Origin of the sequence: Pseudomonas sp. NFACC56-3, assembly GCF_900100025.1 — a bacterium.
In the GTDB taxonomy this organism is placed as follows: Bacteria; Pseudomonadota; Gammaproteobacteria; order Pseudomonadales; family Pseudomonadaceae; genus Aquipseudomonas; species Aquipseudomonas fluorescens_AA.
Window position 1 is genome coordinate 1 of record NZ_FMTK01000024.1, and the last position, 54,617, is coordinate 54,617.

The following is a 54,617-nucleotide window of genomic DNA, read 5'->3' on the forward strand; positions in this document are numbered from 1 at the left end:
ACTTCGACAAGATCGACAGCGCCCCGGAAGAGAAAGCTCGCGGTATCACCATCAACACCGCTCACGTTGAATACGATTCGGCCGTGCGTCACTACGCACACGTTGACTGCCCAGGTCACGCCGACTACGTAAAAAACATGATCACCGGTGCTGCCCAGATGGACGGCGCGATCCTGGTTTGCTCGGCCGCTGATGGTCCGATGCCACAAACCCGTGAGCACATCCTGCTGTCCCGTCAGGTAGGCGTTCCGTACATCGTTGTCTTCCTGAACAAGGCTGACATGGTTGACGACGCTGAGCTGCTGGAACTGGTTGAGATGGAAGTGCGCGACCTGCTGAGCACTTACGACTTCCCAGGTGATGACACTCCAATCATCATCGGTTCGGCTCTGATGGCTCTGAACGGCCAAGACGACAACGAAATGGGCACCACTGCCGTCAAGAAGCTGGTGGAAACTCTGGACAGCTACATCCCAGAGCCAGAGCGTGCTATCGACAAGCCGTTCCTGATGCCAATCGAAGACGTATTCTCGATCTCCGGTCGCGGTACTGTTGTGACTGGTCGTGTTGAGCGTGGCATCGTCCGCATCCAGGAAGAAGTTGAGATCGTCGGTCTGCGCGACACTCAGAAAACTACCTGCACCGGCGTTGAAATGTTCCGCAAGCTGCTCGACGAAGGTCGTGCTGGCGAGAACTGCGGCGTACTGCTGCGCGGCACCAAGCGTGACGACGTTGAGCGTGGCCAGGTTCTGGTCAAGCCAGGTACCGTCAAGCCGCACACCAAGTTCACCGCAGAAGTTTACGTTCTGAGCAAGGAAGAAGGCGGCCGTCATACTCCGTTCTTCAAAGGCTACCGTCCACAGTTCTACTTCCGTACAACTGACGTGACTGGTAACTGCGAGCTGCCAGAAGGCGTTGAAATGGTAATGCCAGGTGACAACATTCAGATGACTGTTACCCTGATCAAGACCATCGCGATGGAAGACGGCCTGCGTTTCGCTATCCGTGAAGGCGGTCGTACCGTCGGCGCCGGCGTCGTAGCCAAAGTCATCGAGTAAGTCTCTTTTAGAGTCAGCTTGATGAGTTGAAAAGCCCCCGCTTAGCGGGGGCTTTTTTATTGGGTTGACACCTATCAGGGGCGTCTATAGAATTGCGCCTCCTTTTAACGGGCGTATTGCGCCCGGTGGGAATAGCAGCCGGAGTCTGAAATCCAATGCAAAATCAGCAAATCCGTATCAGGTTGAAGGCTTTTGACCATCGCCTGATCGACCAATCCACCCAGGAAATCGTGGAAACCGCGAAACGTACTGGTGCTCAAGTGCGTGGTCCAATTCCACTGCCTACCCGTAAAGAGCGGTTCACCGTTCTGGTCTCCCCGCACGTCAACAAAGACGCGCGTGACCAGTACGAGATCCGTACTCATAAGCGCGTTCTGGACATCGTCCAGCCAACGGATAAAACCGTTGATGCTCTTATGAAGCTCGATCTTGCGGCCGGTGTGGAAGTGCAGATCAGCCTCGGCTAAGACTCGGTCTTAGTCGTGTAACGCTCTGAAATGGGCGGCCATAGCGGGTGAAAGCCCCGTACACTCATGAGGTTTACAACATGACTATTGGTGTAGTCGGTCGTAAATGCGGTATGACCCGTATTTTCACCGAAGAAGGTGTCTCCATTCCGGTCACGGTCATTGAGATCGAGCCGAATCGCGTCACCCAGTTCAAAACTGAAGAGACCGATGGCTATCGTGCAGTGCAAGTCACTGTCGGCGAGCGTCGTGCTTCGCGTGTAACAGCAGCTCAGGCTGGCCACTTCGCCAAGGCGAACGTTGCCGCTGGTCGTACCGTAATGGAATTCCGTCTTGAAGAAGGCGAGTACCAGGCCGGCGATCTGATCAACGCTGAAATCTTCGCCGCTGGCCAACTGGTTGATGTAACCGGTCAGTCCAAGGGTAAAGGCTTCCAGGGTACGATCAAGCGTTGGAACTTCCGCGGGCAAGATAACACCCACGGTAACTCCGTATCCCACCGCGTTCCAGGCTCTATCGGCCAGTGCCAGACTCCTGGTCGTGTATTCAAGGGCAAAAAAATGTCCGGTCATATGGGCGCTGAGCGCGTGACCGTGCAGTCCCTCGAAGTAGTGCGCGTGGACGCTGAACGCAATCTGTTGTTGGTCAAGGGCGCTGTTCCTGGCGCTACTGGCGGCAACTTGGTTGTACGTCCAGCAGCCAAGGCTCGCGGTTAAGGGGAAGCTGACATGCAATTAAATGTAAATGACGCTCAAGCGATCGAAGTTTCCGAACTGACATTTGGCGGCGAATTCAACGAGACGCTGGTTCACCAAGCAGTCGTGGCCTACATGGCCGGCGGCCGTCAAGGTAGCAAGCAGCAGAAGACCCGTTCCGACGTTTCCGGTGGCGGCAAGCGCCCATGGCGTCAGAAAGGTACTGGCCGTGCTCGTGCCGGTACTATCCGTAGCCCAATCTGGCGTGGCGGCGGTACCACTTTCGCAGCTCGTCCTCAGGATCACTCCCAGAAGCTGAACAAGAAGATGTATCGCGCAGCAATGCGTTCCATCCTTGCTGAGCTGGTGCGTACTGATCGTCTGGTCGTGGTTCAGGACTTCGCTGTTGAAGCACCGAAAACCAAAGATCTGCTGAACAAGCTGAACGGCATGGGCCTGACTGACGTCCTGATCGTGTCTGACGCTGTTGATCAGAACCTGTACCTGGCTGCTCGCAACCTGCCACACGTCGACGTTCGTGACGTGCAGGGTTCCGATCCGGTCAGTCTGATCGCATACGACAAGGTGTTGATCACCGTGTCGGCCGTGAAGAAATTCGAGGAGCTGCTGGGATGAACCAGGAACGCGTATTTAAAGTTCTGCTTGGCCCGCACGTTTCCGAGAAGGCTACGGTTCTGGCAGACAAGAAAGGCCAGTTCGTTTTCAAGGTTGCTACCGACGCAACCAAGCTGGAAATCAAGAAGGCCGTCGAAAGCCTGTTCAGCGTGAAAGTAGAGCGCGTGACTACCCTGAACGTTCTGGGTAAAAGCAAGCGCACTGCTCGCGGTCTGGGCAAGCGTAATGACTGGAAGAAGGCAGTTATCTCCCTTCAGCCAGGCCAAGATCTCGATTTCAGCAGCAGTGCTGAGTAAGGAAGGGGTGCATCATGGCAATCGTTAAATGCAAACCGACTTCCCCTGGCCGCCGTTTTGTGGTCAAGGTGGTCAACCAGGAGCTGCATAAAGGCGCTCCTCACGCACCGCTGCTCGAGAAAAAATCGAAGTCTGGTGGTCGTAACAACAATGGCCGTATTACCACTCGTCACATCGGTGGTGGTCATAAGCAGCATTATCGTCTGGTCGACTTCCGTCGCAACGACAAGGATGGCATCGCTGCCACCGTCGAGCGTATCGAATACGATCCAAACCGTACTGCTCACATCGCTCTGCTGCTGTACGCAGATGGCGAGCGTCGCTACATCATCGCCCCTAAAGGCGTGAGTGCTGGCGACCAGCTGATCGCAGGTGCCCTGGCACCGATCAAGCCGGGCAACGCTCTGCAACTGCGTAACATTCCAGTTGGTAGCACCGTACACGGCATCGAATTGAAGCCAGGTAAAGGCGCACAGATCGCTCGTTCCGCTGGTGCTTCGGCTCAGCTGATCGCTCGTGAAGGTGTCTACGTGACCCTGCGTCTGCGTTCTGGTGAGATGCGTAAAGTACTGGCTGAATGCCGTGCGACCCTGGGCGAAGTCTCGAACTCCGAGCACAGCCTGCGTTCGTTGGGTAAAGCTGGTGCCAAGCGCTGGCGTGGCGTTCGCCCAACCGTTCGTGGTGTTGCCATGAACCCGGTTGACCACCCACATGGTGGTGGTGAAGGTCGTACCTCTGGTGGTCGTCATCCGGTATCGCCATGGGGCTTCCCGACTAAGGGCGCGAAGACTCGTGGTAATAAGCGTACCGACAAAATGATCGTCCGTCGTCGCAAGTAAATAGAGGGATACGACAGTGCCACGTTCTCTGAAAAAAGGTCCTTTTATTGATCTTCACCTACTGAAGAAGATCGAAGTGGCGGCGGAAAAGAACGATCGCAAACCAGTTAAGACCTGGTCGCGTCGTTCGATGATCCTGCCACAAATGGTCGGTCTGACCATCGCAGTACACAACGGTCGCCAACACGTCCCAGTTCTCGTGAACGAAGACATGGTCGGCCACAAACTGGGCGAGTTCGCCGGTACCCGCACATACCGTGGGCACGTGGCTGACAAGAAAGCCAAGCGTTAAGGGGTAAGGAAATGGAAGTAGCCGCTAAGTTGTCGGGCGCTCGAATCTCCGCCCAGAAAGCCCGCTTGGTCGCCGACCAGATCCGCGGGAAGAAGGTGGGCGAAGCGCTCAACCTGTTGGCTTTCAGCAGTAAGAAAGCCGCCGAGATCATGAAGAAAGTGCTGGAGTCGGCCGTAGCCAACGCCGAGCATAACGAAGGCGCAGACGTTGATGACCTGAAGGTCAGCACCGTTTTCGTCAACGAAGGGCGTTCGCTGAAGCGCATCATGCCACGTGCCAAAGGCCGTGCTGATCGCATCGTCAAGCGGTCTTGCCATATCACTGTCAAGGTTGCTGACAAGTAACGGAGTCGAAGAGATGGGTCAGAAAGTACATCCCATTGGCATTCGCCTGGGAATCGTCAAGGAGCACACCTCCGTCTGGTACGCAGACGGTCGGACTTATGCGGACTACTTGTTCGCTGATCTGAAGGTGCGTGAGTATCTCCAAGACAAACTAAAAAGCGCGTCCGTAAGCCGTATCGATATCCATCGTCCGGCGCAGACTGCACGTATCACCATCCACACCGCTCGTCCAGGTATCGTTATCGGGAAGAAAGGTGAAGATGTTGAGAAACTGCGTCAGGACCTGACCAAGCAAATGGGTGTGCCTGTGCACATCAATATCGAAGAGATCCGCAAGCCGGAGCTCGACGGTATGCTGGTTGCGCAGAGCGTAGCTCAGCAGCTGGAGCGTCGCGTCATGTTCCGTCGCGCTATGAAGCGCGCTGTACAGAACGCCATGCGCATTGGTGCCAAGGGCATCAAAATCCAAGTGAGCGGTCGTCTCGGCGGTGCTGAAATCGCACGTACTGAATGGTATCGCGAAGGTCGTGTGCCACTGCACACCCTGCGTGCCGACATCGACTATGCCAACTACGAAGCTCACACCACCTACGGTGTGATCGGTGTAAAGGTTTGGATCTTCAAAGGCGAAGTAATTGGTGGTCGCCAAGAAGAACTGAAGCCACAAGCACCAGCGCCTCGTAAAAAAGCTGCTAAGTAAGGGGTACGCCAAATGTTGCAACCAAAGCGTACGAAGTTCCGCAAGCAAATGACCGGTCACAACCGTGGCCTGGCATTGCGCGGTAGCAAAGTCAGCTTCGGCGAGTTCGCGCTGAAGTCTGTTGCTCGTGGTCGTCTCACCGCTCGTCAGATCGAGTCAGCGCGTCGTGCTCTGACCCGTCACGTAAAACGTGGCGGCAAGATCTGGATCCGTGTATTCCCGGACAAGCCTATTTCCAAGAAGCCACTCGAAGTTCGGATGGGTAAAGGTAAGGGTAACGTCGAATACTGGGTTGCCCAGATTCAGCCAGGCAAAGTCCTGTATGAAATCGAGGGTGTAACTGAAGAGCTGGCGCGTGAGGCTTTTGCCCTGGCTGCTGCAAAGCTGCCGCTCGCCACCGCCTTTGTTAAACGGACGGTGATGTGATGAAAGCGAATGAACTTCGTGAAAAATCAGCACAGCAGCTGAACGAGCAACTGCTCGGCCTGCTGCGCGACCAGTTCAATCTGCGCATGCAGAAAGCAACTGGCCAGTTGGGGCAGTCTCATCTGCTCTCGCAAGTTAAGCGTGATATCGCTCGCGTGAAAACTGTGCTCAACCAGCAGGCAGGTAAGTAATCATGGCTGAAGCCGAAAAAACTGTCCGTACGCTGACTGGCCGTGTTGTCAGCGACAAGATGGACAAAACCATCACCGTTCTGATCGAGCGTCGCGTTAAGCACCCGATCTACGGTAAATACGTTAAGCGTTCGACTAAGCTGCACGCGCACGACGAAACCAATCAGTGCCACATCGGCGACAAAGTCACTATTCGTGAAACTCGTCCGATGGCCAAGACCAAGTCTTGGGCGCTGGTTGATGTTCTCGAACGCGCTGTGGAAGTCTAAGGGCTAGGGGTCGGAGAAATTATATGATTCAGACTCAATCCATGCTCGATGTGGCCGATAACAGCGGCGCTCGCCGTGTTATGTGCATCAAGGTGCTGGGTGGCTCCCATCGTCGTTACGCTGGTATCGGTGACATCATCAAGGTTACCGTCAAGGAAGCAATTCCTCGCGGTAAGGTGAAGAAAGGCCAAGTGATGACTGCTGTCGTAGTCCGCACTCGCCATGGCGTTCGTCGTGCTGACGGCTCCATCATCCGCTTTGATGGCAACGCTGCTGTTCTGTTGAACAACAAGCAAGAGCCGATCGGCACCCGTATCTTTGGGCCAGTGACCCGTGAACTTCGTACTGAGAAGTTCATGAAGATCGTCTCGCTCGCCCCAGAAGTGCTGTAAGGAGATCCGACATGCAAAAGATTCGTCGTGACGACGAGATCATCGTGATCGCCGGCAAAGACAAAGGTAAGCGCGGTAAGGTGCTGAAGGTTCTTGCTGACAACCGTCTGGTTGTTGGTGGTCTGAACCTGGTCAAGCGTCATACCAAGCCTAACCCGATGTCGGGCGTACAGGGCGGTATCGTCGAGAAAGAAGCGCCACTGCACGCTTCCAACGTCGCCATCTTCAACGGCGAAACCAACAAGGCTGACCGCGTTGGTTTCAAAGTAGAAGACGGTAAGAAAATTCGTGTCTTCAAGTCGACCCAAAAAGCGGTTGATGCTTGAACACTGCTAGGTAGAAGACCATGGCACGACTAAAAGAGATTTACCGGAAGGAAATCGCACCGAAACTTAAGGAAGAACTTAAGCTTTCGAACGTGATGGAAGTTCCGCGCGTTACCAAAATCACCCTGAACATGGGTCTGGGCGAAGCGATCGGCGACAAAAAAGTCATCGAGCACGCTGTTGCTGACCTGGAAAAGATCACCGGTCAGAAAGTCGTCGTGACTTACGCTCGGAAATCCATCGCTGGCTTTAAAGTCCGTGAAGGTTGGCCGATCGGCGTCAAAGTGACCCTGCGCCGTGAGCGTATGTACGAGTTCCTGGATCGTCTGCTGTCGATCTCCCTGCCTCGGGTTCGCGACTTCCGCGGCCTGAATGCCAAGTCCTTCGATGGTCGTGGCAACTACAGCATGGGTGTTAAAGAGCAGATCATTTTCCCGGAAATCGATTACGACAAGATCGACGCTCTCCGCGGTCTGGACATTACCCTGACCACCACTGCTCGGACGGATGACGAAGGTCGCGCACTGCTGCGCGCTTTCAAATTCCCGTTCCGCAACTGATTGGAGTAGGAAAATGGCCAAGAAGAGCATGAAAAACCGTGAGCTGAAGCGTCAGCTCACCGTTGCCAAGTACGCCACCAAGCGTGCAGCGCTGAAAGCTATCATCGTTGATCTGAACGCAAGTCCAGAAGCGCGTTGGGAAGCTACCGTAGCCCTGCAGAAGCAGCCACGTGATGCAAGCGCCTCGCGCATGCGTAACCGCTGCCGCCTGACTGGTCGTCCGCACGGCGTGTACCGCAAGTTCGGCCTCGGCCGTAACATGCTGCGTCAAGCTGCAATGCGTGGTGACGTTCCAGGTCTGGTTAAAGCCAGCTGGTAAGCACTGTCAAAGTCTCGGCGTTCGGGATCGCAAGATCCTGACCGTCGGTGACCTTGAACTTGAATCAAGCCCCTATTGGGGCTTGATTCATTTGTGGGGTGTGTCTAGAATACCCGGCTCGCCTGAGCCCGTGTTTTTATTGCGCGGATGCGCTCGGCGACACGTACTAGCCGAAAGGCTAATTTTTTGTGTATTAGGAGCGTCTAGCCCATGAGTATGCAGGACCCGTTAGCGGACATGCTAACTCGTATCCGTAATGCCCAGATGGCTGAAAAGTCCGTCGTAAGCATGCCATCTTCTACGTTGAAGGTAGCTGTTGCCAAAGTCCTGAAGGACGAAGGTTACATTGCGGGTTATCAGATCAGCAGCGAAATCAAGCCTCTGCTGTCCATCGAGCTGAAGTACTTCGAAGGCCGTCCGGTCATCGAGGAAGTGAAGCGCGTTAGCCGTCCTGGCCTGCGTCAGTACAAGTCCGTCGAGGATCTGCCAAAAGTTCGTGGCGGCCTGGGCGTGTCTATCGTCTCCACCAACAAGGGTGTGATGACGGATCGTGCTGCGCGCGCTGCCGGTGTCGGCGGCGAAGTTCTTTGCACTGTGTTCTAAGGGGGGATAAGCATGTCACGCGTCGCTAAGAACCCCGTTAAGCTGCCAGCCGGTGTCGAAGTCAAATTCGCAGGCCAACAGCTTTCGGTGAAGGGTGCCAAGGGCACTCTGCAACTGAACATCCATTCGTCCGTTGAGATCGTTGAAGAAGCTGGTGAGCTGCGTTTCGCTGCTCGCAATGGCGATCAACAGACTCGCGCAATGGCTGGTACCACTCGTGCGTTGGTAAACAACATGGTCCAAGGCGTAAGCCAAGGCTTCGAGCGCAAGCTCCAGCTGGTCGGTGTTGGTTACAAGGCGCAAGCAAAAGGCACAGTGCTGAACCTGGCTCTTGGCTTCTCGCATCCAGTGGATTATGAACTGCCGGAAGGCATCACCGCTGAGACTCCTAGCCAGACCGATATCCTGATCAAGGGCATCGACAAGCAGCTGGTAGGTCAAGTGGCCGCCGAGATCCGCGACTTCCGTCCACCAGAGCCGTACAAAGGCAAAGGTGTGCGCTACGCGGACGAAGTCGTCCGTCGTAAAGAAGCCAAGAAGAAGTAGGGCATAGCAAATGACCGACAAAAAAGTTACTCGACTGCGTCGCGCTCGCAAAGCACGCCTGAAAATGCACGAACTCGAAGTCGTGCGTCTCTGCGTGTTCCGCTCGTCGCAGCACATCTACGCCCAGGTCATTTCGGCCGACGGCAACAAAGTCCTGGCAAGTGCCTCGACTTTGGATAAAGAACTGCGTGATGGCGCCACTGGCAACATCGACGCGGCCACTAAGGTTGGCCAGCTGGTCGCTACGCGTGCTAAAGCCGCTGGCGTCTCGCAGGTGGCTTTCGACCGCTCTGGCTTCAAGTACCACGGCCGCGTCAAGGCGCTGGCTGATGCTGCTCGTGAAGCTGGGCTGGAGTTCTAAGTTATGTCAAATAACGACCAAAAGCGCGACGAAGGCTACATCGAGAAGCTGGTTCAAGTTAACCGCGTAGCCAAAACCGTTAAAGGCGGCCGTATCTTCACTTTCACTGCGTTGACCGTAGTGGGTGATGGTAAAGGCCGTGTTGGCTTCGGCCGTGGCAAGTCGCGTGAAGTGCCTGCTGCGATCCAGAAGGCAATGGAAGCTGCTCGCCGCAACATGATCCAGGTTGATCTGAACGGCACCACTCTGCAGTACGCAATGAAGTCCGCCCATGGCGCTTCGAAGGTGTACATGCAGCCTGCTTCTGAAGGTACCGGTATCATCGCTGGCGGCGCTATGCGTGCTGTCCTCGAAGTTGCTGGCGTTCAGAACGTTCTGGCCAAGTGCTACGGCTCGACTAACCCGGTAAACGTGGTTCACGCCACTTTCAAGGGTTTGAAAGCAATGCAGTCTCCTGAATCCATTGCCGCCAAGCGTGGCAAAAGCGTCAAGGAGATCTTCTGATCATGGCTACCGTAAAAGTAACGCTGATCAAAAGCATGACCGGCCGCATCCCTAACCACAAACTGTGCGTTAAGGGTCTGGGTCTGCGTCGCATCGGTCACACTGTAGAAGTCCAGGATACTCCCGAGAATCGCGGGATGATCAACAAGGCTTACTACATGCTGCGTGTCGAGGGTTAATCGATGAAACTCAATGATCTGAGTCCAGCGCCGGGTTCCCGTCGCGAAAAGCATCGTCCGGGCCGTGGTATCGGTAGTGGTTTGGGCAAGACCGGTGGCCGTGGCCACAAAGGTCAGACCTCCCGCTCCGGTGGCACCATTGCTCCAGGCTTTGAAGGCGGTCAACAGCCGCTGCATCGTCGCCTGCCGAAGTTCGGTTTCGTTTCCCTGAAAGCCATGGACCGCGCAGAAGTGCGTCTGTCCGAGCTGGCCAAAGTGGACGGCGACATCGTCACCGTGCAGTCCCTGAAGGATGCCAACGTGATCAACCAGAACGTACAGCGTGTGAAAATCATGCTGTCGGGCGAAGTTGCTCGTGCTGTCACCATCGGAAAGGGAATCGGCGCCACCAAAGGTGCGCGTGCGGCTATCGAAGCAGCTGGCGGCAAGTTCGAGGAATAAATGGCTAAGCAAGGTGCTCTCTCTGCGCTCGGCAAAGGCGGTATGTCTGAACTCTGGGCTCGTCTGCGTTTTCTGTTCCTGGCGATTATCGTCTACCGAATAGGCGCACACATCCCGGTTCCAGGTATCAACCCGGACCGACTCGCGGACCTGTTTCGACAGAATGAGGGGACCATTCTTAGCTTGTTCAACATGTTTTCCGGCGGTGCGCTGGAGCGGATGAGTATCTTTGCACTGGGGATCATGCCGTACATTTCGGCATCGATCATCATGCAACTGATGAGCGCCGTCAGCCCGCAGCTGGAACAGTTGAAGAAGGAAGGTGAAGCTGGCCGTCGCAAGATCAGCCAGTACACCCGCTACGGCACTGTCGTCCTCGCTCTCGTTCAGGCCATTGGCATGTCCATTGGCTTGGCGGGGCAGGGCGTTTCGTTCACTGCTGACTTCAGCTTTCATTTCGTTGCGGTAACCACGTTTGTGGCGGGCGCGATGTTCATGATGTGGCTGGGTGAGCAGATTACTGAGCGTGGTGTTGGCAACGGTATCTCGATGTTGATCTTCGCAGGTATCGTCGCCGGTCTTCCGAGAGCGATCGGGCAGTCTTTCGAGTCTGCGCGTCAGGGTGATATCAACATTTTCGCCCTGGTTGCCATCGGTTTGTTGGCAGTAGCGATTATCGGTTTCGTGGTGTTCATCGAGCGTGGTCAGCGGCGAATCGCTGTTCACTACGCCAAGCGTCAGCAGGGCCGCAAGGTGTTTGCTGCGCAGACCAGCCACTTGCCGTTGAAGGTGAACATGGCCGGCGTTATTCCGGCTATTTTCGCGAGCAGCATCCTGCTGTTCCCGGCTTCGTTGGGTGCCTGGTTCGGCCAGTCTGAAGGTATGGGCTGGTTGCAGGACATCTCGCAGTCGATCGCTCCTGGTCAGCCGTTGAATATTCTGCTGTTTAGTGCAGGGATTATTTTCTTCTGCTTCTTCTATACGGCGTTGATGTTCAATCCGAAAGACGTAGCGGAAAACCTGAAGAAGTCCGGTGCCTTTATTCCGGGTATCCGTCCAGGTGAGCAGTCTGCGCGCTACATTGATGGCGTTCTGACTCGCTTGACCATGTTCGGTGCTCTTTACATGACGGCCGTCTGTCTGTTGCCCCAGTTCCTGGTGGTTGCGGCAAACGTACCGTTCTACCTTGGCGGGACCTCGTTGCTGATCGTGGTCGTGGTTGTGATGGACTTCATGTCCCAAGTACAATCGCACCTCGTTTCGCACCAGTACGAATCCCTGATGAAGAAAGCCAACCTGAAGGGCTACGGCAGCGGCATGTTGCGCTGAGTAGCGTCCATAAGGTTCGAGGAGTTGGTGATGAAAGTTCGTGCATCGGTGAAAAAGCTGTGCCGCAACTGCAAGATTATTCGCCGCGAAGGTGTTGTTCGGGTAATTTGCAGCGCGGAACCGCGTCACAAACAGCGCCAAGGCTGAGTGTGATTGTGCTTTAAGCCCGGCAGCTAGTGCGCTGCCGGGTTGATTATTTGTTATTACAGCGATATTATCTCGCGCCCTATTTCTTGGCTTCCGGGGCGTAGGTAGCTGTCAATTGGAGTCCCACTGAATGGCCCGTATTGCAGGCGTCAACATTCCAGATAACAAGCATACTGTTATCTCGCTGACCTACATCTATGGTGTTGGTCGCACTACTGCACAGAAAATTTGTGCAGTGACTGGGGTCAACCCAGCGGCAAAGATCAAAGATCTGAGCGACGAGCAGATTGAACAGCTGCGTGGCGAAGTGGCGAAGTTCACCACTGAAGGTGACCTGCGTCGCGAAATCAACATGAAAATCAAGCGCTTGATGGACCTCGGTTGCTATCGCGGTCTGCGTCATCGTCGTGGTCTGCCAGTACGCGGTCAGCGTACCAAGACCAACGCGCGTACCCGTAAAGGTCCGCGTAAGCCGATCCGCAAGTAATCGCCCCAGCGAATCGACAGGAATTTAATCATGGCAAAACCTGCTGCTCGTCCTCGTAAAAAAGTTAAAAAGACAGTGGTTGATGGCATCGCCCACATCCATGCTTCTTTTAACAACACCATCGTGACCATTACCGACCGTCAAGGTAACGCTCTTTCCTGGGCTACCTCCGGTGGTTCGGGTTTCCGCGGTTCCCGCAAGTCCACCCCGTTCGCTGCTCAAGTAGCTGCTGAGCGTGCTGGTCAAGCTGCGCTGGAATACGGCCTGAAAAACCTCGACGTCAACGTCAAGGGTCCAGGTCCAGGTCGTGAATCCGCAGTCCGCGCTTTGAACGGCTGTGGCTACAAGATCGCCAGCATCACCGACGTGACGCCAATCCCGCACAACGGGTGCCGTCCGCCGAAGAAGCGCCGCGTGTAATCCAGGAGATTGTAAAGAATGGCTCGTTACATTGGTCCAAAATGCAAACTCGCTCGTCGCGAAGGCACCGATCTTTTTCTGAAGAGCGGCGTGCGCGCGATCGAATCGAAGTGCAACATTGAAGCAGCACCTGGTATCCACGGCCAACGCCGCGGTCGCCAGTCCGATTACGGCACCCAACTGCGTGAAAAGCAGAAGGTCCGTCGTATCTACGGCGTTCTCGAGCGTCAATTCAGCGGCTACTACAAAGAAGCAGCTGGCAAGAAAGGCGCAACCGGCGAAAACCTGTTGCAACTGCTCGAATGCCGTCTGGACAACGTTGTATACCGTATGGGTTTCGGTTCTACTCGTGCCGAATCCCGTCAGCTGGTATCGCACAAGTCGATCAGCGTTAACGGTCAGACCGTAAACGTTCCGTCCTACCAGGTTCGTGCTGGTGACGTGGTTGCTGTTCGCGAGAAAGCAAAGAACCAACTTCGCATTGTCCAAGCTCTCGATCTGTGTGCCCAACGTGGCCGCGTAGAATGGGTAGAAGTAGACACTGAGAAGAAGTCGGGCGTTTTCAAGAACGTTCCTGCTCGCAGTGATCTGTCCGCCGACATCAACGAAAGCCTGATTGTCGAGCTCTACTCCAAGTAAGGGCTAGAAAATAGGTGCATCCATGCAGATTTCGGTAAATGAGTTCCTGACACCCCGCCATATTGATGTGCAGGTTGTCAGTCCAACCCGCGCCAAGATCACACTCGAGCCTCTCGAGCGTGGTTTCGGCCACACCCTGGGCAACGCGCTGCGCCGCATCCTGTTGTCCTCAATGCCCGGCTGTGCAGTAGTCGAGGCCGAGATTGACGGTGTGCTCCACGAGTACAGCGCCATCGAAGGTGTACAGGAAGACGTAATTGAAATCCTGTTGAACCTGAAAGGTCTGGCTATCAAGCTGCACGGTCGTGACGAAGTTACGCTGACCTTGTCGAAGAAGGGTTCGGGGGTGGTTACCGCTGCCGATATTCAGCTGGATCATGATGTCGAGATCGTTAACCCCGATCACGTAATCGCTAACCTGGCGTCTAACGGCGCCCTGAACATGAAGCTCACCGTAGCTCGTGGTCGTGGTTATGAACCGGCAGACTCGCGTCAGAGCGATGAAGACGAAAGCCGCAGCATCGGTCGCTTGCAGCTTGACTCTTCGTTCAGCCCAGTTCGCCGTATCGCATACGTGGTGGAAAACGCCCGTGTCGAACAGCGTACCAACCTGGACAAGCTGGTTATTGATCTGGAAACCAACGGTACCCTGGATCCTGAAGAGGCTATCCGCCGTGCTGCAACCATCCTGCAACAGCAGTTGGCTGCGTTCGTCGACCTCAAGGGTGACAGTGAGCCAGTGGTTGTCGAGCAGGAAGACGAGATCGATCCGATCCTGCTTCGCCCGGTTGACGATCTGGAACTGACTGTACGTTCGGCTAACTGCCTTAAGGCGGAAAACATCTACTACATCGGCGACCTGATTCAGCGTACCGAAGTAGAGCTGTTGAAGACTCCGAACCTTGGCAAGAAATCCTTGACTGAAATCAAGGACGTTCTGGCCTCCCGCGGTCTGTCCCTCGGCATGCGCCTCGACAACTGGCCGCCTGCAAGTCTTAAGAAGGACGACAAGGCGACTGCCTGATCGTCGTAATCACCGAACGTTGTGTTTGGTAAGGAATGAACCATGCGTCATCGTAAAAGTGGTCGTCACCTGAGCCGCACCAGCTCGCACCGCAAGGCCATGTTCCAAAACATGGCGGTGTCGCTGTTCGAGCACGAGCTGATCAAAACTACACTGCCGAAAGCCAAAGAACTGCGTCGCGTTGCTGAGCCGCTGATCACTCTGGCCAAGACAGATAGCCTGGCTAACCGCCGTCTGGCTTTCGACCGTACTCGTTCGAAAGCTATCGTTGGTAAGCTCTTCAACGACCTGGGCAAGCGTTACGCTACCCGTGAGGGTGGCTACCTGCGCATCCTCAAGTGCGGTTTCCGCGCTGGCGACAACGCGCCTATGGCGTACGTCGAGTTGGTTGATCGTGCTACCAGCGGTGAAGCTGTATCCGCTGAGTAAGTCGGCAACAAACGAAAAACCGGGCCTTGTGCCCGGTTTTTTGTTGCCTGCTAAAAGTGCCAAGACCGTTTCGCCTGGTTTGGCTATCGGCAAGTCTTCAGAATTAGATAATGACTATCGATGTCCATGATTTAATGAATTTGGATACTGTCACTAACATGATCAATACTCCTTTCCAGCCGATTAGCCGGCAGTTTGAAGACCGACCTAGGAAGATTGAGCATGAGCCAGATCAAAACGCTTACGACCGCCAGCGGCGCTCCTGTCGCCGATAACCAGAACTCTCGTTCCGCCGGCCCGCGAGGCCCGCTGCTGCTCGACGATTTTCACCTGATCGAAAAGCTTGCTCACTTCAACCGCGAGAACATTCCCGAGCGTCGCGTGCACGCCAAAGGGTCGGGGGCCTACGGCACCTTTACCGTCACCCAGGACATCACCCAGTACACCAGCGCCAAGTTGTTCGAGTCGATCGGCAAGCAGACACCCACCTTCCTGCGGTTCTCCACCGTGGGTGGCGAGCGTGGTTCGGCCGACACTGAACGCGATCCGCGGGGTTTCGCCCTGAAGTTCTACACCGAGGAAGGTAACTGGGACATCGTTGGCAACAACACGCCGGTCTTCTTCATCCGTGATCCGCTGAAATTTCCGGATTTTATCCACACCCAGAAGCGTCTGCCGCAAAGCAACCTGAAAAGTGCCCAGGCGATGTGGGATTTCTGGTCGCATTCGCCTGAGGCGCTGCACCAGGTCACCATCCTGTTTTCCGACCGCGGCATTCCGGATGGCTACCGCCACATGCACGGCTTCGGCAGCCACACCTACAGCCTGATCAACGCGCAGGGTGAGCGGCACTGGGTGAAGTGGCACTACAAGACCCTGCAAGGCATCAAGAACCTCGCGCCGGCAGACGCGGCACGCCTGGCGGGTACCGACCCGGATTATGCCCAGCGCGACCTGTTCGAGGCCATTGAGCGCGGTGACTTCCCGAAATGGCGTGTCTGCATCCAGATCATGAGCGAGGCCCAGGCCGCGGCCCATTACGAGAATCCGTTCGACGTGACCAAGACCTGGTCGCAGAAAGAGTTTCCATTGATCGAAGTGGGTGTGCTCGAGCTCAACCGCAACCCGCTGAATTACTTCGCTGAAGTCGAGCAGGCGGCGTTTGGCCCGAGCAACATGGTGCCAGGGGTTGGTCTCTCGCCGGATCGCATGCTGCAGGGCCGTGTCTTCGCCTACGCCGATGCGCACCGCTACCGTGTGGGCACCAATCACCAGCAATTGCCGGTGAATGCGCCACGTAGCCCGGTCAACACTTACCAGCGCGACGGTGCCATGGCGTTTGGCAGCAATGGCGGGGCGGCACCGAACTACGAGCCTAACAGCTATGTGGAGGCACCGAAGCAGGCGCCGCGTTATGCGGAGCCGGCCCTGGCCCTCAGTGGCGCGGCGGATCGTTACGATCATCGCGAAGACACGGACTACTACAGCCACGCCGGTGCGTTGTTCCGGTTGATGAGCGACGAGCAGAAAGCGTTGCTGATCAGCAATATCGCCGGCGCGATGGCCAGTGTATCGGCGGATGTCGTTGACCGGCAGCTCCAGCATTTCTTCAGGGCGGACGCCGCTTATGGAGAAGGTATCGCAAAGGCGTTGGGCGTACAGCTTAACTAAGTCTAAACGAGAAGCAGAACCGCCCTCATTTGGGCGGTTTTTGCGTTATTTAGCCCGGTTTTCTCGGATTTTCTTCGCTTTTATTGCGATGAACGAGTGACCTCTCCGTCAGGTTGGTTCAAACTAGAGCCTTCAAAGCTTGTGGAGATGTAGGGCGATGCAAGGTCACCCAGATGTAATCGATTACCTCAACACGTTGCTGACAGGCGAACTGGCAGCCCGTGATCAATATTTCATCCACTCGCGGATGTACGAGGACTGGGGTTTCACCGAGCTCTACGAACGTATCAACCATGAGATGGAAGAAGAAGCGCAGCACGCCGATGCATTGATGCGTCGGATCCTGATGCTCGAAGGCACGCCGCGGATGCGTCCGGATGACTTGGATGTCGGGACCACCGTGCCCGATATGTTGGCCGCTGATCTGCGCCTGGAATACAAAGTCCGCGCCGCGCTGTGCAAAGGCATCGAGCTCTGCGAGCAGCACAACGACTATGTGACCCGCGAGATCCTGCGTATCCAACTCAACGACACTGAAGAAGACCATACCTACTGGCTCGAGAAGCAGTTGGGTCTGATCAAGTTGATTGGCTTGGAAAACTACCTGCAATCACAGTTCTGATCGCGATAGGTGTGGGAGCGAGCTTGCTCGCGATTGCGGTTAAATCGTCGCATAAATGCAAACTGACACCCCGCTATCGCGAGCAAGCTCGCTCCCACAGAAGAAAAGCAAAAAGCCCCTGCCATCGATGAGATGACAGGGGCTTTTTCGTGCCCGGGTAAATCAGTCCCGGTCACGCTCCAGCAGCGGCTTGAGGTAGTAACCGGTGTAGGACTGCTTCATTTCGGCCACTTGTTCAGGCGTGCCCACGGCAATGATCTGGCCGCCCTTGGAGCCGCCTTCCGGCCCCAGGTCCACCAGCCAGTCAGCCGTCTTGATCACGTCCAGGTTGTGTTCGATCACTACCACGGTGTTGCCGTGATCGCGAAGGCGATGCAGTACGTCGAGCAATTGCTGGATATCGGCGAAGTGCAGGCCGGTGGTCGGCTCGTCGAGGATATACAGGGTCTTGCCGGTGTCGCGCTTGGACAGCTCGCGAGACAACTTGACCCGCTGGGCTTCACCGCCGGACAGGGTCGTTGCCGACTGCCCCAGCTTGATGTACGACAGGCCCACATCCATCAGCGTCTGGAGCTTGCGCGCCAGGGCCGGCACCGCATCGAAGAACGCCCGCGCTTCCTCGATGGTCATCTCGAGGGTTTCGTGGATGTTTTTGCCCTTGTACTTGATCTCCAGGGTTTCACGGTTGTAGCGCTTGCTCTTGCACACATCGCACGGCACGTAGATGTCGGGCAGGAAGTGCATTTCCACCTTGATCAGGCCATCGCCCTGGCAGGCCTCGCAGCGCCCGCCCTTGACGTTGAACGAGAAGCGCCCCGGGCCGTAGCCTCGGGAGCGTGACTCCGGCACGCCGGCGAACAGCTCGCGGATCGGCGTGAACAACCCGGTGTAGGTCGCCGGGTTGGAGCGCGGCGTGCGGCCGATCGGGCTCTGGTCGATGTCGACCACCTTGTCCAGGTGCTCCAGGCCCTTGATGCTGTCGTGAGCGGCCGCTTCCAGGGTGGTGGCGCCATTCAGGGCCGTGGCGCTGAGGGGGAACAGGGTGTTGTTGATCAGCGTCGACTTGCCGGAGCCGGATACGCCAGTCACGCAGGTCAGCAGGCCGATCGGGATTTCCAGGTCGACGTTGCGCAGGTTGTTGCCACGGGCACCCTTGAGGGTCAGGGACAACTTCTTGTTGCGCGGCGTGCGTTTGGCCGGAACCTTGATCTTCACCCGGCCCGACAGGTATTTGCCCGTCAGCGAGTCAGGGTGCGCCATGACTTCTGCAGCGGTGCCCTGGGCAACGATATGCCCGCCATGCACGCCCGCGCCCGGGCCGATGTCCACCACGTAGTCCGCCAGGCGGATGGCGTCCTCGTCGTGCTCGACCACGATCACCGTGTTGCCGATGTCCCGCAGGTGTTTCAGGGTCCCGAGCAACCGGTCGTTGTCCCGCTGGTGCAGGCCGATGGACGGTTCGTCGAGGATGTACATCACCCCCACCAGGCCGGCGCCGATCTGGCTGGCGAGACGGATACGCTGGGCTTCGCCACCGGACAAGGTGTCTGCGCTGCGATCGAGGGTCAGGTAGTCCAGGCCGACGTTCACCAGGAACTGCAGGCGTTCGCGGATTTCCTTGAGGATCTTGTCGGCGATCTCGCCACGACGACCGGTGAGCTTCAGGCCGCCGAAGTAATCGGTGGCGTCGCCAATCGGCAGGTTGGTCACCGCCGGCAGCGTCTTCTCGCCGACCCACACATGCCGCGCTTCCCGACGTAGACGGGTGCCACGGCAATCGGGGCAGGGCTGGGTGCTGAGGAACTTGGCCAGTTCTTCGCGCACGCTGGCCGATTCGGTCTCGCGGTAGCGTCGCTCCAGGTTCGGCACGATGCCTTCGAACGGGTGGGAGCGCTTGACGATGTCGCCACGGTCGTTGAGGTATTTGAAGTCGACATTCTGCGAGCCGCTGCCGTGCAGGATGAATTTCTGCTGGTCGGCGGGCAACTCGTTGAACGGCTTGTCCAGGCTGAACTTGTAGTGGGCCGCCAGCGAACCGAGCATCTGGAAGTAATAGACGTTGCGCCGGTCCCAGCCGCGAATCGCCCCTTCGGCCAGGGTCAGCTCGCCGTTGACCAGGCGCTTGGTGTCGAAGAACTGCTTGACCCCCAGGCCGTCGCACGTCGGGCAGGCGCCAGCCGGGTTGTTGAAGGAGAACAGCTTGGGTTCCAGCTCGCTGATGGCATGGCCGCAGATTGGGCAGGCGAAGCGTGCGGAGAAAATGATCTCCTCGCCGGGCTCGTCGTCCATCGGTGCGACCAGGGCGATGCCGTCGGCCAGTTTCAGCGCGGTCTCGAAGGACTCGGCCAATCGCTGCTGCAAGTCGGCACGGACCTTGAAACGGTCGACCACCACATCGATCGAGTGCTTCTTCTGTTTATCCAGCTTCGGCAGTTCGTCCAGCTCGCACAGCTTGCCGTTGACCCGGGCCCGCACGAAGCCTTGGGCGCGCAGTTCTTCGAACACCATCAGGTGTTCGCCCTTGCGCTCGCGAACCACCGGGGCCAGCAGCATCAGCTTGCTGCCTTCGGGCTGGGCTAGCACCAGGTCGACCATCTGGCTGACGGTCTGGGCTTCCAGGGGAATGTCGTGGTCGGGGCAGCGGGGAATGCCGACCCGCGCATACAGCAAGCGCAGGTAGTCGTAGATCTCGGTGATGGTGCCGACCGTCGACCGGGGGTTATGGGAGGTCGACTTCTGTTCGATGGAAATGGCTGGCGACAGGCCTTCGATGGTGTCGACGTCGGGTTTTTCCATCATCGACAGGAACTGCCGGGCATAGGCCGACAGCGATTCGACATAGCGTCGCTGGCCTTCGGCGTACAACGTGTCGAAGGCCAGGGATGATTTGCCGGATCCGGACAGGCCGGTGATGACGATCAGCTTGTCCCGTGGCAGGGTCAGGTCGATATTCTTCAGGTTGTGGGTACGGGCCCCACGAATCAGGATCTTGTCCAAAGTGGCCTCGCTCGGCGGGCGTCGAAAACGTAGGAGTATACGGGCAAATACTGGATGGATGCACACTATTGAAGGCGCGATTGCAGCCATACATGAAGACTGCGCGGCAAACGGTCGCCATATACCCTCTCAATCGATGGGACTGGTAGAATCGCCGCCGGTTCACATGAGGTTTTTCCATGCAAGATCCCCACAGCGAACGCATGAGTCGTGGCGAGACACGCGCAGCAGGCGGTCTGGCCCTGGTGTTCGCCTTCCGTATGCTGGGCATGTTCATGGTGTTGCCGGTGCTGGCGACCTATGGCATGGACCTGGCAGGCGCCACCCCGGCCCTCATCGGCTTGGCGATTGGTGCCTATGGCCTGACCCAGGCGATCTTCCAGATCCCGTTCGGGATCATTTCCGACCGCATCGGCCGGCGTCCGGTTATCTACCTGGGGCTGATCGTCTTCGCCCTCGGCAGTGTGCTGGCGGCCAATGCCGACTCGATCTGGGGCGTGATCGCCGGACGTATCCTGCAGGGGGCCGGGGCCATTTCCGCGGCCGTCATGGCGCTGCTGTCGGACTTGACCCGCGAACAGCACCGGACCAAGGCCATGGCCATGATCGGCATGACCATCGGTCTGTCGTTCGCCGTGGCCATGGTGGTCGGTCCCTTGCTGACCCGGGCCTTTGGCTTGTCGGGCCTGTTCCTGGCGACCGGTGCCATGGCCCTGGTGGGGATCCTGATCGTGGCGTTCATGGTGCCGCGCGCCACCGGGCCGTTGCAGCACCGGGAATCCGGGGTGGCGCGCCAGGCATTGATCCCGACGCTCAAGCACCCGGACCTGTTGCGCCTGGACCTGGGCATTTTCGTGCTCCACGCCATGTTGATGTCCAGCTTCGTGGCCTTGCCGCTGGCCCTGGTCGAGAAGGCCGGCCTGCCCAAGGAACAGCACTGGTGGGTCTACCTGACCGCGTTGCTGATCTCGTTCTTCGCCATGATCCCGTTCATCATCTATGGCGAAAAACGACGCAAAATGAAACGAGTTTTGCTCGGCGCCGTCGTGACGCTGATGCTCACTGAGCTATTCTTCTGGCAGTTCGGCGATAGCTTGCGGGCCCTGGTGATCGGTACGGTGGTGTTCTTCACCGCGTTCAATCTGCTGGAAGCCTCGCTGCCGTCGCTGATCAGCAAGGTTTCGCCGGCGGGCGGCAAGGGCACGGCGATGGGGGTCTACTCCACCAGCCAGTTCCTGGGTTCGGCGTTGGGCGGGATCCTCGGCGGCTGGCTGTTCCAGCATGGCGGTTTGTCGGTTGTGTTCCTGGGATGCGCCGCGCTGGCTGCACTTTGGTTAGCCTTTGCTGTTACCATGCGCGAACCTCCCTATGTGACGAGCCTGCGCTTGCCCTTATCGCCCGAGGCGATTCGTGAGGCTGGCCTGACCGAGCGTCTGAAGGCCGTCGTTGGAGTAACCGATGCAGTGGTGGTCGCCGACGAGGCGGCCGTGTATATCAAACTCGACACCGAATTATTGGATCGCGCGACGCTCGAGCGCCTGGTGAACAACCCGGCCCCGACCACGTGCGAAGCCTAGGAGAACGTTATGGCCCGTGGGGTTAACAAAGTCATATTGGTCGGTACTTGCGGCCAGGATCCCGAAGTTCGCTACCTGCCGAACGGCAACGCCGTGACCAACCTGAGTCTGGCGACCAGCGAACAGTGGACCGACAAGCAAACCGGCCAGAAGGTCGAGAAGACCGAATGGCACCGCGTGTCGATGTTCGGCAAGGTGGCCGAGATCGCCGGCGAATACCTGCGCAAGGGTTCGCAGGTGTACATCGAAGGCAAGCTGCAGACCCGCGAGTGGGAAAAAGACGGCATCAAACGCTACACCACCGAAATCGTGGTCGACATGCAAGGCACCATGCAACTGCTGGGTGGCCGTCCACAGGGCGACCAGCAACAAGGTGGCAACAACTACCAGCAGGCGGCTCCGGCTCCGCGTCAGCAGGCGCCTCGTCCACAGTCGGCGCCACAGCCGCAACGTGAGCGTCCGGCCCCACAACAGGCCGCGCCGCAACCGGCTCCGGATTTCGACAGCTTCGATGACGATATTCCGTTCTGATCCTTGCCTGAGAGCCTTACGCAGGTAGGTCACGAAAGCCCCAAGCGCTCAGCACTTGGGGCTTTTTATTTGTCTGGCGCAAACCGATTCGTGACTTTGGAGACACTGGCAAGCCCGGCCTCGCTCACAAATCCAGATCCAATACCTCCTGCATCCTCTCGCCAATCGACTGCCTCAACCACGCGGCATGAAACGCCATGTCCTGATCCGTCAGATCCACCCCTACCCGAAGTGCGATGGCCTTGCCATCGCCCCCGGCGAAGCCCACCACAAAGTGACAGATGTTGGCGGAAGCGGTCGTTTTGTAAGGCTTGATGTAATGGATGTCGCTGTACGGCACGCATTCTTCGGTGGTTTGCCGGGCAGGGCGGCGTTGGGTGAAGGTGAGGCGTTGCTGGCGTTCGTCAAAGCAGAAGCCGAGCACCTTAGGTCCGGATGCCAGCCAGTTGAGCACGCAGACGGCCATGAGTGCGCTGATGAACATGAGCGCTATGAACAGAGGGTCCTCGATCACTCTTGTGTGGAGGGGCGACAGGTTTTGTCCGACATGAAACAGCTTCGTCGATAGCACTGCCAGCCCGTAGACCGGCAAGGCCAGCAGCATCACCACGGCATACACCATCGTGCCCAGGTATCCCGGCCTGGATACGTCGCTTGAGCCATCCCAGATAGGCGGGTGCCGTGGCGCTGAGGCAGCGGTGTCGGTCGGGAAGGGGGAGTCGACCAGGCGCGGCGGGCGTTTGCGTTTCATACGGCTGGCTCTTGGGAAAAATGCCCGGCCATTCTTATCGTTATTCCTCAAGTACGCCTAGTAAAAAACAGTTCGCCCGAGGGCGGGTTCCTCCTGGCCCCGCCAACCCAGGTTTTTTCTGCCTGGCCTGCCGTGCTATCCCCCCTCACGGCCGATAGTCCGCCGGTAATTCATGCCGCGTCGGCGCTTTTTCTTCGTGATAGTGCGGTTTGCCCTGGGGAGAGCTCATCAAGGTCGAATTGGCCAGGATCGTCTCCGTCAGCAAACAGTCCTCACCCTCTCCGAACCAGCAGGCCAGCGCCGAGTTTCGATTGCCATGCAGGTCCACAACGGCCGGCCAGTTTTCGACGCCGTGGGCATCACTGGGGGGAATGTCGGGGTAGTGCTTGGGCGGCAGGACCAGCGCATCTCCGGGCCGCAGCCACAGGTCGGCCAAATGGATTTCCCTCGACGCAGGTCGCCAGCGGGCGACGCTGATCACCAGCGGCAAGCGGCCATAACGGGAAAAGAACGCGTGGGGGAAGTTGTGGTATTCGAGGTCGGTCGGGTTGTAGGTCAGCAGCTCGCGCTGGCGCGCCGGGCCCAGGTAGGGCGATTGGTGGCCGGCCCATTTGCCGTAGGTGTATTGGCCCAGGATCAGTTGGTCGTATTCGAAACGCAGGCATTCGCCGTTTCCGAGCAGGGTCATGCCGAAGGCCTGCGCCGTTTCCTTGGTTGCCCAGATCGGTGCGTAGTGCACTTCGCTGGCGTGGAAGTCGAACGTCTTGATCCAGTAGGAACCGCTGTTCGTTGCAACCTCACGGTCCCGCCAACTGATGCCCGAGTAGCGAGTACCCAGGGACAGGGCTGGGTTCTCGGGGCTGAGCTGGATCAGGTGGCCGCGCTCCTGGACACTCGGTCGTGCCAGGCCATGGTCGTTGAACAGGTAGGGAAACCGGCGGGGATCGAGGGCCGTTTCCACGCCGTCGCCGATAAAGGGAACACTGTTGAAGACTTGCATCGTATGGGGACCACGCACGCAAGAAGGCTAGAGGAAGGGCGCTCAATCGCCCGATGAACCTGTGGGAGCGAGCTTGCTCGCGATGGCGGCGGCACATTCAACATTGAACCAAGCTGAACCAGCGCTATCGCGAGCAAGCTCGCTCCCACAGGGGATGTCACTATCGGGTGTCAACTGTACGGACGATGTTGCTCACGCAACCAGTCCATGCCGTGAGGTAGGCGCCAAGGCCGGACGGCGGCGCGTTTTTCAATCTGGGTCAGGCACAAGGCGTCTCTCCAGTAGTAGACCATCAACAGGTGAAACACCTCATCGCCGCGCCGGTCCCAAATGACGTCGTCCTGCTGGCGACCCGGTTCGATGGGTTTGAGCCGGCAGTCGCCCTGGTCGTGCATGCCCTGCAGGCAGGTTCCCGTCTCGTAGTTGATCAGCAGCACCGGGTGGTTGATTTCCGGATAAGGTTTTTCCAGCTCGGGCATGTACCAGTACTGCCCCGGGTTGTGCCTGTCCGGCGTCTGCATGGCGATACGGGTCCGGTTCTGCGGATCGACCGCCAGGGCCGGTTTGGCGTCGGTATTGTTGCGCACGATGTACAGCGCGGTGCGAGGGTCTTCCTCGGTCGTTGCGGTTTTGACCAACTTGACCTTGCCGAACGAGTCGTGGGAAAACCGAGCCTTGACCTTCACCGTTGGGTTGAGGTCCTTGCCTGCCTGGCCAAAACCGGCAATGAGTCCATCGACACCGGGCACCTCGAAGTCATTTCCCGCCAGCACATAGGTCAGGCCGGACAACGGGTTGGGCTGCATGTGCTTGGTCAGCGTGTCCCAGCGCATCAGCGACACCTCACTGGCGCCGTTGGACAGCAGGGCCTCACGCATGGAGTACGTCGGGTAGTAGCGTGCGTCGCGTGGCCAGCGCTCAGTGGCCATCAGCAATTTTTGCCCGTTTTTTTGTCTCAGCAGCAAGGCCAGCGCATCCCAGAACTGTTCAAATTCCGTGGTCGATGCATCCGCGGCGGGTGGGTAGTGGAAACTTTCGCTGGTTTCCTTGCTTTTGTTGTCGACGAACACCATTCGCAAGGCAGGGCGGGTTGCCGCGGCCTTGGAGGTGGTTTGCCGCCCGGAGCGGCCGAGGACCACCACCGACTCTTGCCAATTGGCTTCGATTTCCGCCTTGTAGCTGGTGTACCACTGGTAGGCCTGCTCCAGCGCCGTACGGGTCTCGCCTTCCTTGACGAAGCGATAGACCGGCGCGATTGCCAACTCCACGACGGTCGGGTCGTCGGGCAGCGATTCGCGCCATTTGCCGAACTCCGCATTGCAATTGCTCGGCTCCACTGGGTTGAAAGCGATGGCGTGCGTGCCGCCCCGGGTGGTCAGGTTGGCGTTGCGATGGGCGATGTTTTTCTTGACCGTTTCCGAGACCGAAGTGGTCGCGCTGCCGCTGACAAAGGCGCCGTACTCGGCCTTGACCATGGCATCGAGGGTGTTGGTCTGGCTGAGGAAACTCTTGAGCGCGGTCATCGCATAGTTCAGCGAACCGCCGACAGTCACCTCGCTGACGATATCGGCACCAAAGTCGACCAGGAAATTGAAGAACGGCGCCGGATTGCTCGGGTCGAAGGCCTTGGGCAACTCATCGACGCGCTTCTTGAACGCTTCCGTCGCATTGGCGGGGCTGACGTCGAAGGTCAGTTTCCATAACCGCACCGTGTGACTGTAGAGCGCGGCTTCGCGCTCTACGAGCGTCTTGATTTCGCTGCCGAAGGTGGCTTTGAAACCGGCGGAAAAGGCGCCGTATTTGCCGGAGGCTTCGACACTCGTCTGGGTATGTCTTTCGAATTCGTCGCGGGAGGCAAATGTCTCGGTCGAGAAGTTGTCGTTGGCCACGACCGTGGACAGGGTGACGTTTTTCCCCACGTTGTAAGACGTTTTCCGGTACGGCACCACACGTTTGCCCGATTCGGTATCGCCGACCTTCAGGCACTCCTTGCTGTCGCCGGCCCAATCGAGCCGGTTCAGTCCGCGCCCCAGTAATTGCGAGCCGCCGATATCCCGCACGTCATCGCTTGCGTTGCCCTTCAGTCCATCGCTCATCGCCTTTCTCCCATGGCTCAGGTTGTATCAACTGGGTGTCAATTGATGGGAGTGAGTATCGGAAGGGCGGTGATAGGCGGACAGTCCAGAGCGGTGTCAGTCCGGTATCAGTTTGGTATCAGGCCAAATGCCATCTTTTCGTTAACCCGGGCGAGGCGCAGGAGTACACTCGATCGGCTGCCGTTGTCCCAGGGTAGAAGGGCTATCGACATGGACTCCCGACCAAACACCTTTGCTGCCCTGCCCAGGCGTGATGCCTCGATATCCGACGGCCGTGTCCTGCTGGACGCCGTGTCGTTGAAAGGCCTGCGCAAACAGCATGGCCTGAGCCAGGAAACCCTGGCCGAGGCCTGCCTGAACCGGCATCTGTGCGTCTCGATCGCCTCCATCAAGCGGGCCGAAACCGGCAAGCCGGTGCTTTACCGCACGGCTCGGCACTTGGCGACGGCCTTCGGGGTCGATGTGAGTGAGCTGCTGGGCACTCCCGCCTCGGCGGCTTTGGCGCACATCCAACAGACGATGAGCGCGGTGCACCAGGCGGCCTTTGCGCAACAGGCGCTGAAACAGGTCGATGACAGCGTCATCCGCTACGTGCTGGAGCTGTCCTTTCGGATCGATGGGCTGCCGGCGACGACGTTCATGGCAGAAATCGAGCGCCTGGTGCGTCAGTTCGGTGGCGTGCCACTGGGGATGACGCAGGATGTGGTGATCGCCCAGTTCGGTTCGCCACAGGCCTATCGCAGCGATAGCGAGCGGGGCCTGCTCTGCGCGCTGGCGCTGAGTCGGGAGCAATTCGTCATGTCCGGGCATGCCTTGTTGCTGCGGCTTGTGCGCCTGAGCGCAGACACCATAGAGATAGAGCCTGCGGTCGAGCCTGTCTTGCTCGCGCAAAAGCCGCTGTTGGATCGTCATGGCCACGCCCCGGTGTATGTTGCGCAAAACCTGCTGGAGCAGCTCGCTGCACGGTTTGAATTTTCGTCCAGCGACGATGAGTTTCAGGCCTATCGCAAATGCCTGCGCCCGCGCAGCCTCGACGAAAACGCGCCGCGTCCGTTGGTGGGACGGGCCATCGAGCTCTTGCAGTTCAAGGCGGTGATCGAGGCCACCCAGGAATGCCAGGACGGGCACATCGTCTATGTGCGGGGCGTGGCGGGCATTGGCAAGACCCGCCTGGTCAGCGAGTTTTTCGAAATGGCCCGGCAGCGTGGCTTTGCCTGCCATCGCGGCGATGTGTTGGATTTCGGCATGAACAACAGCCTTTGGCCCCTGGGGCAACTGCTGGCCAGCCTGCTCAACCTGGGTGGCGCGGCGTCCGTCAGCGCCCCGCTGTTGGATGCCGCTTTGTCCCGCCTGAAAGTGGCCGCCGAACACCGGATGTTCTTGCAAGTGCTGACGGGGGTGTCGTCTGCCGAGTCTCTGGCCCTGTATGGCGCAATGAGCAACCAGGCCCGTACCCAGGGATTGTTCCAGGCCTTGCTCGACGTGTTGCTGCGCATCGCGGTGCAACAGCCTTTGCTGATCTGCGTCGAAGACCTGCACTGGGGCGATGCCACGCTGTTTATGCTGCTGGGCAGGCTGCTCGATGCCACTGACGAAGCACCGGTGGTCTGGCTGCTGACGTCCCGTCCCGAAGGCGATCCGCTGGAAAGCGCAATCCGTACGCATTCCTCCAGCCCCATGAGTCTGCTCGACATCGCGCCGATCCGGGCGCGGGAGGCCACGGTCCTGGCGGAGCAATTCACTGAGGTCGATCCGCGCTACCGGGCTGAATGTGTCGCCCGCGCCCAAGGCAACCCGCTGTACCTGACGCAACTGCTGTCGAGCCAGCAAGGGGTGTTCCCTGACAGCCTGCGGCATTTGATCCAGACCCGCTTTGACAAATTGGCCCCCGAGCAACGTCGCGCCCTGCATTACGCCGCGGTGCTGGGCAATCGCTTCGAGCTGACGCTGTGGCGCGAAGCGCTGGGGCAGCCCGGTTATCTGCCGACCGCAGACATGCGCCAGGGGTTGTTGCGGGAGGTCGAGCCAGGCAGCTATCTGTTTGTCCACGATCTGGTCATGCACTGCCTTTACGACGCGATGCCCACGTTGCTGCGCGAGCAGTTGCACGGTGACGTGGCGAATCTCTATCGCGCGCGCGACCGGGTGCTTTATGCCCAGCATTTGCTGCGGGCCAACGATCCGGCGGCGTTCGACGCGCTGTTGGTGGCCATGGGCGAAAAACGGCTGGCCTGCCAGTACGACAGTGTCCTTGCGCTGGCGCGGCAATGCTCGGCGTTTGCCGAACGCGCGCAGGGCAATTTTCCCTTCGCGTTGTTGTGTGGCCAGGCGTGCTCGGGCCTGGGCCAGACCGTGGAGGCCCGGGCGCATTTCCAGCGCGCCTTGGCATTGGCCGAGCAGCCGCAGGATCGGATCGAGGCCGCGTTGGGGCTGGCGGCAGTCCTCAATACCCTCGATTGCCTGGACGAGGAGGAGCGCCTGATCGAGGACGTGCTGCCCATCGCCCGGTCCATGCAGGCCCATGCGGCGCTTGCCCGGTTGAATCACTTGCGCGGGAATATCTATTTCCCACGGGGTGATTACGCCGAGTGTCGCCGCCTTCATGAAGAAGCGTTGTCCTTTGCTCGCATCGGCCTGGACCTGGAAACCGAGGCCAAGGCCTTGAGTGGCATTGGCGACTCCTATTACGCACAAGGGCGCATGCAGACCGCCTACGAGGTCTTCGATCAATGCGTACGCCTGTGCGAACGCAATGGGTGGACACACATGGAGGCGGCCAATCGCAGCGCCCGTGGATCGGCGCAGTTGTACCTGGGCCAGCCAGAGCCCGCCTTGCGTGACGCCATGGAAGCCATCGAATGCAGCACCCGGCTGGGCAATCATCGAGCGCAGGTTTTCTCGCGGCTCACTGCGGCCTGGGTGCTGGTGGCGGGCGGCCAGGATGCCTTGGCGGAACAAGAGCTGAGCAGTGCCCTGACGCTGGCGCGCAACCTTGGCGCCAGCCGTTTCGAAGCGATCCTGTTGGAAGGGTTGGCGCGGGTGGCGTTGCGCCAGGGCGAGCGCGGGCTGGCGCAGACCTTGATCATGGAGGCGGCGAGCCTGGTGGAACGCTTCGAGCTGCAGCGCTACATCGGGCCTTGGGTCTACGGCAGCCTGGCGATGATCAGCGACGACGGACCGTTCAGCCAGCAGGCCTTGGCGAAGGGCGAAGCCCAGCTCACCCAAGCCTGCCTGGCCCACAACGCCTTGCGCTTTCGCGTGGCGGCCGCTGAAACCTGCCTGTTGGCGGGCAATATCGAAAAGGCTATCTGGCATGGGCAACAGATGGCGGCATTGCCCGAGTCGGCGTCGTGCGCCTGGATCAACCACCATGTGCGGCTGATCGATGTGGCGGGGCAGTGGCTGCGCAACGCCGATCAAGCCAGCGGCGAGAAGCTGAAGGGGATGGCGCGCGAAGCGCAGCAGATGGGGTTCGTGGCGACGATGCCGCGGTTGTTGCACGTGCTGGAGACTTGATCGCCTCCAGACACGCCGTTGATGCCTGAGGCAAAACCGCACTTGGAAAATGAAGCGCGGTTTTTTTAGCTGTGCCGTGGGTTTATTGATGGTCAGCCAGGAATTGCTCGGTACTCACCACACTCGCATAGGCAAACCCCAGCGCTGCCATGAACGCCGCATGCACTTGGGCAGCCGGCACGACGACGCCGTTGAATTCCAGGTCGAGGGTGGCGCAGGCATCGTGGATCACCGTGACGCCGTAGCCCAGGTCCGCCGCTGCCCGCACCACGCCATCGACGCACATGTGGCTCATGCTGCCGACCACCACCAACTGTTCGATGCCGTGCTGGTCGAGGAGGGCTTGCAGTTCGGTTTCGCGGAACGCATTGACGAAGTGCTTGAGGACCGCCGGTTCGTCGGCGCGGTTGAGCACCTTGGGGTGCAACTGTGCGCCTTCGGAGCCTGGGGTGAAGAACGGCGCGTCGGAGGAGGTGAATTCGTGGCGGATGTGCACCACGCTGTCGCCGGCCTGACGAAAGGCTTCGATCAACCGTGCGGCGTTATCGGCGGCGGCTTGGGCACCGACCAACGGCCATTTTCCCTGGGGGAAGTAGTCGTTCTGGATATCGACTACGATGAGCGCTTGCTTGGACATGAGGGCTTCCTTCGATCAGGTGGAGTAGGGCGCCAGTATTGGCCTTTACCGCCGGTTCGAGGATTGGCCGCAACGACAATAAGCGAGGGAAAACTGACAATGGCGCAGCAAAGGGCAGTCGCCGAGCTTGGGGTGCTCATCTACCCCGGCGCGCAAATGGCGGCGGTGCATGGCTTGACCGATCTGTTTGCCGTGGCCCAGCGGATCGCGGCCGAGCACGCCAGTGCACCATTGCCACGGTTGCGGATCAGTCACTGGCAGACCGACAACGGCGAGGCGCCGCGGCGAGTGTTCGACAGCGAAACCGGCCCGGCGGGCCATTTGGTGGCGTTGCTGATTCCGCCGTCCCTCGCCGGCTTCGATGACGACTTGGCCTCGCCCACGCTGCTGGATTGGCTGCGGACGCAGCATGCGGGCGGCACCGTGTTGGGCGGCGTGTGTGTCGGCTCGATTCTGTTGGCCGAAAGCGGCCTGCTCGATGGGCGCAGCGCCACCACCCATTGGAGTTCGGCCAAGGATTTCGCCGCCCGTTACCCGAAGATCAAGCTCAACGCCGACAAACCGATTGTCGACGACGGCGACCTGATCACCACCGCCGGGCTGATGGCCTGGTCGGAACTGGGACTGCGCCTGGTGGACCGCCTGCTCGGGCCCAGCATCGCCACGCGCACCGCGCAATTTCTGGTGATCGAACACAGCGACAGTGCGAGCCAGTGCGGCAGTAACTTCGCGCCCATCCTCGGCCACGGCGATGCGGCGATTCTCAAGGTCCAGCATTGGTTGCAAAGCAACGGCGCGGTGGAGGTTTCCCTCGGTGCGATGGCCGAACGGGCCGGGCTGGAAGAGCGCACCTTCCTGCGCCGGTTCCGTGCCGCCACCGGGCTCAAACCCACCGAATACTGCCAGCACTTGCGGGTCGGCAAGGCCCGGGAAATGCTGGAGTTCACCAATGGCACCATCGACCACATTGCCTGGACCGTCGGCTACCAGGACCCCAGTGCCTTTCGCGCGACGTTCAGGAAAATCACCGGGTTGGCGCCGAGCGATTATCGGGCGAGGTTTGGGGTGAGCCCGCTGGGCATTCCCAAAGGCTGACACTGGACCCTTTGTGGCGAGGGAGCTTGCTCCCGCTGGGCTGCGCAGCAGCCCCATCATCCCAACTGACACATCTGTGTAATTCTTTGGGGGGGCGCTTCGCACCCCAGCGGGAGCAAGCTCCCTCGCCACAGGGGGCGCTTCGTCTGCCGCTGGATATCGTGCAATTTGCGGGATGCCAAGCGCATGTCGTGCAGAATGAAACAGGCCCGGTGCTATCAATTGCTTGCGATGCGCCCGCTTGGCTGACCCCTCATCGTCCATCACCTCGTTGGCCTGATCTCTGCAACTTTCCTGATTTGCAGGCATATCTAAAGCCATCGAGCGCAGGAGGAAGGGCACCGCATGACATCAGTCAATCGCAACAAACGGGTCGTGGCCTATTCGGTCAATCCGCAAGCGCCGCGCCATGAGGTCGAGACCAACCGTGCACTGGCCCAGTGGCTGGCGCAGATCCTGGGTTGGGAGTACGGCGACAGCCATGACACCCAGGCCGGTCAGGATCTTTATCTGTTGCCCACGCAAACCCTGATCGGCACCGAAACCTTGATGCGCCTGGGGGTGAAGGGGCCGGAGGATGTGTGGGGTGGGTATGTCGAGCATGATTTTATCTGCACCAAGGCGATTACCCACGGTCTGTTGAATAAGGACGCGGTGGCGCCCAAAGGCTGGTCGCCGCTGTTTGCCAAGCTCACGCGAGGCGCGGTGCTCGATGGCGTGACGGTCTTTTCGCTCAAGGACGCCCGCCCGGCCGCCGAACATTTGCTCTACACCGGGCCGATCCGCATCAAGCCGATCCATGCCTGTGCCGGACGTGGTCAACAGTTGATCAAGAGCCTGGCGCAGTTCGATGAAGTCGCCGCCGGGCCCGACGCCCAGGCGCTGTTTCGCGATGGCGTGGTGCTGGAACAGCACCTCAATGAGGTCAAGACCCAGAGCGTCGGCCAGAGCTTCATCAACGGCCAGGTCCTGAGCTATTGCGGCGTGCAACACCTGACTCACGACAGCGAAGGCGTGGAGGTGTACGGCGGGTCGGACCTGCTGGTGGTGCAGGGCGGCTACATCGAGTTGCTCAGGCTCGAACTGTCCGACGATGTGCGCGAGGCGGTGCGGCTGGCGCAAGTGTTCGATGACGCCGCCAACCAGGCCTACCCGAGTTTTTTTGCGTCGCGGCGCAATTACGACATTGCCCAAGGCCTGGATGCCGCCGGCCAGCCCCGTGGCGGCGTGTTGGAACAGTCGTGGCGCATGGGCGGGGCCAGTAGCGCCGAACTGGCGGCGTTGCAGGTGTTCGTCGAAACGCCTGAGACCAGCGCGGTGCGGGTGTCTTCGGTGGAAACCTACGTCGACCAACCGCTGCCAGCCGGGGCCAGGGAGGTTTATCGCGGCGAGGCCCACAACAGCGACTTTCTTCTCAAATACGTAACGGTTCAATCCTATGACGGCTAGAAGTGAAACCATTCAAATCGAAATCGACAATGAACGCATGGACGGGACGTTCCTGAGCCCCAAATCGAAGGTCCCCGGCGTGTTGTTCGTACACGGCTGGGGTGGCAGCCAGGAGCGCGACCTGGAACGGGCCAAAGGCATCGCCGGCCTCGGTTGCGTGTGCCTGACCTTCGACTTGCGCGGGCACACCGGCGGGGCGGGCATCCCGTTGTCCCGAGTGACCCGCGAGGACAACCTGCGGGATGTGTTGGCGGCATACGACCGCTTGCTCGCCCACCCCGCCTTGGATACCTCGGCGATTGCCGTGGTGGGCACCAGTTATGGCGGTTACCTGGCCTCGATCCTGACGTCGCTGCGCCCGGTGCGCTGGCTGGCCCTGCGGGTGCCGGCGTTGTACCGCGACGAGCAATGGCACACGCCCAAGCGCGACCTGGACAAGACTGACCTGCTGGATTACCGCAGCACCCTGGTGCACGCCAGCACCAATCGCGCCTTGCACGCATGCTCGCAGTTCACCGGCGATGTGTTGCTGGTGGAGTCCGAGACCGATGCCTACGTGCCCCATGCCACGATCATGAGCTACCGGGCGGCGTGCCAGCAGACCCATTCGCTGACCCACCGCATCATCGACGGCGCCGACCATGCCTTGAGCAACCCCGTGTCACAACAGGCCTACACCTCGATCCTGGTGGACTGGATCACGGAAATGGTGGTGGGAGAACGGTTGAGCATTATCCAGGAGCGCTGATCTGGATTTTGTGTCGTCTGCGCGGGCCTCTTCGCGAGCAAGCTCGCTCCCACAGGGGGGGTAGCGATCAAGATAGGTGTGTTCACAACAGATCCAATGTGGGAGCGAGCTTGCTCGCGATGGGGCCAGGCCAGGCAACCCATCACTTGACCCCAGGCTTGACCCGCAACGCCTTGGCCTTCGCCTCGATCACCAGGTACATCACCACGGTAATCAGCAACGGCAGGATGAAATAGATCGCCCGGTAAGCGATCAGCCCCGCCAGCAGGCTGCCCCGCGACACCTCATGTTGCAGCAGGGCAACGAACACCGCCTCCAACACCCCAAGCCCCGCCGGAATGTGAGTGATGACCCCGGCAATGCTGCTGATCAGCAACACCCCGAGCACCATCGGGTAATCCAGTTTGCTGGGCAGCAAGGTGAAAATCACCGCCGCCATCAACGACCAGTTCAGTGCGCCCAACGCCAGTTGCAGCACTGCCATGCGCAGCGACGGCAGGTTGATTTCCATGCCGCGCACGGTCCAGGCCCGTCGCTTGGAAAACCGGCAGGCCGCCAGGTATCCGGCACTGGCCAGCAACAACAGCACGCCCACGCCTTGCAACGCATCGCTGCTGAGCTTCCAGCCCGGCGGCATGGTCACCAGGCCGCTGCTGAACACCACCCCGGCCAGGGTCATGTAGCCGAACCAGTTGGTGGCCAGGCTCAGGCCGAGGATCTTGGCGATGTTCCCGCTGCTGACGCCCAGCCGCGAATACAGTCGATAGCGCATGGCGATACCGCCTACCCAGGCGCTGAGGTTGAGATTGAAGGCATAACTGATCACCCCCACCGGCAAAATCTGCCGCCAACCGAGTTTCTGGCGGATGTAGGTGCGTCCGATCAGATCGAAGCAGGCATAGGTGATGAAACTGGTGATGGTCAGCGCAGCGGCGATGATCAAGGTGCGCACTTTGAAATCGGCCAGGGTGGTGAACACCTCGGACCAATCGATGCGCCGGGCCAGGGCGGTGAAGAGCACGATCAACAGCAGGAAAAACACCAGGGTCAGCGGTCTTTTCCAACGGCTCCAGCGGGATTTGGGCTTGGCCTGTTCCGGCGCATGGGCATCTCTCGGCGCGGTGTGCGCTTCAGAGTGGTTCATGGGGTTCGCTCCGGACCGCCGTCGGCGGTGAAAAAGGTTTCAGACGCGGTTTATGGGCCGGCAGCCAGCCGGCCCAGGCCGGGAAATGGCGCAAAAAGTGGAACACCATGAAACCGATGGTCATGCGCCACAGCAGGCCCCGCGGCGCATGGTTTTCGGGCATGACCGTGCAATGGTTTCGGCTCAGGTAGTCGAGGCGCTCGAACAGCTCGCGGTTGAACGTCCGGTCCCGGATCAGCACGTTGGCTTCCAGGTTCAGCGACAGGCTCAGCGGGTCGAGGTTGCTTGACCCCACCGTGCTCCAGTCCTCATCCACCAAGGCGACTTTGCCGTGCAGCGGCCGCTCGCAGTATTCGTAGATCACCACGCCGGCCTTGAGCAGGTAGCTGTAGAGCATCCGGGCCGCGAGCTTGGCAATCATCATGTCCGGTTGCCCTTGCAGGATCAGCCGCACCTCCACGCCGCGCCGCGCGGCGTTGCGGATCTCGCGCAGCAGCCGGTAACCGGGGAAGAAATACGCATTGGCGATCACCACCCGCCGCTGGGCGCTGCGCAGCACTTGCAGGTAGACCTCTTCGATGTCGGTCTGATGCTCGTGGTTATCCCGGTAGACCAGGCGCACCTGGCCGTCATGGTCGTTGAAGGCCAGCTCGTTGCGGCGGCTGCGGCGGCGTTGCCACCAATACTTGGCTCGGGCCGGCCGGCCGCTTTGCAGCAGGGCGAAGTGATGGATATCCACCACCGCCGGCCCCTTGATCTCCACGGAATAGTCCTGCTTGGCCTCGGGGCCGAAATCCCCCAAGTGGTCGGCGGAAAAGTTGATCCCGCCGATGAAGGCAATCACCCCGTCCACCACCACGATCTTGCGGTGCAGGCGGCGGAACCAGTTGGTACGGATCCCCAAGTGCCGGGGCGCCGGGTCGAACATCTGCAAGCGCACCCCGGCGTCGCTCAACGAGGCCAGGAAAGCGGTGGTCAATTCACCGCAGCCGAAGCCATCGAGGCTGACGGTGATGCGCACGCCACGCTGGGCGGCTTCCACCAGCAGGTCCCGCAGTTCGTAGCCGACCTTGTCCTCGAACAGAATGAAGGTCTCAAGCAGGATTTCTGTTTCGGCCCGGCGAATGGCCTCGAAGACCCTGGGGAAGTACTCTTCGCCGTTTTCCAGCAGCGTGACGCGATTGTTGCCGTGCCAGCCGTATTCGATATCGGCCAGCGCCGGGTTGCGTTCGGTGGGCGTCGTGTCGACCTGTTCCACCGTCGCCTTGTCCATCATCGCGCTCATAATTCGATCTCCACCGACAGCGGTGCATGGTCGGAAAGGTGCGACCAGGGTCGTACATTCAACACCTTGGGATGATGGGCCTTGAGGTTGCGCACGTAGATGCGGTCCAGGCGCAGAATCGGCAGGCGCGCCGGAAAGCTGCGGGCCGGCTTGCCCCACTGCTCGGCGAATACTTCCCGCAGGCCGCAGGGTTCGAGCAGCTCACTGGCTTTGCCGCGCCAATCGTTGAAGTCGCCGGCAACGATCACCGGTGCATCGGGCGGCAGTTCGCTCAAGCGTTGGCAAAGCAGCTTGAGTTGCTCGACACGATGACCTTCGCGCAGCCCCAAGTGGACGCAGATGGCATGCACATCCTGCCCATCGCCCGGCAGGCGCAGCACGCTGTGGAGCATGCCGCGGTTTTCATGGCCGCTGATGGACACGTCCAGGTTGTCGTGGCGGATGATCTGGAATTTCGACAACAACGCATTGCCATGGTCGCCCGCCGGGTACACCGCGTTGCGCCCATAGGCGAACTGTGGCCAAAGGGTGTCGGCGAGGAATTCGTATTGCGGCATGCTCGGCCAGTTGCTGTAGCGCTGGGGATGGTGTTCGTGGGTGCCGTGGACTTCCTGCAGGAACACCACGTCGGCGGATACACTGCGCACCGCTTCGCGCAGTTCCGGCAGGATGAAGCGCCGATTCAGGGCGGTGAAGCCCTTGTGGGTGTTGACGGTCAGCACGGTGAAACGGCTGACCCGGTCGAGATCCTGAGCCCCTTGTCGGGTCGGCTCGCAGGTCGCTTCGCTGGTTTGCGAACGGTTCATGGCAACACCCCTTCGGCCGGTCGCTGGCCGGGCGCGGTAGCGAGGTCCTTGTCCAGATGGAAACGCTCCAGCAAATGGCGTGCGTCGTAGGGCGCGCGGACTTTGATGTCGTTGTCGAAATAGCAGAACACTTCCCGGCTCTTGCGTGCCCGGGGTTTCTTGTCCGGGTCGATCAGGTGCGCGTCGCTCGGCTGCTTGCCGTGGCTCCAGGCCTCGATCCGGTCGCCCCAGCGCTTCAACGCCTCGTCGGTGTAGCCGCTGGCGTACAACTCCTCGGCGCCGTGCAGGCGCAGGTAGACGAAATCGCTGGTGACGTCTTCGCGATAGGGCCATTTGCCGGCTGTGTCGGCGATCACCAAGGCCACGTCGTAGCGCTTGAGCAACGTGATGAAGTGGGGGTCGATAAAACTCTCGTGACGGATTTCCACGGCGTGGCGCAGCGGCCGCTTTTTATCGGTCTCGGTGCTGGCGTGGCCGTCCAGGCGCGGCTCATGCTCCCGGGCCAGGACGGCGGCGCCTTCGGTGTCGTGGGGCAATTGCTTGAGGAAGTCTTCGAACAGTTCGGGGTCGAACTTGAAGCTGGGTGGAAACTGCCAGAGGATTGCCCCCAATTTCTCCTTGAGCTCCAGCACGCCGGAGGCGAAGAAGTTAGCCAAAGGCTTGTGGATGTCCCGCAGGCGCTTGATGTGGGTGATGAAGCGCGGGGCCTTGACGCTGAACACGAAGCCGGGCGGCGTCTCGGCATACCACTGGGCATACCGTTCGGGGCGTTGCAGGGCGTAGAACGATCCATTGATTTCGATACTGTTGACCGCTCGCGAGGCAAATTGCAGTTCCCGTTTCTGGGTCAGCCCCTTGGGGTAGAAATCCCCCCGCCAAGGCGTGTAGCGCCAGCCGGAAATGCCAATGTGGATCGCCGTCATGTATCCCTCCCGTGCCAATGACCTCGTACCGCCTGTGTCTTTTGATGACTGTCGCGCGGCCTGGAAAGTTTCGATGGGATGCCCGGCGGCAGAGAACCAAAGGTTTTGTATTGACCTTGCGAGCGAACTTGCCGGCCCAATATTGATCAGTTCCTTACCGATCCCGTGTGAAGGAGCCTCGCGTTTTGTCTCGATTGAGCACTGTATTGCTGCTGTTCTTGCTGGTGCTGACCGGCACCAGCGCCTACGGGACCGCCGCTGTCCCTGGCACCACCAAGCCCGATGAACCGCCCGCCGAACCTGCGCCGCTGGTGCAGGGCGGTTTATTGGGGGCCATCAGTTCGAGCATCGACGACGTCCAGGACAAACTCGACCTCAACCAAAGCCTGGTGGATGCCTGGCGCCTGCGGGCGGACCGGGCGGCGGACGAGGTGGACCGGCTGGTGGACCAGACGTCCCGTTCGTCCTGGCGCGTGGCGGGGGATTTCCTGTTGCTGTCCAGTGTCTGGATTGGCGCGTTTGCGCTGATCTGGTCCGCGGCGCGGTTGTTGTTGCGACATCTGGGCCACCGGCGCTGGCTGCGCACCCGCCGACGCGTGCGCGACCTGCTCGGTTATCTGCTGCCGTACACCGCTGCGGCATTGATCTGCCTGCCGTTGACCCTCTACGTCAGTCACTTTCTGCAAGTCTCGGTTGGTCGCGCCCTGGCGTTGTGCTTCGCCTACGCCACCAGCAGCGGTATTTTCTCCACTTCGGTGTTGCTGTGCGTGATCGTGATGTTCAACGCCGGCCACAAACGCCGGGCGGTGGCGATGATCCGGCGTTTCAGCCCCCGACCGTTGTTCCTGATCGGCTTTCTCGCCGCCCTCAGCGATGCCCTGACCAGCCCGCAGATCGCCCGGCAACTGGGTGGCAACATCACCAGCAGCATCGCGGTGTTCACCGGGTTGTCGGCGTCGATGATCTTTGGCTGGCTGGTGATCCGCATGCGCCGCCCGGTGGCGCACCTGATCCGCAACCGCCCTCTGGCCCAGCGCTTGAAACAACCGGCCTTGCAGGAGTCGCTGCGGATTTTCTCCGGGCTCTGGTATTGGCCGATCCTTTTGATGGTGCTGGTGTCGGCGGTGAGCCTGATCGGTGTCGGCGAGGACAACCAGAAAGCCCTGCGTTGCGCGTTGTTCACCACGATCCTGCTGATTGCGATGGTGTTCCTCAGCACGGTGTTCCAGCACATCTTCAAGTCGCCCAAGGCCGAGGCCATCCAACGCAACAGCGCTTACAAGGGCCGGCTGTTGAGCTTGCTGCATGCATTGTTGCGGATCGTCATGGCAGTGGCATTCATTGAAATCCTCGGGCGGATCTGGGGCATTTCGCTGTTCGAGTTCGCCTCGCGCAATGCCGTGGGGCGGGCGATCAGTGACTCCTTGAGCCGCATCGGCCTGATTTTCCTGATGACCTGGCTCACGTGGGTAGTGCTCGATACGGCAATCCAGGAAGCCTTGAAACCACCACTGAACAAACGCGGCGCCCGCCAGCCCAGCACCAGGGTCAAGACCATCCTGCCGCTGTTGCGCAACGCGGCGAAAATCATCCTGGTGGTGATTTGCGCGATCACCACCATGGCCAACCTGGGTATCAACGTCGCGCCGTTGCTGGCCGGTGCCGGGGTGGTGGGCTTGGCGATTGGTTTCGGTTCGCAGCAACTGGTGCAGGACGTGATCACCGGGCTGTTCATCATCATCGAAGACACGCTATCCATCGGCGACTGGGTGGTGCTCGACTCCGGCCACGCCGGTACCGTCGAGGGCTTGACCATCCGCACCCTGCGCCTGCGCGACGGCAAGGGTTTCGTGCACTCGGTGCCATTCGGCCAGATCAAGGCGGTGACCAACCAGTCCCGGCAATTCGCCTTTGCGTTTTTCTCCGTGCAATTCACTTACGACACCGATGTCGACCAGGCCATCGAGCTGATCCGCGAAGCCGGGCGTTCGATCGCCGAAGACCCGTTTCTCAAATTCAACCTGCAAGGGCCGCTGGATGTATTCGGCGTGGACAAGATGGACCTCAACGGCGTGGTGCTCACGGCGCAGTTCCGCACCGTGTCGGGTGGGCAATATGCGGTGAGCCGAGCGTTCAACCAGCAGTTGAAGAAGCTTGTGGATAACCACCCGGCGGTGCACTTTGCGCAGACTTATCCACAGCAGGTGATGTTGCCCAAGCGGTTGGTTGAGGAGAAGAAAGAGGGGGAAGAGGTGCCTGATCAACCTCGGTAGTGAGTGAGGTTTGTGGTGGGGCTGCCGGCCCCATCGCGAGCAAGCTCGCTCCCACAGTAGGTTTGTGGTGAATGTACAACCCCTGTGGGAGCGAGCTTGCTCGCGATAGGGCCCGCCCAGGCACCCTCAACCTTTCTGAACAAGCTTGTTCCGGACCTCAGCCATCCCTTGAGCATCCAACTCCACCCAAAGATGCTGCTTGCCGGCAATCTGCGCCGCCACCGGCAACCCGTCCCGATACACCAGCCGATTACTCGCCAGCGCCGGCACTTTCGCCCCCGGCAACAAGGTGCCGGCCAGGTTCAGCGGGTCGACGCCGCACACCGCCACCAAGCTGCCATCGGTGGGGCGGCGGCGGGTTTCGCGCAGCAACGCAATCGCTTCGGGCAGGGCGAATTGTTCGCCCGCCAGGCCGCTGACAAAACGCCCGCCGCGAATCTCGCCCCGCGCCTCCAGGCGATGGAAAGTGCGCAATAGCTCGCGCCAACTCGGCAGCCACTCGGCCTCCCGCTCCAGCAAGCGCCAGAACACCACGCCGTAACGACGCAGCAGGGTCATGGCGATGTGTTCCAGGGTCTCCGGCGCAGTGGGCGCCGGGCGGTTGCCTTCCACGGGGGCAGGTTGGCTGCGGCGCAACAAGGCCCAGCGCCCGGCGTCGTCCATGCCGCCGACAAACGCGCCGCGCCCGCGCCGGCTGCTGCGGGCCTGGCGTTTGCTGGCCGGGGTGATCAGCGCGCGCAAGCCGGCAAAGCTGTCGGCATTCACCAAGCCGGCGCCCACCAGTTCCTGCAAGGCGATTTCCAGTTCGCTGCGCAGCAGGTGGGCTTCATGGGCCAGTTCATCGAAAAACAGCGCGCCATGCTCGCTCAGGGCCTGATGGACTTTCTGTGTCTTGGGCGACAACTCATCAAGGGCTGTTTGCCCGGCCAGGCTGCTCCACAACGCCACCTGGCTGCGCGGCAGCAACACCACCGGCGTACTGCGCAAGGCGCTGGCGGACGGCTTCTGGCGCGCACTCAGGCGCGTCCATACCCACTTGCCGCTGCGGCACAACTCATCGAGCCAACTGGGCGAATAGTCCTTGATCCGCCCGGGCAACAGGTCGCTGTCCCAGGCTGAGGCGGCGGCCGGGTAGCCTTCGAACTGGCCGAGGATCGACGGCAGCACGGCATTGCCCCGGCCCTGGGTGGACGACGACAGGTGCTGCCAGTCGAACAGGAAGCGCATGAAGTCCTGCAACATCACCGGCTCGATTTCCCGGCGCAGGCGCTTGACCGTATAGCGATGGATCCGCGCCAGCAAATGCCGCTCGCACCATTCCTCCTGCCCGGTGCCCGGCGTGAAACGCCCACGCAGCACATAGCCTTGCTGCTCGAGCTGCGCCAGGGCCTGGGTGACCTGCGGGGTCGACAACCCCAGCGGGTAGGCGATGGCCTTCAACGGCAGCGGCCCGAAGGCACTGAGCCGGGCGCGGAGCACTTCCACCAGGGCTTCGTCGACGTTCCAGGCTTCATCGAAATCGGCCAGTGGGGACAGTGCCGGTTCCCAGCGAGCCTGTGGATAGAGGGCTTGCAAGCAGGTCAGGCGCTCCCGCGGCAGCCATAGACCCCGTACGGCGCTGATCTGTACGTGGCTGGCGCGCCCACTCGCGGCCAATGCCCGCAGCCAATCCAGCCACGATGGGTAGGCGTCGGCTTCGCTGTCGGCGATGCAGGCCAGGCTCATCAAGGCTTCGTGCATCTCATCGAGATTAGCCGGCGTCGGCCAGGCCTCATCCCGGACCGACTGGATGGCTTCGGCGTCCAGCGCGCCAAGGTCGTCGGTGGATTGTGGATCGCTCCAGCGCCGGTTGATCACCGCCTGGGTCCGCCGTTCTTCCAGCGGCGCGTCGTCGAGAAAGGTGTAGGGACGGGCGCTGAGGATTTCTGCCGCCAGCGGCGAGGGCGCCGGCAGGTCGCGGCTGATCAGGCGAATCTGGCCCGCTTCCATGCGCCGCAACAGCGCCAGCCAACCTTCGCTGTCCATGGCTTCGTGCAGGCAATCGTCGAGGGTCTGTTCCACCAGCGGGTGATCGGGGATCTCCCGCTCGCCAGCGAGGTTTTCCAGGCAGGCGATCTGGTCCGGAAACACACTGGCGATCAGGTCTTCGCTTTTCATCCGCTGGATCTGCGGGGCGACTTTGCGCCCGCCGGTGTAGCGCGGCAGGGCCAGGGCCACGCCAGCGTTCCAGCGCCAGCGCACACCGAACAGCGGTGCATCCAGCACCGCCTGGACCAGGATCTGTTCGGCGTTGTGGCTGTTCAGGTAGCGCCAGACCTCGTCCAGCTCGAAGCTGTGGCTGGTGGACAGCGAGAGCACGATGGCGTCTTCACTGGCGGCGGCCTGCAATTCGAAGTTGAAGGTGCGGCAGAAGCGCTTGCGCAAGGCCAGGCCCCAGGCGCGGTTGATACGGCTGCCGAAGGGCGTGTGGATGATCAGTTGCGTGCCGCCGGACTCGTCGAAAAACCGCTCCATCAGCAGCGTGTCCTGGGACGGCAGGGCGCCGAAGGCCCGGCGCGCCGGGGCCAGGTAATCGACCAATTGTTCGGCGCTGGCGAGGTTCAGGCGTAACGTGCCGGTCAGCCAGTCGAGGGCCGGTTGCAGGTTGCCCGGCGTGGCGCCGAGCAGGTGATCAAGCTGGGCTTGCAGGCGCGCCACGGCCAAAGACAATTCGTCGCTGCGCCCCGGGGCTTCGCCGAGCCAGAACGGAATGGTCGGCGGTTGGCCCTGGGCGTCCTCGACCCGCACACGACCGGTCTCGACGCGGATGATGCGGTAGGACGTATTGCCCAGTTGGAACACATCGCCGGCAATGCTCTCCACCGCGAAGTCTTCGTTGACGCTGCCGATGTTCAGGCCCTGGGGTTCGAGCAGCACGCTGTAGTCGGCGTTGTCCGGAATGGTGCCGCCGCTGGTCACCGCCGTCAGTTTGCTGCCCCGGCGCCCGCGCAGGGTCCGGGTCACGGCGTCGCGGTGCAGGTAGGCGCTGCGCACGCCCTGGCGGCCATTGAGGCCTTCGGCAAGCATCTGCAACAGCGCCTGGTAATGCCCTTCGTCCAGCTCGGCGTAGGGCGAGGCGCGGCGGAAGGTCTCCAACAGCGCCTGTTCCGGCCATTCCTGGCAACTGACTTCGGCGACGATCTGCTGGGCCAGCACATCCAGCGGCGCCTTGGGGATGTGCAGGATGTCGAGTTCGCCACGGCGCACGCAATCGAGCAGGGCGGCGCATTCGATCAAGTCGTCGCGGGTGGTGGCGAACAGGCGGCCCTTGGGCGTACCGCCGACCTGATGGCCAGAGCGTCCCACTCTTTGCAGGAACGCCGAGATCGAACGGGGCGAGGCAATCTGGCAGACCAGGTCGACATCGCCGATATCGATGCCCAGCTCCAGGGAAGCGGTGGCGATCAGTACCTGCAGTTCGCCGCGCTTGAGGCGTTGTTCGGCGTCGAGGCGAAACTCCTTCGCCAGGCTGCCGTGGTGGGCGGCCACGGCGTCCTTGCCCAGGCGCTCGCTCAAATGACGGCTGAGGCGTTCGGCCAGGCGCCGCGTATTGACGAATACCAGGGTGGTGCGATGCTCTCGGGCCAGCTCGGCGAGGCGGTTGTAGACCAGCTCCCACACGTCATTGGCCATCACTGCCGACAGCGGCACCGGTGGCACCTCGATGTCCAGGTCCCGGGGACGGGCGTGGCCGATGTCGACGATTTCACAGGCGCGTCCTTCACCGACGAGAAAGCGTGACACTGCTTCGATGGGCTTTTGCGTGGCCGACAGGCCGATGCGCATCAGGGGTTCGGCGCACAGGGCTTGCAGGCGCTCCAGGCTCAAGGCCAGGTGGCTGCCGCGCTTGCTGGCGGCGATGGCGTGGATTTCATCGACGATCACCGTGCGGGTGCTGGCGAGCATCTGCCGGCCGGAGTCGGAACCGAGCAGCACGTAGAGCGATTCGGGCGTGGTGACCAGGATGTGCGGCGCGGTCTTGCGCATCGCCGAGCGGTCTTTTTGCGGCGTGTCGCCGGTGCGTACGGCGGTGGTGATCGGCAAGGGTGGCAAGCCCATTCGTTGCAACTGCTCGGTGATGCCGGCCAGGGGATTCTGCAGGTTGATCTGGATATCGTTGCTCAGGGCCTTGAGCGGCGAGACGTAGACCACCAGGGTCTGGTCGGGCAGGCCGCCTTGTTCCAGGCCGCGGTGCACCAGGTCATCGAGCACCGCGAGAAACGCGCTCAAGGTCTTGCCCGAGCCGGTAGGCGCCGCGACCAGCACCGAGCGCCGCTGGCCGATCAACGGCCACGCCCGGGCCTGGGCGGCCGTGACCGCCGGGAAGGTCTGGCTGAACCAGGCGCGAACGGCGGGGTGAAAGCCTGCCATGGCGTGGTCGGCTGCAAGGGGCAGATTCATAAGGCAGTTTATGCGGGTGGAGCGGGGGAGATGCAAGTACCGGCTGAGATCTCCATCGCCTGTCAGGGCCTCATCGCGAGCAAGCTCGCTCCCACACAGGTCGTATAGGCACTGAGATCTCCTGTGGGAGCGAGCTCGCTCGCGATAAGGCCTCAAGATGCACACAAAGGCCGGATCCACACTTTACGAGTGACGGTTGCGCACTAAACCCGCAAAATGCAACGATTCCGGCAACGCCTGCGGGCGTTGTCGACCCAATTTTTGTGCCAATAGAGTGGGCCTGCTGACTTTATGCGAATGCGCCTTATGTTACTGGGCGGCGGAAATGCCCTTGGGCAGGCGCTGATTCGCCTCGGTGCAGAAGAAGACATCGGTTTTCTTGCCCCCCGCCCGCCCGAAGACGGCTGGGATGCCGCGAGCCTGACGCAACTGCTCGACGACACCCGTCCGGACGCCTTGATCAACCTGGCGTACTACTTCGACTGGTTCCAGGCCGAGGCCGTCAGCGAGCAGCGCCTGGCCAGCCAGGAGCGCGCTGTCGAGCGTCTGGCCGGGCTGTGCCAGCATCACAACATCATCTTGCTGCAACCGTCGAGCTATCGGGTGTTCGACGGTTCCCGTGCCACGGCCTACAGCGAGAAGGACGAGCCCGTGCCCCTGGGCGTGCGCGGCCAGGCGCTGTGGCGGATCGAGCAAAGCGTGCGCGCCACCTGCCCGCAACACGTATTGCTGCGTTTCGGCTGGCTGCTGGATGACAGCGCCGATGGCACCCTCGGCCGTTTCCTGGCCCGGGCCGAGCAACCCGAAGAGCTGTTGCTGGCTGACGACCGCCGGGGCAATCCGACGCCCGTGGACGATGCCGCGCGGGTGATCATTTCGGTGCTCAAGCAACTCGATTGCGCGGCGCCGCTGTGGGGCACCTATCATTACGCCGGGCATGAGGCGACCACGCCACTGGCGCTGGGCCAGGCGATCCTCACTGAAGCCCGCGCGCTGCATCCGCTGGCCATCGAGTCGCCCACGCCCCAGGCTCATGCCGCACGGCCGGACGCCGCGGAAGAACCGCAGCACGCGGTGCTGGCCTGCAAGAAAATTCTGCACACTTTCGGGATCAAGCCGCGTGCCTGGCGCGCCGCACTCCCGGGCTTACTGGATAGGTTTTATCGCCATGGCTGAAGGCCCTGTTTTAATCACCGGCGGCGCGGGTTTCATTGGTTCGCACCTGACCGACGCCTTGCTCGCCAAGGGGCATGCGGTGCGCATCCTCGATGACCTGTCCACCGGCAAGCGCAGCAACCTGCCGCTGGACAACCCTGCTGTAGAGCTGATCGAAGGCGACGTCGCCGATGCCGCCCTGGTGGCCCGGGCCATGGCCGGTTGCAGCGCCGTGGCGCACCTGGCGGCGGTGGCCTCGGTGCAAGCCTCGGTGGACGACCCCGTGCGCACCCACCAGAGCAATTTCATCGGCACCCTGAATGTCTGCGAAGCCATGCGCCAGAGCGGGGTGAAGCGGGTGCTGTTCGCTTCCAGCGCAGCGGTCTACGGCAACAACGGCGAAGGCGAGTCCATCGACGAAGAAACCCCCAAGGCCCCGCTCACGCCCTATGCCTCGGACAAGCTGGCCAGCGAGTTCTACTTCGATTTCTATCGCCGCCAGCACAACCTGGAGCCGGTGGTGTTCCGCTTCTTCAACATCTACGGCCCGCGCCAGGATCCGTCCTCGCCGTATTCGGGGGTCATCAGCATCTTCAGCGAACGGGCACAGAAAGGCCTGCCGATCACCGTATTCGGCGACGGCGAGCAGACCCGGGACTTTGTCTATGTCGAAGACTTGGTGGACTTGCTGGTGCAGGCCATCGAGAAGCCCGAGGTGGAAGTGGGCGCGGTGAACGTCGGCTGGAACCAGGCCACGACCCTCAAACAGATGCTCCAGGCCCTGGCCGCCGTGGTGGGCGACCTGCCACCGATCAGCTACGGCCCGGCGCGTTCCGGCGACATTCGCCATTCCCGGGCTGACAACCATCGGTTGTTGGAGCGCTTCAGCTTTCCCCCGCAAACACCGATGAGCGTGGGGTTGGCGCGGTTGCTGGGGCGCTAAAACTGTGGGAGCGAGCTTGCTCGCGATAGCGCTGGGTCAGTCAACATCATTGCTGGCTGATCCACCGTCATCGCGAGCAAGCTCGCTCCCACAGGGGTGTTCGTACCTTTAAGTTCGGCTTAGAACTTGTAGCCCAACCCCACCATGTAGATGAACGGATCCACATCGACATTCACCTTGGCCCGGGTACCGCCGGCCACGGCGTTGTTGTCCACATAGGCGGTGGTGTCGATGTCGATGTAGCGGATCTGGCCGTTGATCATGATGTTGTCGGTCAGCATGTAGTCGGCACCGACTTGCCAGGCCATGCCCCAGCTGTTTTTCGCCCGGAAGTTGCTGAAGCCATTGGCGCTGGCTTCGCTGCCCACGTGTTCGTCGTAGATCCAGGTGTAGTTGATACCGGCGCCGACATAGGGCTGGAACGCCGACTTGGCGTCGAGCGGGTAGTAGACCAGGCTCAGTGTGGGCGGCAGGTGCTTGAGGGTGCCGAGCTTGCCGTTGGCCGCGCCGAGGGCAGTGCCTTTGATTTTCACGTCGTGCTCGAACGGCGAGGCCGCCAGCAGTTCGATACCCCAATTGTTGGTCAGCATGTAGGCGAAGTTCAGGCCCAGTTGCGTATCGCTGCTCATGGTCGCCTTGCCACCCAGGTCGGCGCCGGCCAGCGGGCCACGGTCGACCTTGACGCTGGAGCTGTCGGCCTCTGGATTGACGGTGATAGCGCCGGCGCGAACGATGATGTCACCGGCCGTATGGGCCTGGGCGAGCGGGGCAGCGAGCGCGAGGGCAATGAGGGAAGCGCTGAGCAAGGACTTGTGCATGGGGGCTCCAGAGGACATTTCAAAATGGATGTCCCATGGTACGGAGCCGCCTGGGCCGGTCTTTTGACTCAGCTCAATGAAATGATGATGAGTCAATTTCGAGGGCCCCTTCGCGAGCAAGCCCGCTCCCACCGTTTGACCGCATTTCTACTGGCAAAACTCGGTCAATGTGGGAGCGGGCTTGCTCGCGAAGGCTATTTCACAGGCAACCCATGACCCGCGAATTCACTCCGGCAGTTCATACACATAAATCTTCTGCGCCTCCATCTGATATCCGGCATCGGCCAGTTCGCTGGTGGACGGCTTGACCTGCATCGGCCCTTCGACCCAGTACGGCTGGTACAACTCGTCGAGCTTGACCCCCACTTCGCTTTTCACATGCACGATCTGGTTCGACGGCGGTGGCGGCACGTGGATGCAGGCGCCGAAATACGGCACCAGCAGGAAGTCCGTGGTGCGGCCTTCCTCGCTGACTTCCAGCGGCACGATGTAGCCCGGCAAGCGAATCTGCTGGCCATCGAGGGCCTTGACCACCGGCGCGTTGGGCAAATCCTGCTTGGCGGCTGGAGCGGACTCGGCGGCCAGGGCGTCGCTCATTTTCGATAGGTCGTGCAGCGGCGTCATGTTCGGCACTTCCGGCGGGGCGTCCGGCGGAATCATTTCCGACCAGGCCAGGTCCCTCGGCTCGGCCGCCCACAGCGGCAGGGCGACCATCATCAACAGCGCTAGCAGGGCGCGGGGCATCTTCAAGGTCCTCATAGACGGATCGACAGGCCGTCGGCCAACGATTGGCGATAGGCGCGCCAGGCCGGCACGCTGCCCATCAGCAGGGCGGCGACCAGGATGCCCGCCAGCAGCGTCCATTCATATTCGCTCGGCCAGCCCAGAGGCAAGTACAAACCGTAGGCCGACTGCACGTAACCCTGGGCGGCGGCGATGCCGATGTACAGCAACGCCAGCCCGGCGGTGACCCCGGCCAGCGCCAGGGCAAAGGCTTCGAACACCAGCAGCGTCGCGATGTGCCACGGCCGTGCGCCCACCGAACGCAGGATCGCCATTTCCCGGCGGCGTTCGTTGAGGCTGGTGAGGATCGCCGTGAGCATGCCGATCAACCCGGTCAGGACCACGAACAGCGAAATCACGAACAAGGCCTTTTCCGCCGTGCCCATCAGGCTCCACAACTCCTGCAGTGCTACGCCGGGGAGGATGGCCAGCAGCGGTTCGCCACGGAACTCATTGATCTCGCGCTGCAAGGCAAAGGTCGAAATCTTGCTGTTGAGGCCGAGCATGAACGCGGTGATCGCTTGGGGCGTGAGGTCCATGTTGCGGGCCTGGTCGGCGCTGATGCGCCCATTGCCCTGGGCCGGCACGCCGTTCTTCCAGTCGATGTGGATCGCCTCCATGCCGCCGAGGCTGATGTGCAGCGTGCGGTCCACCGGGGTGCCGGTGCGCTTGAGAATCCCGACCACGGTGAAGGGCTTGTCGTCATGCTTGACCAGGCTGATCGCCGCCACGCCGTGGGCCAGCACCAGTTTGTCACCGAGTTTGTAGTGCAGCGCCTCGGCGACTTCGGCACCGAGCACCACTTCGAACGGATCGGTGGCGAAAGCCCGGCCATCGGCCAGTTCCAGGTGTTGCTGGCGGCCATACTGGTAATGCTCGAAGTAGGCCTCGGTGGTGCCCATCACCCGATAGCCGCGATGGGAATCGCCCAGGGACATGGGGATCGCCCACTTTACTTTCGGATTTTTGGCGAACTGTTCGAAGCTGTCCCAGCGGATGTTGTTGGTGGCATTGCCGATGCGAAACACCGAATACAGCAGCAGGTTCACCGAGCCGGAGCGGGCGCCGACGATCAGGTCGGTGCCGCTGATGGTGCTGGCGAAACTGGCTCGCGCCTCGGTGCGCACTCGCTCCACCGCCAGTAACAGACAGACCGAGAGGGCGATGGCAAACGCGGTGAGGATCGCGGTGAAGCGGCGGTTCGCCAGGCTGGCCATGGCTAGACGGAACAAATACATCTCAGACCTCGAGTGGCGTGGCGGCGCGATTGAGATCGGCCAGCGAGAGGTGGCGGTCGAACAGCGACGCCAGGCTCTGGTCGTGACTGACGAACAACAGGCTCGACCCGGCCTCGCGGCATTCGGCGAACAACAGCCGCAGGAAGTTTTCCCGGGCGTCGTAGTCCAGGGCTGAAGTCGGTTCGTCGGCGATCACCAGTTCCGGTTGACCGATCAAAGCCCGGGCAGCGGCGACTCGTTGTTGCTGGCCGATGGACAACGAGTCGGCGCGACGCTCCAACAGGTTCGAATCGGTCAAGCCCAGGTGGGCCAGCAGCGTGGCGGCCGCTTGATCGACACTGCCGTGGCGCTGGGTGGCCCGCTGCGCGCGCAGTTTCGAGAAGTGACAGGGCAGTTCGACGTTCTCCCGTACCGAGAGAAACGGCAGCAGGTTGAACTGCTGGAAAATGTAGCCGGTGTGGTCCACGCGAAAGCGGTCGCGGCGGCCGGCGGCCAGTTCGCTGAGTTCCTGGCCGAGCAGGCGGATGCTGCCGCGATCCGGCGTTTGCACCCCGCCCAACAGCCCCAGCAGCGTGGTCTTGCCGCTGCCACTCGGGCCCTTGAGGAACAAGGTTTCACCCGCTTCCAGGCGAAACGCCGGGATATCCAGCAAGGGCGGATGCCCGGGCCAACTGAAGCCCAGGTCGGACAGTTCGATGAGTGCTTGGGTCATATGAAACCGGTCAGATCAAGGTGAACCCTGTGGGAGCGAGCTTGCTCGCGATGGCGGTGTGTCAGGCTGCATCTGTATTGAATGTGCCGGCCTCATCGCGAGCAAGCTCGCTCCCACATGGGTTTTGCGGTGAATCAGAATTTCAGGGTTGGCGCCTTGGCCGTCACTTCCACGCCTTGTTGGCCACTCGGGCTGATCAGTTGTACCTGAATTTTCTGGGTGGCCGGGAAGGTTTTGAACAGTGTCGCCAGGTCCAGGTTCTTCAATGCACCAGCGGCGGCGCAGGTGAACTGGTAGTGGGCGTGGATCTCACTGTGCTCGTGGTGTTCGTCGCCATCGGCGTCTTCGTCATGGTCTTCGTGGTCCGGTTCATCGCCGAACAACGGGCTTTCCAGTTCCTGTTGGGCCACGGTGCACTTGGCGGCGGCCGGCAGGTTGAACAGCGCCAGCGGCTTGTCCAACTGCGCCCGTACCGCGGCGACCTTGGCCTTGTCGGCATCGCTGGTGGCGGCGTGTTCGAAGCCCACCAGGTTCATCGCCGGGCTTTCCAGCTCCAGCTCCAGGGTCTGACCATCCAATGCCGCGTTCAGTCGAGCAACGCCGTGTTCATGGGCGCCGAGGCTGCCATGTTCGTGATCATGATCGTGGTCATGCTCCACCGCCGCATGAGCGACAGCCAATGGCAGCAGGGCGAACGGCAAAGCGAGAAGCAGACGACGCATGACGAGTCTCCGAAAAGGTTATGTAATCTTATAACGAAAGCGCGGAGAGTTTGACCGTCTGCTTGGCGTCGCGCAAGGGCCATGGGAGCATGCGTACATGAAATATTCAGGAGCACGGTAATGTTGCGGATACGCGGAACCGTCGGCGAATGGCCGGTGGACTTGACGATCGAAATGGATGAGGGCGACTGGGCGCAGCTCGGCGCGCAGTTGCAAGTGGCCAAATCCGAAGGCACGGCGGCACCGGCGGCCAAACCGACGAACCAGGACGATGCCCAATGGCAGATCGCCAAGGAACTGCTGCGCAAGGCCGGCCAACTGAGCGGTCCGGACCTGCTGGAACAGCTCGAAGGCCTGACCGGCAGCGCCTCGGCGGGCAAGCGCCTGTTGGTGCGCTTGCGCCACTGCGCTGAGGTCAAGGTGTTGAGCGGCGGCGATACGCCGCTCTATAGCTGGAGTGGGGCTTAATACAACGCGGCGAACAACTTGCGACGATAGGTCGTCACCAGCGGATGGTCGTTGCCCAGCAGTTCGAATACCTGCAACAAGGTCTTGTGGGGCAGGCCTTCGCTGTAGCCGCGGTTACGCACGAACAGCTTGAGCAGCGCATCGAGGGCCGCTTCGTACTGCTGGCGTGCCAGTTGCTGGATCGCCAGTTGGTACACCGCTTCATCGTCCTGCGGGTCTTTCGCCAGGCGCGCCTTGAGGTCGGCGGCGTCCGGCAGGTGCTTGGCCAGGCCGAGGAACTGGATCTGCGCCTTGGCACCGGCGAGGGCGGCCTTGTGCTCATCGCTTTTCACCGCGTCGAGCACCGTCTGCGCTTCGTCCAGCTCGCCGCGCTCGGTCAGGCAGCGGGCATACAGGATCAGCGCCTTGGCGTTGGTGTTGTCTTCACCCAGCAACACGGTGAGCACGGCTTCGGCGTCGGCGAAACGACCGTCGTCGAACAGCGCCTGGGCCTGTTCGAACGGGTCGGCAGCGGCCGGCGGTGGCATCTGCACATGGGGTTCGAGCATCGTGCGTACCGCCGATTCCGGCTGGGCACCGGCAAAGCCGTCGACGGGCTGACCGTCCTTGAACAACACCACCGTCGGCAGGCTGCGAATGCCGAAGCGGGCCACAATGTCCTGCTCGATGTCACAGTTGACCTTGGCCAGCAGCAATTCGCCTTGATAGCTCTCGGCAATGGTTTGCAGCATTGGCATCAGAGCCTTGCACGGCGCACACCACTCGGCCCAGAAATCCACCAGTACCGGTTTGTGGAAAGAGTTCGCGATCACCGATTGGTCGAAATCGGCGGTAGTGGCGTCGAAGATGTAGGGCGTTTCCTGAGTCATGGGCAATCTCGTAGAGCGCTTGAATGGGGCAACTATACGGCGTGGTGGGGGGTGGCTGAAAGCGGGGTAGCCTTTCGCCCTGTGGTGCCTGACAGGACGCCTTCGCGGGCAAGCCCGCTCCCACAGTTGATCTCCAGTGGATACAACATTCGCGTTCACTCTAGATCCCCTGTGGGAGCGGGCTTGCTCGCGAAGCTTTTCAGGCGCGCCGCGCGTGGTACAGACTCACATGGCGAAACTCTTCCGGCTCGGCCAGGTCCGGCAGGGTCATGGCCTGGAGCATTTCGATGCGCCGGTACAGCGGATGCTGGAAATCCCGCACCCGGGAATCGGCCACCAACGCCTCGCGACCGCGGCTGAGGAACTGGTCGAGCAGCGGCAGGTTGGCCCGGTCGTAGAGCACGTCGGCAACCAGGATCAGGTCGAAACGATCGGTCTCGGCGAAAAAGTCCGTCGCATAACCCAGCTCCACCCCATTGAGCGCGGCATTGGCCTGGCACGCCGCGATCGCCAGCGGATCCAGGTCGCAGGCCACCACCTCCAGGGCTCCGGCCTTGACCGCCGCGATGCCTGCCACGCCGGAACCGGCACCAAAATCCAGCACCCGCTTGCCTTCGACCCACTGCGGCTGCTCGGCGAGGTAGCGGGCCATCGCCAAGCCGCTGGCCCAGCAAAAACTCCAATAGGGCGGCTCGTGGAGGATGCGCCGGGTTTCTTCCGGGCTGAAGGCGCGGTCCATGTTGTCGCCGTCGATCAGCCACAACGTCAAGTCAGCGTCGGGTAGCGGACAAGCCACCAGACGCGCGTCGCCAAGCAATTCACTCAACGCCCGCTGCAGGTCTTGCGGTGCACTCATGGCGCTTTGACGAATTGCAGGGTGCCCAATGCCTGGGTGGTCGGTTGGCTGATGCGTTGTTCCGGCAAGTGCAGGATCAATTGACCGGACTGGCTGGCGCGGCCACGCAGTTCCACGCGGGCGCCTACCGGGAAGGCTTCCGGGTTGAAGCGCAAACGGAAGGGCAGGGCCTGGTTGGTGCCGATCAGGCTGGAACTGGCGAGCAATTGTTGTGGACGGTCCTTGTCGTCGATCACCAGCAGCGCCAATTCGACCTCGGCCCCGGCCGGAACGCCTTGCAAGGTGCCGCTGATTTCACGCTGGTACGCCGGCAATGGCCCCAGCTCGGCCGCCTGGCGGGCCTTTTCCTGGGCCTGTTTCGGTGCGGGGGCCGGAGCGGGAGCGGCGGGTTTGGGGGCATCGCTGCTGCACGCCATCAGCAGGCTGAAAAAACTGAGCAAAACGAGCGATCGTAGCGGCATGTGTGGCTCCAGCAAGGTGAATTCCATGGATCTGACGGTAAGCCCGTCTGTATACCGTAAACCCTATGGCTTGTCTTGCCAGTGGGATGCGCTACCATGGCCCTCCCTTTTTTTGTTGCCTGCCACCATGCACTGTCCCTTCTGCGGTGCCAACGACACCAAGGTCATCGACTCGCGACTGGTCGCCGAGGGCGAACAAGTCCGCCGCCGCCGCGAATGCCTGGCTTGCGGCGAGCGTTTCACGACGTTCGAGACCGCTGAACTGGTGTTGCCGCGCCTGATCAAAACCGACGGCAGCCGCCAGCCGTTCGATGAAGAAAAACTGCGCGCCGGCATGCAGCGCGCCCTGGAAAAACGCCCGGTGAGCGTCGAGCGCCTGGAAGCGGCGCTGGTGCACATCAAGCACAAGCTGCGGGCCACCGGCGAGCGGGAGGTCAAGTCCCTGGTGGTCGGAGAGCTGGTGATGGCCGAGCTGCAGAAGCTCGACGAAGTCGCCTACATCCGTTTCGCCTCGGTATACCGGCGCTTCCAGGACCTGAACGAGTTCCGTGAAGAAATCGACCGCCTGGCCCGCGAACCGGTGAAAGAATGACCGTCCCGGCGCAGCAGGCCGTCCTCGACGCCCACTACATGGCTCGTGCCCTGGAGTTGGCGCGGCGCGGTCACTACACCACCCACCCCAACCCCCGGGTCGGTTGCGTGATCGTGCGTGACGGGCAGATTGTCGGCGAAGGCTGGCACATCCGCGCTGGCGAGCCCCATGCCGAAGTCCATGCCCTGCGCGCCGCCGGGGACAAAGCCCGGGGCGCCACGGCCTACGTGACCCTCGAGCCTTGCAGTCATCACGGGCGTACCCCGCCTTGTGCCGATGCGCTGGTCAGTGCCGGCGTGGCGCGGGTGGTGGCAGCGATGCAGGACCCTAACCCGGCAGTCGCCGGGCGCGGCCTGCAACGCCTGGCCCAGGCCGGCATCGCCACCGAAAGCGGCGTGCTGGAAGGTGAGGCGCGCCAGCTCAATGAAGGTTTTCTCAAGCGCATGGAACAGGGCCTGCCGTTCGTGCGGGTCAAGCTCGCCATGAGCCTGGATGGCCGCACCGCCATGGAAAGCGGTGA

Annotated in this window: 61 protein-coding genes (1 of these 61 running past the window's edge); 43 read left to right on the forward strand and 18 right to left on the reverse strand. The window is 60.9% G+C overall.

The features are described from left to right. The 31 genes from tuf to bfr all read left to right on the forward strand — a co-directional run. Positions 1 to 1,058: elongation factor Tu (tuf, locus tag BLO80_RS24620; RefSeq protein WP_092340993.1), on the forward strand; the 1,058-nt coding region annotated here is incomplete at its 5' end. 155 nt (positions 1,059 to 1,213) lie between these two features. Next, positions 1,214 to 1,525, forward strand: coding sequence for a 30S ribosomal protein S10 (rpsJ, locus tag BLO80_RS24625; protein WP_003186070.1), 312 nt, complete (start codon positions 1,214 to 1,216; stop codon positions 1,523 to 1,525). An 80-nt stretch (positions 1,526 to 1,605) separates the two neighbouring features. Then, a complete protein-coding gene (rplC, locus tag BLO80_RS24630) occupies positions 1,606 to 2,241 on the forward strand; it encodes a 50S ribosomal protein L3 (protein WP_003186059.1) in 636 nt (211 codons plus the stop codon). A gap of 12 nt (positions 2,242 to 2,253) precedes the next feature. Beyond that, entirely contained in the window at positions 2,254 to 2,856 is a 603-nt protein-coding gene (gene rplD, locus BLO80_RS24635; RefSeq protein ID WP_003186057.1) for a 50S ribosomal protein L4, read from the forward strand. Further along, the gene (rplW, locus tag BLO80_RS24640; protein WP_002555488.1) at positions 2,853 to 3,152 is read left to right on the forward strand and encodes a 50S ribosomal protein L23; all 300 of its coding nucleotides are present in this window, start codon (positions 2,853 to 2,855) and stop codon (positions 3,150 to 3,152) included. Before rplD ends, rplW begins: the two co-directional genes overlap by 4 nt. A gap of 14 nt (positions 3,153 to 3,166) precedes the next feature. Then, a complete protein-coding gene (rplB, locus tag BLO80_RS24645; RefSeq protein ID WP_003186055.1) occupies positions 3,167 to 3,991 on the forward strand; it encodes a 50S ribosomal protein L2 in 825 nt (274 codons plus the stop codon). A 16-nt stretch (positions 3,992 to 4,007) separates the two neighbouring features. Next, complete coding sequence (rpsS, locus tag BLO80_RS24650; protein ID WP_002555486.1) at positions 4,008 to 4,283, forward strand: 30S ribosomal protein S19; 276 nt, start codon at positions 4,008 to 4,010, stop codon at positions 4,281 to 4,283. An 11-nt stretch (positions 4,284 to 4,294) separates the two neighbouring features. Beyond that, complete coding sequence (rplV, locus tag BLO80_RS24655) at positions 4,295 to 4,627, forward strand: 50S ribosomal protein L22 (protein WP_003103908.1); 333 nt, start codon at positions 4,295 to 4,297, stop codon at positions 4,625 to 4,627. Positions 4,628 to 4,640: 13 nt separating this feature from the next. Beyond that, positions 4,641 to 5,327, forward strand: coding sequence for a 30S ribosomal protein S3 (gene rpsC / locus BLO80_RS24660; protein WP_003176422.1), 687 nt, complete (start codon positions 4,641 to 4,643; stop codon positions 5,325 to 5,327). Between the two features lie 12 nt (positions 5,328 to 5,339). Beyond that, positions 5,340 to 5,753 carry a 50S ribosomal protein L16 gene (gene rplP, locus BLO80_RS24665; protein WP_025215754.1) on the forward strand — a complete coding sequence of 138 codons (414 nt, stop codon included), beginning with the start codon at positions 5,340 to 5,342 and terminating at the stop codon, positions 5,751 to 5,753. After that, on the forward strand, positions 5,753 to 5,944 hold the full coding sequence (gene rpmC / locus BLO80_RS24670; protein ID WP_002555481.1) for a 50S ribosomal protein L29: 192 nt from the start codon (positions 5,753 to 5,755) through the stop codon (positions 5,942 to 5,944). The genes rplP and rpmC overlap by 1 nt, the downstream gene beginning before the upstream one ends. Positions 5,945 to 5,946: 2 nt before the next feature. Further along, the gene (gene rpsQ, locus BLO80_RS24675; protein ID WP_003194644.1) at positions 5,947 to 6,213 is read left to right on the forward strand and encodes a 30S ribosomal protein S17; all 267 of its coding nucleotides are present in this window, start codon (positions 5,947 to 5,949) and stop codon (positions 6,211 to 6,213) included. A gap of 23 nt (positions 6,214 to 6,236) precedes the next feature. Then, positions 6,237 to 6,605, forward strand: coding sequence for a 50S ribosomal protein L14 (rplN, locus tag BLO80_RS24680; RefSeq protein WP_002555479.1), 369 nt, complete (start codon positions 6,237 to 6,239; stop codon positions 6,603 to 6,605). An 11-nt stretch (positions 6,606 to 6,616) separates the two neighbouring features. Then, the gene (rplX, locus tag BLO80_RS24685; protein WP_003186046.1) at positions 6,617 to 6,931 is read left to right on the forward strand and encodes a 50S ribosomal protein L24; all 315 of its coding nucleotides are present in this window, start codon (positions 6,617 to 6,619) and stop codon (positions 6,929 to 6,931) included. 20 nt (positions 6,932 to 6,951) lie between these two features. After that, positions 6,952 to 7,491: a 50S ribosomal protein L5 gene (gene rplE / locus BLO80_RS24690; protein WP_003186044.1), complete on the forward strand. Its 540-nt coding sequence runs from the start codon at positions 6,952 to 6,954 to the stop codon at positions 7,489 to 7,491. 13 nt (positions 7,492 to 7,504) lie between these two features. After that, positions 7,505 to 7,810, forward strand: coding sequence for a 30S ribosomal protein S14 (rpsN, locus tag BLO80_RS24695; protein ID WP_003186042.1), 306 nt, complete (start codon positions 7,505 to 7,507; stop codon positions 7,808 to 7,810). 210 nt (positions 7,811 to 8,020) lie between these two features. After that, the gene (gene rpsH, locus BLO80_RS24700; RefSeq protein WP_017848802.1) at positions 8,021 to 8,413 is read left to right on the forward strand and encodes a 30S ribosomal protein S8; all 393 of its coding nucleotides are present in this window, start codon (positions 8,021 to 8,023) and stop codon (positions 8,411 to 8,413) included. Between the two features lie 12 nt (positions 8,414 to 8,425). After that, positions 8,426 to 8,959, forward strand: coding sequence for a 50S ribosomal protein L6 (rplF, locus tag BLO80_RS24705; protein ID WP_003186039.1), 534 nt, complete (start codon positions 8,426 to 8,428; stop codon positions 8,957 to 8,959). 10 nt (positions 8,960 to 8,969) lie between these two features. Next, positions 8,970 to 9,320, forward strand: coding sequence for a 50S ribosomal protein L18 (gene rplR / locus BLO80_RS24710; protein WP_003186037.1), 351 nt, complete (start codon positions 8,970 to 8,972; stop codon positions 9,318 to 9,320). Positions 9,321 to 9,323: 3 nt separating this feature from the next. Continuing rightward, complete coding sequence (gene rpsE, locus BLO80_RS24715; protein WP_003186035.1) at positions 9,324 to 9,824, forward strand: 30S ribosomal protein S5; 501 nt, start codon at positions 9,324 to 9,326, stop codon at positions 9,822 to 9,824. Between the two features lie 2 nt (positions 9,825 to 9,826). Further along, positions 9,827 to 10,003: a 50S ribosomal protein L30 gene (gene rpmD, locus BLO80_RS24720; protein ID WP_003176408.1), complete on the forward strand. Its 177-nt coding sequence runs from the start codon at positions 9,827 to 9,829 to the stop codon at positions 10,001 to 10,003. A 3-nt stretch (positions 10,004 to 10,006) separates the two neighbouring features. Beyond that, a complete protein-coding gene (gene rplO / locus BLO80_RS24725; RefSeq protein WP_003186032.1) occupies positions 10,007 to 10,444 on the forward strand; it encodes a 50S ribosomal protein L15 in 438 nt (145 codons plus the stop codon). Further along, complete coding sequence (gene secY, locus BLO80_RS24730; protein ID WP_003186029.1) at positions 10,445 to 11,773, forward strand: preprotein translocase subunit SecY; 1,329 nt, start codon at positions 10,445 to 10,447, stop codon at positions 11,771 to 11,773. 30 nt (positions 11,774 to 11,803) lie between these two features. Next, complete coding sequence (gene rpmJ / locus BLO80_RS24735) at positions 11,804 to 11,920, forward strand: 50S ribosomal protein L36 (protein WP_002555468.1); 117 nt, start codon at positions 11,804 to 11,806, stop codon at positions 11,918 to 11,920. Positions 11,921 to 12,050: 130 nt separating this feature from the next. Further along, positions 12,051 to 12,407, forward strand: a complete 357-nt coding sequence (gene rpsM, locus BLO80_RS24740) for a 30S ribosomal protein S13 (protein WP_003186020.1) — start codon at positions 12,051 to 12,053, stop codon at positions 12,405 to 12,407. Between the two features lie 30 nt (positions 12,408 to 12,437). Next, a complete protein-coding gene (gene rpsK, locus BLO80_RS24745; protein WP_002555466.1) occupies positions 12,438 to 12,827 on the forward strand; it encodes a 30S ribosomal protein S11 in 390 nt (129 codons plus the stop codon). Positions 12,828 to 12,845: 18 nt separating this feature from the next. Then, positions 12,846 to 13,466, forward strand: a complete 621-nt coding sequence (rpsD, locus tag BLO80_RS24750; protein WP_003176404.1) for a 30S ribosomal protein S4 — start codon at positions 12,846 to 12,848, stop codon at positions 13,464 to 13,466. Between the two features lie 22 nt (positions 13,467 to 13,488). Continuing rightward, complete coding sequence (rpoA, locus tag BLO80_RS24755; protein ID WP_003186012.1) at positions 13,489 to 14,490, forward strand: DNA-directed RNA polymerase subunit alpha; 1,002 nt, start codon at positions 13,489 to 13,491, stop codon at positions 14,488 to 14,490. A gap of 42 nt (positions 14,491 to 14,532) precedes the next feature. Further along, the gene (rplQ, locus tag BLO80_RS24760) at positions 14,533 to 14,919 is read left to right on the forward strand and encodes a 50S ribosomal protein L17 (protein WP_003186009.1); all 387 of its coding nucleotides are present in this window, start codon (positions 14,533 to 14,535) and stop codon (positions 14,917 to 14,919) included. A gap of 222 nt (positions 14,920 to 15,141) precedes the next feature. Then, the gene (locus BLO80_RS24765) at positions 15,142 to 16,590 is read left to right on the forward strand and encodes a catalase (RefSeq protein ID WP_092332252.1); all 1,449 of its coding nucleotides are present in this window, start codon (positions 15,142 to 15,144) and stop codon (positions 16,588 to 16,590) included. A 157-nt stretch (positions 16,591 to 16,747) separates the two neighbouring features. After that, positions 16,748 to 17,212 (forward strand): bacterioferritin, encoded by a 465-nt coding sequence (gene bfr / locus BLO80_RS24770; RefSeq protein ID WP_003186005.1) that lies wholly within the window; start codon positions 16,748 to 16,750, stop codon positions 17,210 to 17,212. 162 nt (positions 17,213 to 17,374) lie between these two features. Here the strand turns inward: bfr and uvrA are convergent, their stop codons facing one another. Further along, a complete protein-coding gene (uvrA, locus tag BLO80_RS24775; RefSeq protein WP_092204459.1) occupies positions 17,375 to 20,209 on the reverse strand; it encodes an excinuclease ABC subunit UvrA in 2,835 nt (944 codons plus the stop codon). A 179-nt stretch (positions 20,210 to 20,388) separates the two neighbouring features. On the opposite strand from uvrA, the gene BLO80_RS24780 reads away from it, so the two are divergent. After that, positions 20,389 to 21,786, forward strand: a complete 1,398-nt coding sequence (locus tag BLO80_RS24780) for an MFS transporter (protein ID WP_092204460.1) — start codon at positions 20,389 to 20,391, stop codon at positions 21,784 to 21,786. Between the two features lie 9 nt (positions 21,787 to 21,795). Continuing rightward, on the forward strand, positions 21,796 to 22,317 hold the full coding sequence (locus BLO80_RS24785; protein WP_092332250.1) for a single-stranded DNA-binding protein: 522 nt from the start codon (positions 21,796 to 21,798) through the stop codon (positions 22,315 to 22,317). 124 nt (positions 22,318 to 22,441) lie between these two features. Here the strand turns inward: BLO80_RS24785 and BLO80_RS24790 are convergent, their stop codons facing one another. From BLO80_RS24790 to BLO80_RS24800, 3 genes are all read right to left on the reverse strand, one after another. Further along, complete coding sequence (locus BLO80_RS24790; protein WP_175459548.1) at positions 22,442 to 23,068, reverse strand: hypothetical protein; 627 nt, start codon at positions 23,066 to 23,068, stop codon at positions 22,442 to 22,444. A gap of 145 nt (positions 23,069 to 23,213) precedes the next feature. Beyond that, positions 23,214 to 24,068: a hypothetical protein gene (locus tag BLO80_RS24795; RefSeq protein ID WP_092332247.1), complete on the reverse strand. Its 855-nt coding sequence runs from the start codon at positions 24,066 to 24,068 to the stop codon at positions 23,214 to 23,216. 170 nt (positions 24,069 to 24,238) lie between these two features. Then, the gene (locus BLO80_RS24800; protein ID WP_092332244.1) at positions 24,239 to 26,164 is read right to left on the reverse strand and encodes an MAC/perforin domain-containing protein; all 1,926 of its coding nucleotides are present in this window, start codon (positions 26,162 to 26,164) and stop codon (positions 24,239 to 24,241) included. A gap of 210 nt (positions 26,165 to 26,374) precedes the next feature. Here BLO80_RS24800 and BLO80_RS24805 point away from each other — a divergent pair, with 210 nt between their 5' ends. Then, entirely contained in the window at positions 26,375 to 29,680 is a 3,306-nt protein-coding gene (locus BLO80_RS24805) for an ATP-binding protein (RefSeq protein WP_092332242.1), read from the forward strand. A gap of 82 nt (positions 29,681 to 29,762) precedes the next feature. On the opposite strand, the gene BLO80_RS24810 is transcribed toward BLO80_RS24805, so the two are convergent. After that, positions 29,763 to 30,317, reverse strand: a complete 555-nt coding sequence (locus tag BLO80_RS24810) for a cysteine hydrolase family protein (protein WP_092332239.1) — start codon at positions 30,315 to 30,317, stop codon at positions 29,763 to 29,765. Positions 30,318 to 30,416: 99 nt separating this feature from the next. Here BLO80_RS24810 and BLO80_RS24815 point away from each other — a divergent pair, with 99 nt between their 5' ends. From BLO80_RS24815 to BLO80_RS24825, 3 genes are all read left to right on the forward strand, one after another. Next, entirely contained in the window at positions 30,417 to 31,412 is a 996-nt protein-coding gene (locus BLO80_RS24815) for a GlxA family transcriptional regulator (RefSeq protein WP_092332236.1), read from the forward strand. A 345-nt stretch (positions 31,413 to 31,757) separates the two neighbouring features. Then, the gene (locus tag BLO80_RS24820; RefSeq protein WP_092332233.1) at positions 31,758 to 32,861 is read left to right on the forward strand and encodes a DUF3182 family protein; all 1,104 of its coding nucleotides are present in this window, start codon (positions 31,758 to 31,760) and stop codon (positions 32,859 to 32,861) included. Further along, positions 32,851 to 33,609, forward strand: coding sequence for an alpha/beta hydrolase family protein (locus tag BLO80_RS24825; protein ID WP_092332230.1), 759 nt, complete (start codon positions 32,851 to 32,853; stop codon positions 33,607 to 33,609). Before BLO80_RS24820 ends, BLO80_RS24825 begins: the two co-directional genes overlap by 11 nt. Before the next feature lie 142 nt (positions 33,610 to 33,751). On the opposite strand, the gene BLO80_RS24830 is transcribed toward BLO80_RS24825, so the two are convergent. Genes BLO80_RS24830 through BLO80_RS24845 form a run of 4 tightly spaced genes read right to left on the reverse strand, consistent with a single transcriptional unit; the run spans position 33,752 to position 37,767 of the window. Then, the gene (locus BLO80_RS24830) at positions 33,752 to 34,753 is read right to left on the reverse strand and encodes a lysylphosphatidylglycerol synthase domain-containing protein (RefSeq protein ID WP_092332227.1); all 1,002 of its coding nucleotides are present in this window, start codon (positions 34,751 to 34,753) and stop codon (positions 33,752 to 33,754) included. Beyond that, on the reverse strand, positions 34,740 to 36,038 hold the full coding sequence (gene clsB, locus BLO80_RS24835) for a cardiolipin synthase ClsB (RefSeq protein ID WP_092332225.1): 1,299 nt from the start codon (positions 36,036 to 36,038) through the stop codon (positions 34,740 to 34,742). Before clsB ends, BLO80_RS24830 begins: the two co-directional genes overlap by 14 nt. After that, a complete protein-coding gene (locus BLO80_RS24840; protein WP_092332222.1) occupies positions 36,035 to 36,844 on the reverse strand; it encodes an endonuclease/exonuclease/phosphatase family protein in 810 nt (269 codons plus the stop codon). Before BLO80_RS24840 ends, clsB begins: the two co-directional genes overlap by 4 nt. Continuing rightward, positions 36,841 to 37,767 carry a DUF72 domain-containing protein gene (locus BLO80_RS24845; RefSeq protein WP_092332220.1) on the reverse strand — a complete coding sequence of 309 codons (927 nt, stop codon included), beginning with the start codon at positions 37,765 to 37,767 and terminating at the stop codon, positions 36,841 to 36,843. The genes BLO80_RS24840 and BLO80_RS24845 overlap by 4 nt, the downstream gene beginning before the upstream one ends. A 185-nt stretch (positions 37,768 to 37,952) precedes the next feature. Between BLO80_RS24845 and BLO80_RS24850 the strand changes: the two genes are divergently transcribed. Next, positions 37,953 to 40,040, forward strand: a complete 2,088-nt coding sequence (locus tag BLO80_RS24850) for a mechanosensitive ion channel family protein (RefSeq protein WP_092332217.1) — start codon at positions 37,953 to 37,955, stop codon at positions 40,038 to 40,040. 126 nt (positions 40,041 to 40,166) lie between these two features. On the opposite strand, the gene BLO80_RS24855 is transcribed toward BLO80_RS24850, so the two are convergent. Beyond that, the gene (locus BLO80_RS24855) at positions 40,167 to 44,480 is read right to left on the reverse strand and encodes a DEAD/DEAH box helicase (RefSeq protein WP_092332215.1); all 4,314 of its coding nucleotides are present in this window, start codon (positions 44,478 to 44,480) and stop codon (positions 40,167 to 40,169) included. Positions 44,481 to 44,771: 291 nt separating this feature from the next. On the opposite strand from BLO80_RS24855, the gene BLO80_RS24860 reads away from it, so the two are divergent. Both BLO80_RS24860 and BLO80_RS24865 read left to right on the forward strand, forming a co-directional pair. After that, complete coding sequence (locus BLO80_RS24860) at positions 44,772 to 45,656, forward strand: sugar nucleotide-binding protein (protein ID WP_060740408.1); 885 nt, start codon at positions 44,772 to 44,774, stop codon at positions 45,654 to 45,656. Then, positions 45,649 to 46,578: an NAD-dependent epimerase/dehydratase family protein gene (locus tag BLO80_RS24865; protein ID WP_092332212.1), complete on the forward strand. Its 930-nt coding sequence runs from the start codon at positions 45,649 to 45,651 to the stop codon at positions 46,576 to 46,578. The genes BLO80_RS24860 and BLO80_RS24865 overlap by 8 nt, the downstream gene beginning before the upstream one ends. Before the next feature lie 119 nt (positions 46,579 to 46,697). On the opposite strand, the gene BLO80_RS24870 is transcribed toward BLO80_RS24865, so the two are convergent. The 5 genes from BLO80_RS24870 to BLO80_RS24890 form a co-directional block, all read right to left on the reverse strand. Further along, positions 46,698 to 47,396, reverse strand: coding sequence for an OmpW/AlkL family protein (locus tag BLO80_RS24870; RefSeq protein ID WP_092332210.1), 699 nt, complete (start codon positions 47,394 to 47,396; stop codon positions 46,698 to 46,700). 225 nt (positions 47,397 to 47,621) lie between these two features. Beyond that, a complete protein-coding gene (locus tag BLO80_RS24875) occupies positions 47,622 to 48,140 on the reverse strand; it encodes a DUF3299 domain-containing protein (protein WP_025215734.1) in 519 nt (172 codons plus the stop codon). Between the two features lie 11 nt (positions 48,141 to 48,151). Beyond that, entirely contained in the window at positions 48,152 to 49,417 is a 1,266-nt protein-coding gene (locus tag BLO80_RS24880) for an ABC transporter permease (protein ID WP_092332207.1), read from the reverse strand. A gap of 1 nt (position 49,418) precedes the next feature. Beyond that, entirely contained in the window at positions 49,419 to 50,129 is a 711-nt protein-coding gene (locus BLO80_RS24885) for an ABC transporter ATP-binding protein (RefSeq protein ID WP_092332205.1), read from the reverse strand. 134 nt (positions 50,130 to 50,263) lie between these two features. Next, positions 50,264 to 50,851 (reverse strand): DUF2796 domain-containing protein, encoded by a 588-nt coding sequence (locus BLO80_RS24890; RefSeq protein ID WP_072410453.1) that lies wholly within the window; start codon positions 50,849 to 50,851, stop codon positions 50,264 to 50,266. A gap of 120 nt (positions 50,852 to 50,971) precedes the next feature. Between BLO80_RS24890 and BLO80_RS24895 the strand changes: the two genes are divergently transcribed. Beyond that, a complete protein-coding gene (locus tag BLO80_RS24895; protein ID WP_092172780.1) occupies positions 50,972 to 51,319 on the forward strand; it encodes a hypothetical protein in 348 nt (115 codons plus the stop codon). Here BLO80_RS24895 and trxA read toward each other — a convergent pair. The 3 genes from trxA to BLO80_RS24910 form a co-directional block, all read right to left on the reverse strand. Continuing rightward, positions 51,316 to 52,188, reverse strand: coding sequence for a thioredoxin (gene trxA, locus BLO80_RS24900; protein WP_092172783.1), 873 nt, complete (start codon positions 52,186 to 52,188; stop codon positions 51,316 to 51,318). The two genes, BLO80_RS24895 and trxA, sit on opposite strands and share 4 nt — an antisense overlap. 199 nt (positions 52,189 to 52,387) lie before the next feature. Further along, positions 52,388 to 53,044: a class I SAM-dependent methyltransferase gene (locus tag BLO80_RS24905; protein WP_092332202.1), complete on the reverse strand. Its 657-nt coding sequence runs from the start codon at positions 53,042 to 53,044 to the stop codon at positions 52,388 to 52,390. Continuing rightward, the gene (locus tag BLO80_RS24910) at positions 53,041 to 53,505 is read right to left on the reverse strand and encodes a YbaY family lipoprotein (RefSeq protein ID WP_092204485.1); all 465 of its coding nucleotides are present in this window, start codon (positions 53,503 to 53,505) and stop codon (positions 53,041 to 53,043) included. Before BLO80_RS24910 ends, BLO80_RS24905 begins: the two co-directional genes overlap by 4 nt. Positions 53,506 to 53,632: 127 nt before the next feature. Here BLO80_RS24910 and nrdR point away from each other — a divergent pair, with 127 nt between their 5' ends. After that, positions 53,633 to 54,097 (forward strand): transcriptional regulator NrdR, encoded by a 465-nt coding sequence (gene nrdR / locus BLO80_RS24915; protein ID WP_013694316.1) that lies wholly within the window; start codon positions 53,633 to 53,635, stop codon positions 54,095 to 54,097. Further along, on the forward strand, positions 54,094 to 54,617 hold the 5' end (the start) of the coding sequence (ribD, locus tag BLO80_RS24920) for a bifunctional diaminohydroxyphosphoribosylaminopyrimidine deaminase/5-amino-6-(5-phosphoribosylamino)uracil reductase RibD (protein ID WP_092332200.1). 610 nt of this gene lie beyond the right edge of the window; only the first 524 of its 1,134 coding nucleotides appear in the window; its start codon is at positions 54,094 to 54,096; its stop codon lies beyond the right edge, outside the window. Before nrdR ends, ribD begins: the two co-directional genes overlap by 4 nt.

Bases quoted from the DNA above. Each gene is read 5' to 3' on its own strand.
- BLO80_RS24785 (WP_092332250.1), top strand. From the start codon at position 21,796: ATGGCCCGTGGGGTTAACAAAGTCATATTGGTCGGTACTTGCGGCCAG.
- BLO80_RS24865 (WP_092332212.1), top strand. From the start codon at position 45,649: ATGGCTGAAGGCCCTGTTTTAATCACCGGCGGCGCGGGTTTCATTGGT.
- BLO80_RS24765 (WP_092332252.1), top strand. From the start codon at position 15,142: ATGAGCCAGATCAAAACGCTTACGACCGCCAGCGGCGCTCCTGTCGCC.
- rplX (WP_003186046.1), top strand. From the start codon at position 6,617: ATGCAAAAGATTCGTCGTGACGACGAGATCATCGTGATCGCCGGCAAA.
- rplN (WP_002555479.1), top strand. From the start codon at position 6,237: ATGATTCAGACTCAATCCATGCTCGATGTGGCCGATAACAGCGGCGCT.
- rplO (WP_003186032.1), top strand. From the start codon at position 10,007: ATGAAACTCAATGATCTGAGTCCAGCGCCGGGTTCCCGTCGCGAAAAG.
- rpsQ (WP_003194644.1), top strand. From the start codon at position 5,947: ATGGCTGAAGCCGAAAAAACTGTCCGTACGCTGACTGGCCGTGTTGTC.
- rplD (WP_003186057.1), top strand. From the start codon at position 2,254: ATGCAATTAAATGTAAATGACGCTCAAGCGATCGAAGTTTCCGAACTG.
- BLO80_RS24840 (WP_092332222.1), bottom strand. From the start codon at position 36,844: ATGAACCGTTCGCAAACCAGCGAAGCGACCTGCGAGCCGACCCGACAA.
- BLO80_RS24870 (WP_092332210.1), bottom strand. From the start codon at position 47,396: ATGCACAAGTCCTTGCTCAGCGCTTCCCTCATTGCCCTCGCGCTCGCT.
- BLO80_RS24860 (WP_060740408.1), top strand. From the start codon at position 44,772: ATGCGAATGCGCCTTATGTTACTGGGCGGCGGAAATGCCCTTGGGCAG.
- BLO80_RS24885 (WP_092332205.1), bottom strand. From the start codon at position 50,129: ATGACCCAAGCACTCATCGAACTGTCCGACCTGGGCTTCAGTTGGCCC.
- BLO80_RS24890 (WP_072410453.1), bottom strand. From the start codon at position 50,851: ATGCGTCGTCTGCTTCTCGCTTTGCCGTTCGCCCTGCTGCCATTGGCT.
- rpsN (WP_003186042.1), top strand. From the start codon at position 7,505: ATGGCCAAGAAGAGCATGAAAAACCGTGAGCTGAAGCGTCAGCTCACC.
- nrdR (WP_013694316.1), top strand. From the start codon at position 53,633: ATGCACTGTCCCTTCTGCGGTGCCAACGACACCAAGGTCATCGACTCG.
- BLO80_RS24875 (WP_025215734.1), bottom strand. From the start codon at position 48,140: ATGCCCCGCGCCCTGCTAGCGCTGTTGATGATGGTCGCCCTGCCGCTG.
- BLO80_RS24820 (WP_092332233.1), top strand. From the start codon at position 31,758: ATGACATCAGTCAATCGCAACAAACGGGTCGTGGCCTATTCGGTCAAT.
- rplE (WP_003186044.1), top strand. From the start codon at position 6,952: ATGGCACGACTAAAAGAGATTTACCGGAAGGAAATCGCACCGAAACTT.
- rpsC (WP_003176422.1), top strand. From the start codon at position 4,641: ATGGGTCAGAAAGTACATCCCATTGGCATTCGCCTGGGAATCGTCAAG.
- rpsM (WP_003186020.1), top strand. From the start codon at position 12,051: ATGGCCCGTATTGCAGGCGTCAACATTCCAGATAACAAGCATACTGTT.
- secY (WP_003186029.1), top strand. From the start codon at position 10,445: ATGGCTAAGCAAGGTGCTCTCTCTGCGCTCGGCAAAGGCGGTATGTCT.
- rpmC (WP_002555481.1), top strand. From the start codon at position 5,753: ATGAAAGCGAATGAACTTCGTGAAAAATCAGCACAGCAGCTGAACGAG.
- BLO80_RS24910 (WP_092204485.1), bottom strand. From the start codon at position 53,505: ATGCCGCTACGATCGCTCGTTTTGCTCAGTTTTTTCAGCCTGCTGATG.
- rpsE (WP_003186035.1), top strand. From the start codon at position 9,324: ATGTCAAATAACGACCAAAAGCGCGACGAAGGCTACATCGAGAAGCTG.
- BLO80_RS24895 (WP_092172780.1), top strand. From the start codon at position 50,972: ATGTTGCGGATACGCGGAACCGTCGGCGAATGGCCGGTGGACTTGACG.
- BLO80_RS24810 (WP_092332239.1), bottom strand. From the start codon at position 30,317: ATGTCCAAGCAAGCGCTCATCGTAGTCGATATCCAGAACGACTACTTC.
- BLO80_RS24805 (WP_092332242.1), top strand. From the start codon at position 26,375: ATGGACTCCCGACCAAACACCTTTGCTGCCCTGCCCAGGCGTGATGCC.
- BLO80_RS24800 (WP_092332244.1), bottom strand. From the start codon at position 26,164: ATGAGCGATGGACTGAAGGGCAACGCAAGCGATGACGTGCGGGATATC.
- rplV (WP_003103908.1), top strand. From the start codon at position 4,295: ATGGAAGTAGCCGCTAAGTTGTCGGGCGCTCGAATCTCCGCCCAGAAA.
- rpsJ (WP_003186070.1), top strand. From the start codon at position 1,214: ATGCAAAATCAGCAAATCCGTATCAGGTTGAAGGCTTTTGACCATCGC.
- rplB (WP_003186055.1), top strand. From the start codon at position 3,167: ATGGCAATCGTTAAATGCAAACCGACTTCCCCTGGCCGCCGTTTTGTG.
- BLO80_RS24790 (WP_175459548.1), bottom strand. From the start codon at position 23,068: ATGAAACGCAAACGCCCGCCGCGCCTGGTCGACTCCCCCTTCCCGACC.
- BLO80_RS24855 (WP_092332215.1), bottom strand. From the start codon at position 44,480: ATGAATCTGCCCCTTGCAGCCGACCACGCCATGGCAGGCTTTCACCCC.
- rplF (WP_003186039.1), top strand. From the start codon at position 8,426: ATGTCACGCGTCGCTAAGAACCCCGTTAAGCTGCCAGCCGGTGTCGAA.
- clsB (WP_092332225.1), bottom strand. From the start codon at position 36,038: ATGAGCGCGATGATGGACAAGGCGACGGTGGAACAGGTCGACACGACG.
- rpsH (WP_017848802.1), top strand. From the start codon at position 8,021: ATGAGTATGCAGGACCCGTTAGCGGACATGCTAACTCGTATCCGTAAT.
- rplQ (WP_003186009.1), top strand. From the start codon at position 14,533: ATGCGTCATCGTAAAAGTGGTCGTCACCTGAGCCGCACCAGCTCGCAC.
- rplC (WP_003186059.1), top strand. From the start codon at position 1,606: ATGACTATTGGTGTAGTCGGTCGTAAATGCGGTATGACCCGTATTTTC.
- rplP (WP_025215754.1), top strand. From the start codon at position 5,340: ATGTTGCAACCAAAGCGTACGAAGTTCCGCAAGCAAATGACCGGTCAC.
- BLO80_RS24795 (WP_092332247.1), bottom strand. From the start codon at position 24,068: ATGCAAGTCTTCAACAGTGTTCCCTTTATCGGCGACGGCGTGGAAACG.
- rpsD (WP_003176404.1), top strand. From the start codon at position 12,846: ATGGCTCGTTACATTGGTCCAAAATGCAAACTCGCTCGTCGCGAAGGC.
- BLO80_RS24880 (WP_092332207.1), bottom strand. From the start codon at position 49,417: ATGTATTTGTTCCGTCTAGCCATGGCCAGCCTGGCGAACCGCCGCTTC.
- BLO80_RS24830 (WP_092332227.1), bottom strand. From the start codon at position 34,753: ATGAACCACTCTGAAGCGCACACCGCGCCGAGAGATGCCCATGCGCCG.
- rplW (WP_002555488.1), top strand. From the start codon at position 2,853: ATGAACCAGGAACGCGTATTTAAAGTTCTGCTTGGCCCGCACGTTTCC.
- bfr (WP_003186005.1), top strand. From the start codon at position 16,748: ATGCAAGGTCACCCAGATGTAATCGATTACCTCAACACGTTGCTGACA.
- BLO80_RS24815 (WP_092332236.1), top strand. From the start codon at position 30,417: ATGGCGCAGCAAAGGGCAGTCGCCGAGCTTGGGGTGCTCATCTACCCC.
- BLO80_RS24825 (WP_092332230.1), top strand. From the start codon at position 32,851: ATGACGGCTAGAAGTGAAACCATTCAAATCGAAATCGACAATGAACGC.
- BLO80_RS24780 (WP_092204460.1), top strand. From the start codon at position 20,389: ATGCAAGATCCCCACAGCGAACGCATGAGTCGTGGCGAGACACGCGCA.
- rpmD (WP_003176408.1), top strand. From the start codon at position 9,827: ATGGCTACCGTAAAAGTAACGCTGATCAAAAGCATGACCGGCCGCATC.
- rplR (WP_003186037.1), top strand. From the start codon at position 8,970: ATGACCGACAAAAAAGTTACTCGACTGCGTCGCGCTCGCAAAGCACGC.
- rpoA (WP_003186012.1), top strand. From the start codon at position 13,489: ATGCAGATTTCGGTAAATGAGTTCCTGACACCCCGCCATATTGATGTG.
- trxA (WP_092172783.1), bottom strand. From the start codon at position 52,188: ATGACTCAGGAAACGCCCTACATCTTCGACGCCACTACCGCCGATTTC.
- BLO80_RS24845 (WP_092332220.1), bottom strand. From the start codon at position 37,767: ATGACGGCGATCCACATTGGCATTTCCGGCTGGCGCTACACGCCTTGG.
- rpsK (WP_002555466.1), top strand. From the start codon at position 12,438: ATGGCAAAACCTGCTGCTCGTCCTCGTAAAAAAGTTAAAAAGACAGTG.
- BLO80_RS24905 (WP_092332202.1), bottom strand. From the start codon at position 53,044: ATGAGTGCACCGCAAGACCTGCAGCGGGCGTTGAGTGAATTGCTTGGC.
- rpmJ (WP_002555468.1), top strand. From the start codon at position 11,804: ATGAAAGTTCGTGCATCGGTGAAAAAGCTGTGCCGCAACTGCAAGATT.